The sequence below is a fragment of the bacterium genome (genome assembly GCA_036382775.1).
Classification (GTDB): domain Bacteria; phylum Hydrothermota; class Tepidihabitantia; order SM23-42; family JAOAFX01; genus DASVHD01.
This window is the reverse complement of sequence record DASVHD010000035.1, coordinates 155,001-212,671: the sequence shown is the minus strand read 5'-3', so window position 1 is coordinate 212,671 and position 57,671 is coordinate 155,001. Positions and strand designations below refer to the sequence as shown.

Sequence of the window (57,671 nt, the reverse complement as noted above, 5' to 3'; positions counted from 1 at the left end):
GCAAAGTTCTGGATCTTGGTTTCGTCTTTGGCGAGGACGACCGGCGCGCTTTCCATTACGTAATCCTGGGCTTCGACTTTGACCGAGTAAGTGCCCGGCGGTACTGTTGCCTTGTAGATGCCGGTCGTAGGATCGGTAGTAGTCACCGGGATCCTTGTATCGACGAACGTGATCTGGGCAAGGACTGGTGTTCCTTTTTCGACATCGGATACTTTGCCCATAAGCGTTGACTGGGCAAGGCTGATCTTGTTCAGGGGGATGTCCACGATCCTGGTCTCGCCTTCCTGGAGCGTGACGACTTTTTCATCGAACTGATATCCGGTGGCTTCGGCATGGATCCGGAACGTGCCGGGTGCCAGGGTCGCGGCATACATACCCGAGGTATCGGAAGTGACGAGCATGTACTGGGTTTGTGGGAACGTGACCTCGGCCATGAGCGGCATCCTGGTTTCGGCGTCATAGACCTTGCCCATCACTTTGGATATCTCTTTTTTGTTGAGCGTGAAGTCCAGTATCAGCTGGTCACCGTCCTTGAGCACGGCGCCCTGTTCTTTCCAGCGGTAGTTGGACGCTTCGACATGGACGCGGTAGTTCCCGGGAGCGAGCGATAATTCATAAGTGCCCGTGGCCGCGGTCTGAATCGGCTCTTTCTCGGAACCCGGGAGGGTCACGGTCGCCGCGATCGGATCGCCGGTCTTGGCATCATAGATGCGGCCCGTGATCTTGGCGAGCGGAATATGGATCTCGACTTTCTTGATGAGATCGGCACCGCCGGAGAATGTGAAGAATGCTTTCCAGTATTCGCGTCCCAGGAGGCCGATCTCGCAGCCCAAGTCAAAACTGACGTTTTTAGTGCCAAACCGCAGTCCCGGCGTGATCCAGAGTGATTCGCTTTGTGCGTCAGAGTCGAAATAACCCATGGTCTCAATAAGAATGCGCACTTCCTCGTGAGGTATGAGTTCAATGCCGCCGCCATGGACTATGTAATTAGGGCGGAGATAGTTTTGCAAAAATTCATTCGTATCTACGTAAGGCGGCTTGATGTCCACGCCCGTGGCCAGGTACCCGGCATTGAGGTGCGCGGCAAAAGGTCCGATCCTGAAGTCAGCCAGACCGTTCGCGGCATAATCAGGGTTATGCGGAATATAGGGTGGGAAATGAGGGGTTACCGGGGTTGCGCCTTGATCCCAGAACGAATCCGCATAGAACCGGCGGTCAAATTCTGCTTTATCGGTCGGCAGCCGCGGTCCCCAGTTAACGTGGAACTCGGCGCCAAATGCGTACGTCAGGGGTGTGACCTTGTCCGGCGTAAAAGCATAACCGGTTTTTCCTCCGATCTCGATCGTTTCAAAACCCCATGGCGGGTCAGGATCGCCGCGCTGGATCGGGAAGTTGTTCATTTCAAACCATTTTAAAAAGGCGGTCGCCCGGAAACGGGCTTCCAGGTAATCAATGATCGAATATGACAACCCGGCTGAAACGTTGAAAAAATGCTTGCGGTCCTCGGTCCATGTTCCTGCCTGCATCGTGCGCATCTTATCAAATCTTTCAGATGACGACAGGTGAAAAGACAGCATGCCCATGTTATGGGGCTGGGCATACTGGAGCTTGAACATGCCGCGGTTGCCATAGACGGATATCTCCTGACCGATCAAAAACAACGGCAATAAGGCAGCACAATAAAGAAGTTTCTTCATGGAACCTCCTATACTAATAGTTGATGGTTTAGGGGTTTTGATGCCTGAATTATCGTTTTTCAAGCTTTTAAACCCCTGCCCAGTTCCCATATATTAAATCTGGCCCCAACGGGAGTCGAACCCGTATCTTCACCTTGAAAGAGTGATGTCCTAACCACTAGACGATGGGGCCTTGTGTGTTAATATGTACAGATTCCTGAAAGATTCGTTGTCAACGATTGCCTGATTGATCAAGAAATAATTTTCAAGATTCGCGTTCGTGGTCATGATCCGATTGGAAAGGTCTTCACCCATTGCCAGCAGGAATTTAGCCGCAACTTTTGGATTTTCGTTGACGATCTCCATAAAATCCGATTTTTTCAGAACCAGAGCACGGCAGTCAGTTTTCGCCTTGACCGTCGCGGAACGCGGTTTTTCAGTGAGGAGCGCCATTTCACCGAAAAACGAAAATTCACCTAATTCTGAAAGAATCAAGACCAGATCCCCCCTAGTAAGCTGGACTTCGACCTGGCCGCTTTCGATGATGAACATCTCATCACCGGTCGTGCCTTCCTTGATTATTACGGTATCCTTTGATATCTCCCGCGGGCGCCATTTTACCAGCATCCAATTGACCTCCTGGGGAGACAAATATTTAAACAACAAAACCTTTGATAGATCTTTCATAAGGTTAATTTTATACAGATTTATATGCTTGTCAAGATGGGGGAGGTCAGGTCATTTTCGTCCCGGCGGGACCCCTTATTCTTAATGAATGCTTCCTTTATCTATTCCTTGATACCGCTCCGGACATATGATTCCATTATATGCCTCTGCAATAAAAAATAGAGAGCGATCAACGGGACCGTTGTGAACGCTGACGCCGCGCAAAGCAGCGGATAGTTCGTTGATTCTGCCTGGGCAAAGTAGGAAAGACCGGTCTGGATGGTCCGCATGGAGTCGGAATGCGTGACGATCAGCGGCCAGAGAAACGAATTCCAGCTGGTGATGACCTCAAATATACCGATCGTGATCAGGATCGGCTTGGAAAGGGGCAGGACGATCTTTATGATGATCTGTAAATGATCGAGGCCATCCATGCGGGCCGCATCGAACAATTCCTGCGGCAAGGACCGGAAATGCTGCCGCAAAAGGAAAATCGCGAAAACGTTGACGCTCCAGGGGATGATCAGCGCCAGGAAGGTATCGATCCACCCCAGCCGGCTGAGAATGGAATACGTCGGTGCCAGGTAGACGGGCAAAGGGATCATCATCATCGCCAGGAACAATGAAAACAGCGTTTCTCGGCCCAAGAACTTTAAGCGGGCGAAAGCATACGCAGCCAGGATGGTCGTGATGTAAACGAGCGCGGTGATGGCTGCGGTCATAATGACCGTGTTTATGAAATATCGCAGAAAATCGACTTCACGAAAGGCGGTAATGAAGTTGCGGAACAAGAACGCTTCCGGTAACAAAGTAGGTGGAAATCGAAGGGCGTCGCTGCTGGATTTTAAAGCCGTGACCAGCATCCAGAAAAACGGCAGGGCCATCCAGAAAGCTCCCAGGATGAGAATGAGGTGAAAGAACGGATGTGGTCTACGGTCATTCATAATAAACCTTTTTTTCAAAAAATCGCTGCTGCATCAGGGTAAAACCCAGGATCAGAACGAATAGCACGAAAGCGATCGCGTTCGCATAGCCGAGGTTCCATAACCGGAAGGATTGCTCGTAAAGATAAAAAACGACAAGGCTGGTCGTACCCAGTGGACCCCCGGCGGGTTGTGTCATCACATAGACGGGCGTGAAAGTGTTGAAGGCGATGATCGTCTGGGTGATGATCACGTAGAAAATGGCGGGTGAAATGGCCGGCACGGTGATGTAGCGGAATAGTTGCCAGGCTTTGGCGCCGTCAAGCCGCGCGGCTTCGTAGTAATGCCCGGGAACGACCTGGAGCGCAGCGAGGAGGATGATAATGCAATAGCCAAGATTGTGCCAGACCGCCATGATCACCAGCGCGATCAGGGCGATCGAAGGTCCGGCCAGAAAATTGGATAATTTTAGACCGAGCGGCGCGGTCGCGATCGCCAGGATCCCTCGCGGGTCGTTCAGCCAGGCGATCCCTTGAATGCCGAATAGATTCAGAACCGCGTTGAACAATCCGCGGTCGGGATTGAAGAGCCATTTCCATACGACCGAGGAGGCCACGATCGAGGTCACCACGGGCAGGAAGTAAAGGGTCCGGTAGATCCCCTGTCCCTTTAGGTTCCGGTTCAACAGGTGGGCAAAGAACAGGGCCGCGATCACCGTGACCGGAACGACGCCAATAATGTACCACAAAGTGTTGCCCAGGGCTTGGAAAAATTTAGGATCGATAAATAATCGCTGGAAATTTTTGCTCCCGACATACTGCAGCGGACCGGCGATCGACCATTTGTACATGCTCATTCTTACGGCCTGCAATATGGGATAAGCGCGAAAAACGACGATAATGACCAGGGCGGGCAGGATAAAAAAATAACCTGCCCATGTTGTTTTTCTTTTCACGATCGGGCGATGCGGATACCGCGTCTGGCTAACCGGGTGATAATGAACTCGAAAATAGGCGCGACCTGACCAAGTTGTTCAGGAGGGATCACGCCGCAGCCCGGGTACTGTTTAAAGCACTGGGTGAATAATGAACCGGAAAATGCCGTCATCCGCGTCATTGATGTCATGTGGCGGCGTCTATCGTAGCGATCAACGCACATATACCTTCGCCTCGCACGATCAGACCGGATCTCGATTATCAGGATCGAGATGTCCCTTTCACTGCCTTGGCTGAGAACGTCACGCAGCACCTGGACCGTGAGATCCTTGGGCCGGAAGCCGCAGGGACCGTTCTTCAGCGGTTTTGTACCCAAAAAGCCGCCGGCGATCAGCGTTTTGAACAGGGCAGCGTGCCCGGGATAACGGATAGTTTTTTCCTCCATATGCCGGATCGACTTGAGGGTTTTCAGCAGGGTCCGTAACCCATCCGTGTAAAAGCATTCAAGTCTGCCAATTCCCCGTACCGTGAATTCCTCGATCCCGGTCAGGGCCAGTATTACCACTTTCCGGTGGTCATGGACAATGCGTGCGGGACGCAGGTATTCTTCGATCAGGTCGGCCGGCGACCATGTGATGCGGTAGTTGAAGGGCGGTCGCGGGTCCTGCGGTATGCCGCCGACAAGGATGCGAAGGCGGTCGATCTTTTTGATTTCGCTGGCCGCCCGGCCAACGATCAGGTTACTGAGTCCGGGCGCAAACCCGGCGTCCGGGATGATCCGCACCCCCTGCTTTCGCGCTTTCGTATTGAGCAAAAAAGGATCTTCGGTAAGATATGACATGTCGACCATGTCGCACCGGGCTTCGATCGCGCATTGCATGGCGCCAAACCCGAGCGCCGCCGGAAGGGCGCCGAGCACCGCGTCATAGCGGTGTTTTTTTATGAATGTGACCAGCGATCTTCTATCGCCGGCATCAAAGCGCACGGTTTTTATAAGCGGCGTGCCGCGCAGCCGCCGCAGGTTCGATCTGTCAATATCAAGGACCGTGACCAAATGGCCCGACCTGGCCAGGTCGAAAGCCGCGACCCGGCCCTGCATGCCGCCCCCAAGAACGCAGATGTTCATTGCCAATTATATCCAGGAGGTCTTAAAAATCAATCAGGCAACGATTCGCTAAAGATCAATGCCCGTAAAGCTGAATACGAGGACATTGACACCGGGCTTGTAAAATATATAATGGGTCAACCGATATCGCATAAATAAAATAATATGATGGAAACTATGACCATAACCAAAAACAAAACAAGGAGGTTGTTATGATAGGTTTCTTGAAATTTGTGGTCGGTCTTGTTGTTTTGATCATCGGTATCACCTGGGCAATAAATATAAAAAGACCCGATATAAAGGATATCGGAAGTATCCGGAAATGGACCGTCAATTTTAGCATTAAAGGGCTTATTACGGGTGTGATTTTGTTCGTAGTCATTATTATATTCCTGTCATCCATGGGCACGATAAATGCCGGTCACCGCGGCGTGGTTCTGACATTCGGAGCGGTCAGCGGCCGGGTTCTAAATGAGGGGCTCTATATGGTGGTACCGCTTATCCAGAGCGTTGAAGTCATGTCGGTGCGGGTTGAAGCATATGAAGCAAGCGCGGCCAGCGCATCCCGCGATTTGCAGGAAGTGTCCACTAAGGTGACCCTGAATTACTGGTTGGATCCATTACAGGTAGGTGTGGTATATCAAACCCTGGGGCGCGCTTATGAGGACCGGATAATCAAACCGGCGATCCAGGAAGCGGTGAAGGCTTCGACCGCGCAATATGATGCGGAAAAACTGATCACGGAGCGGGCGAAAGTGAAAGAGATGATCGAAAAGTACCTCAGAGACCGCTTGATCATTCACGGCATCAGGGTGGACGCCGTGTCCCTAACCGATTTTTCGTTTTCGCCGGATTTTACCAAGGCGATCGAGGCAAAGGTGACCGCGTCGCAGCTGGCACTAAAGGCCCAGCGCGACCTGGAGCGGATCAAGACGGAGGCCCAGCAGAAGATCGAATCGGCAAAGGCTGAAGCCGAGGCATTGCGTTTACAGAAGGAACAGGTAACGCAGGTGCTGATCGAGCTGCGCAAGATCGAGGTCCAGCGCCTGGCGATCGACAAATGGGACGGCCACCTGCCAACGGTCGTTGCCGGCGACAAGCTGGTGCCGATCATGGATGTTTTCAGCGCCGGGCGGTAGTATTCATTAGTTCCGGTCGGTAAATTTCCTGCAGCACCAAAGTATTGACAACCAGTGATAGGTGATTATTATTTTGTGACAGGGAGGTAATATGAGGTCTATTGTTATTGTTCTAACATTGTATCTTACCGCCGGGCTGTTGCCGGCGATGGTCGAACTGGGGCCGCAGCTTGAAGAGAAGATGCTGCAGGTCCATGACAACGAATCGATCGAAATAATGATCGTCATGAACGAACAATCCGACGAAGAATACCTTGCACAGATTACTCAAAACCTGCCGCGCTGGGAAAAACGCTATGTCGTTATCGAAGAACTCAAGAAGCTTTCAACCCGTACCCAGAGCGAAGTGCTGGTGCTTCTTAACGCCGAACAAAAAAGAGGCAACGCGTCCGACATAACATCATTCTGGATCATCAATGCGGTGTGCTGCAAGGTAAAGCCGTCAGTGATCGAAACGCTGTCAGACATTACGGGGATCGCGTACCTTGAGACATCGGATATTATCAGCGATAACGTGCTTTTGACCGTAGGCGAACCAGCGCCGGTCGATATATTGTCCAGAACGGTCGAATGGAATGTCATAAAGGTCGCCGCTGATTCATGCTGGCAACTTGGTTACAAAGGTCAGGGCGTCATCGTCGGGCTTATTGACACGGGGTGCAACTACAATCATTACGATCTGCGTAACCACATGTGGATCGACGCTAATTATCCTCATTTCGGATGGAATTTCGAGTCAAACAGCGATGATCCTATGGATGTCTCCGGGCACGGCACGCACTGCAGCGGGACTATCGGTTCTGACGGTTCGGCCGGCGATTCGTGCGGCATGGCGCCCCAGTGTTCGCTCATGGTATGCCGGGTAAGGACGAACATTGCCTATCCGATGCCCGATACTATCTCCGAGAAAAATGTTCTGGACGCGATGCAGTTCGTGATCGCGCCTCCATTGTCGCCCACCCACGGTGCAGATGTAGTGTCGATGTCGTTGGGCTGGTATATGGCGTGGACACCGCGCCGCAGCGTATGGCGCAAAGGCGTCACCAATGTGGCTCTGGCCGGTATCGCTTATTTCATCGCGGCCGGTAATGAGCGCGGTTCCTCATATTGTCCCCTTCCTTACAATCTAAGGTGCCCGGGCGATGCGCCCGGACCCTGGCATCATCCATCCGAGGCCAAGGGAAGACTGGGAGGAGCGATATCGATCGCCGCCACCGATAATACTGACGCGCTGGCTTCTTTTTCATCAACCGGACCTTCATGCTGGGAAGACGCTCCCTGGTACTGGGATTATCCGTGGCGACCTGGACCCGGGCTCTTGAAGCCTGACATCGCAGCGCCCGGTGTGAATATCACGTCTTGTGCGTACAATAACAACACCGGATATTTAAGTGGTTGGAGCGGGACATCAATGGCGACACCGTGTTGCGCCGGTGTTGCCGCGTTGTTATTATCCAAGAACCCGAACCTGACCGTAGCGCAGATCGACAGCATCATGCAATTCACGGCGCTTGATCTGGGGACTGCAGGTAAGGATACGCTATTCGGCGCCGGCAGGGTAAGGGCACGCCGCGCGATCGACAACACGCCGGCGGGCACGGCCATTGATCTGCGCCTTGGTGATTATGGGACCGTGGTCCTGGATCCCGTTCCCACCGGAAACAGTAATGCCTGGTTTGATCCCTCGGAAACGGTCACCCTGGTCGACACGCTGGTCAACCTGGGCAGCGGGGCAGCCTCGGGTGTGACCGGGATCCTGAGGACGACGAACGCCAATATTACGATCGTTGATTCAATGGGCTCTTACGGCGATATCAGCCCTGATACCCGCGGCAATAATAGCGCGGATCCGTTCGTGCTGAGGGCGGACACCTTGATAAACATCGGCACGCTGGTGCCGTTCGATCTCGTTGTAACCTCGGGAGCGTATACGCGCACGCTGAACTACCAGCTGAGAATGGGTTCGGTTTGCGGCCCAGACAGCGCGGGGTATTTCATTATCGATAACGCCGATTCCTTCTATACCGAAGCGCCTGTTTACAACTGGATCGAGATCAACCCCAGTTACGGTGGTTCGGGTACGACGATCGGCACGGGCGGAGTGATGACAACGTTGAGGGTGCGTTCGCCTTTTACCGTAAGACACTACACGAAGCGCATATCATCCACTGACAGCATATCCGTGTGTTCGAATGGCTGGATCGCCATGGGCAGGAGCACCCTGACCATACAGTACAACAGCGGCCTGCCAAAACGCGTGGACTATGGTAATCAGACCTCGGCCCCCAACATGATCGCGGCTTTCTGGGACACGCTGTCGACCGCTACGCCGGCTTCCTGGTGGTACTACAATGACGCTGCGAACGGCCGCTTCGTGATCCAGTGCGACTCGGTCAGCGGTCCATCCGGTAACCACTTCTTCCAGTACGTGATCTATGATACGACAACCGCCGGTCCGGGAGTGCGTAATGATATCATCATCCAGTACAAGAAAGTCGGCAATCCCTACAGCTGCACTGTAGGACACCAGGATTCGACCAAGATGTACGGCTGGACATACCTCTTCAATAAGATGTATGATGAAGGCGCGTCAGTGCTGGCGAACGGCAGGGCGGTCAAGATCACGACCAAACAGCCGCGGATGAAACAGTGGATCGTTTCCGCCGACGAGTTCAGATCCTATCCGGATATGGGGTCAAGATTGGTAGCATTGAAACCAATCCCGGCTCGCGGATCGGTAAGCATCTTTTATAATATCCCGATGGCCGGCAGGTCATCCCTGAAGATCTACAATACGGCGGGCCAGTTGGTAAAGACCGTATTTGCCGGTTATCCTGACCAGGGTGTCAGCACTATGCGGTGGAACGGCATAGATGATCAAGGAAGAGCGGTTTCATCCGGGATCTATTTTTTCACGCTCGAGACTGGTGGCAAGGCATATGCCGTGCGGGGTGTACTGCTAAAATAGAATAAAGGAAAAAAAAAGAGAAAAAACGCACCGGGGTGCTTTTTCAGAAAGGACCGGCGCCCCGGTAATTTTCCAACAGTGCATTGACAGGAGGTTCAGTAGCGGTATAATACCGCACGAGGTTGCATGAAAAAGGTTATCGTCCATCGCCGGCATACTAATCATCCCTGGATCTTTTCCAATGAGGTCATCCGGGTTGAAGATGGCGTTGTGCCCGGCGCCGTGGTGAGGGTCGAGGAGCGGCGCAAGACCGTTGGTTCTGGCTTTTACAACCCGCACTCGCTCATTGCGGTACGGTTATTTTCCGCTGATAAGCAAGATTTTGACGCGGCTTTGATCAAGGAACGCATGCGTAAAGCAAACGACATCAGGAACGGGTTGGGCGATACCTACCGCTTGGTTTTCAGCGAAAGCGATGGTCTGCCCGGGTTGGTCGTAGACAAATACGATAAGTACTTTGTCGTTCAGATCAATGCCCTGGGCATGGAACTGAACAAGGACAAGATCTTCAAAGTCCTCGTTGATGATTTTTCGGCGTCCGGGATATATGAAAAAAATGATGAAGAGGGATTGCGTTCGTTGGAAGGCCTGGAGCCGCGCGCGGCCGTGGTTCACGGTACAATTCCAGAGCAGGTCGAGATCGAACAGGATGGCGTGAAGTTTCTCGTGGACCTGGTTAATGGTCAAAAGACCGGATTTTTCTTAGACCAGCGATTGAACCGGCAGAGAGTTCGGGATTTGGCTCATGGCGAGGTCCTCGACTGCTTCTGTTACACCGGCGCTTTTTCGTTGTATGCCGGCCAGAAAGTGGACGTTAAGGTTACCGGTGTTGATTCATCAGAACCGGCGATCAGGCTCGCGCAGGAAAATGCCCGGTTGAACAAGGTCGAGGTCCAATTTTCCTGCCAGGATGTTTTTGATGTACTGAATGCTTATGCCCGGGAAAACCGGGCTTTTGACACGATCATCCTGGACCCGCCCTCTTTTACTAAATCGAGAAAGAAAAAATTCGCCGCGCTGCGCGGTTACAAACAAATAAACCTTAAAGCGATGCAGGTTTTGCGCGAAGGGGGCTTGCTTTTCACTTCATCATGTTCTTACCATATATCAATGGAAGATTTTATCACCATGCTCCAGGGTGCGGCATCGGATGCGAAGAAAGCATTCAGGATCATTGACCATGGCCGCCAGGCACCAGACCATCCGGTTCCGCTGAATTTTCCGGAAAGCGAATATTTAAAAGCACTTTTCCTGCAGATGGTTTGAGCGCTAAAAGAAATTACGCCATTGCACCGACCGGCGTAATGGCGTAGTGTCATTATAGTGGCAAGTATATTACTTGGCTTTCAGTTTTTCGACCTCGGCCTTTAGCTTTTCCACCTCGATCTTCAATTCGTCGATCTGTTTTTTGAGTTCGGTCGTGCCCTTGCCCAGCAGGTCCTTGAAATTCTCGATATTAAAGTCAATATCAGGCAGGTTCATTTCCAGCTTTAACTCTTTTGTTTCCTTTTCGCCCAGGGTGACGTCTTTGGCAATCTTTTTATTGTCCCTGAACATGACGATATTCACCTTCTGGTTCGGCTTTGCGACCACGAACCCTCGCAGACCTTCAAAATTTGACACTTTCTGCTGGTCGATCTCCACGATGACATCGCCGACCTTGATGCCGGCCTTCGCGGCAGGTGAGCCTTCGGCGATGGTTTCCACAACAGCGCCGGATTCGATATTAAGCGCCTTTTTCACGCCGTCGCTAAGATCACCGCCAGTGATCCCAAGGTAGCCGGACTTTTTGCTAACCTCGGTGCATACTTTTTCGCAGTCTTTTACTTCGCCGCAACAGGACTGGGCACTGAGTAATAACGGCGCGCAAAGCGCCATTACCACTGTGAGTATGGCAAAGGACTTAACAATGGACCGTGATTTCAGCATCATTCCTCCTTTATATTTTAAGCTTATATTTAAGACAGACCTTCTTGCCGATTTGTTTATCCTGTAATAAGCCCCGAAGGTCATTGCCCTATCTTTGTGGACCGGAAAGCTGACTTGATCATGGTTCTGTAATGCAGCGCTTCCTGGTCCCCGGGTGACAGACGCAGGACTTTCTCGATCAGAACCATTGCCTGGTCATAATTATTCATCAAGTAGTAGTTGTAAAAGGCCATTTTTAAATATCTGATTTCTCCAGGCGACCGTTCGATCGCTTTGCTGAGCGCGTTGGACGCCTTGCGGTATTGGCCCAAGGACTGCAACGCGTAGCCCAGCCCGTAATAGACCTCAGCCGTCGTGTCGCCTATTGCCAGAGCCTTGTCAAACGCCTTTGCTGCCCGGTCGTGGTCCTTCAAGTAATTGTAACTCTCTCCGAGGTAATGCCAAGCCCGGGCATAGTTGCTGTCGCTTGCAACCGCTGCCTGGCCGTATTTGACCGCTTGACTGTAATCTGCAAGATGATAACTGGCGATCAGCATATTATAGTATATCCGGGCGTCCGAGATACCGTTCTCAATTGCCGCGTTCCCCAGGACAAGCGCTTCCTTGTATTGCTTGCATAGGTCCGAACTGAGTATATAGGTCCCCCTGACAAAGAGCCAATTGTTGTCCTGGTGGTGATAGCGGAGGGCGACATCAGCGTATTGCCTGAGCGCGATCGACGGGACTGCATTAGAGATCATCCAGGGAGCAGCATGAAAGCACATGATCCCGACAATGATCCCGGCAATGCGCAATAACTTGCGCAGACCCTGGCTCATGAGCGTCTGGACCGCGAGGATACCTAAAGGCAGGGAAACAAATGCCATAAGGTCCCAATCCCCGGCTTCGAAGAAAATGTCGACCAGGAGGATGAACAGGACGCTGGCTGCGGCAGTTGCGATCAGGCCCAGTTCCTGTTTAAAAATATCCCTAGTATATGAACACATAAGCATCATGACCGGCACGGCTGCGACCAGCAGGAAAAGGTTCATCATATCCATGATATGACCACCACCGAGAATGGCATAGGGATGGTCAACCGATGGCATAAGCGGCAAAAGGACCGGCAGGGCAGAAGCGCGGGACACTGACTTGAACAGAAAAAGCCCCGGCGCGATGACCGCGCCGGCAGAAATTCCGATCCAGACAAACCTCAGCCATGTTTTTTTGATGGACTGCGACCAGACAATGATCAATGCCGGAATAAGGCACAGCCCGGCGAGGTGCAGGAACGCGGCGACCAGGCAGGCAGCGCTGACCGGCAGCGCGCGGGCGGGTCCATGCTCGCTGCCGGTACATAATACCGCAAAGATCAGGACCGCGCAGTTAAGGAGCGCGTAACTTTCGGGATGCCCGTAAAAAAGCATGAGCGCGCCAGAGCTGAGAATGAGCAGGAACACGAATAGGCGTGCTGGCCATGGTCTTGTCAGGCGCGCGCTCCATATTAGTGATATGGCAAGAAATATCCAGCCCGCCACAATGCTCACCCAGCGGTAAACATCCTGTCCGCTGACCCCCGGGCCTGCCAGCACCCGGTACAGCAGGCGGTGGATAAAAATATCGCCGAGTTCAGTTACGTCGTCGAACAGTTTGCCGTTGATCGTTCCGATCCGGATCTTGCCATCACCCAGAAGCATGAGTTTTTCACTGAAGAGCACGAAGGATATGCCGGTCAGCACGGCCAAGGCGACCGCGATCAGAATAAAGGTCGTACCGGTCTTTGACTCACCCAGCTTGCTGTCCGCGAACCATCCGCCGAACACCGCCAGCAGTGCGGCCGCGACGAATAGCACCTGCTGCCACCAGGCAAAGAACGATAAATGGAACACGCCCCATAATTCACCGGGCGTCGTAATAAAATTACAAATGAGGTGCAGTATCAGGTAGATAAAGGCAAGGAACAGGAAAGTGACGTAGAATTTGTTGCTCTGCTTGATCTTGATCTAGATTCCCTTCTCGATCATGACGATCTCATGTTCGAAATCATCGATGACCACGCTGTGACCGCAGCTCTTTCCCAACATGGCGCGGGCCAGCGGTGATTCGTTGGAGATCACGCTGTGTTCCAGGTCGGTGTCCCACCGGCCCAGGATCGTGAAGGTTACTACCTGGCCGGACCGCTTGTTTTTCAAGGAGACCATGGTGCCGATGGATACCTTAGAAGTGTCGACCGTCCGAGCGTCGATCAATTTTACCTTAGGCAGGTCCTGTTCGATGTCCCGCACCTTTTGATAGAGTTGGTCCTGCCGCTCCTTTGCCGCCTTGTATTCGAAATTCTCGCTCAGATCGCCATGTTCCCGCGCCCGGCCTATTTCCTTCTTGTTTTCCGGGATATCTACGGTCAGGAGTTTTTCCAGTTCGCTCTTTTTGTTCTGCAGGGCGGCTGGTGTTGAATAGATAAGGTCTTCGCGTTTGAAAAGTTGGGGGAAATGATATTCCAAAACCCGCAGGAAATCCCGCTTTTCGAAATTTTCCAGGCTCTGGCTGTTATTTACGGCCGCGATGATCTTCTGGGCGTCATCCGGTGTCGCGCTGTTGAGGAGTTCATCAAACCGCTCCAGGGCAAGGATCTTCATGACGGTCGATTTAAGACCCTTGACATGATCCAGACTGCTGATGAACCGGGGGACCAGTCCAGGCACCAGATAATTCTTTAATTCGGCTTTTGATACTTTTTTCATGAGCCACTGAAACTGCTCCGGGTGGTTATGGGGCACCAGGAAAACGGCGTCATAGAAATCTTTCAGAATGTCCGGGTTTGATGCCAGCCGTTGTTCTATTTCGGCCATGAGCCGGCTTTCTGTGCCGGCATGGAAGAGGATGGATCTGTAGATGGTTGGCCAGGTTTCCGGATTGGTTTTGCTGATGTGATCAAGGACTATTCGCTGATGGTTGAAATTCTGAAGGTGATGAACGATCTCTGCCGGCGGCAGCGTATCATAGATATCTTCGATGTTTAAAGGATCGCTGATCTTGCATGAAATTTCATTCAGTAAAAGTACGATGTCAAGGGCTAAACCAGGGTTTTGCTGAAGTTGATCATGGGCTACCTGCAGGAGCAAGGGCATGATCTTTTCGAACGCGGCCGGATCCTTCTTGACCATGATTTCAGCCAATGCATATTTTTCTTCAGGTGACGCTTTTTCAAAACCATTGACGGCTTCAACTGTTTTATTGACACCGGCACTGACGTACTGGTATGTTTTCTGGGTTTTGCCTCCGACCCGGATGTTGATGTCATGCTCCAGCTGCTTACGCACTTTATCCCACCAGTGGGCGATCTCGTTCTTATCAATGATGCCTTCCACGTGATTCTTTAACTGGGCAACTGACAGGGGCTGAGGGAAACTGGACAGGATCAGTTTCGCTAAGCCAATCGGGTCAGTACTCGCCAACTCCTTCAACCCGGGCATATTTTTTTGCTTTTGATACAGAAAATGCTCGCTGGTGAGAGGCATAAGCAGTCCGCGAGCGATATCGAATTTCATGAAATGGCGCGGATGTTTCTCAAAATCGATAATGAACTCTTTTTTTAAAGGCATTACATCCTTGATCTCACCGATCCCATATTTTTCAAAGTAGAAAAACTTGCCGACGTCATATTTCAAGAATTCATCCAGGCGCTCCAGGGATTTAAAAAAATGCTCACCCTTTTCAAAACCCGAGACTTCCAGATAATCTTCAATGTTCAAGCAGTCTTTGTATTTTACTCGGTAAAGATGAGCCGTTTTTTCCCTGGCCTTGGAATCGTTCGAAGTGTAATAAGGCATCTGCTTGTAAACGGCCAGCGCCCTGTCCAAATCATTTATTGCTTCATATTGGCCGGCCAGGATCTCCAGCAGCAGATATGCTTGCTCGGTCACAGAGATCTTTTTCAACCGCTCGGCGATCGCGAAATAATCATCAAGGAGGGTTTGGTTCTGCTCGGCCATCTCCATCCATGCATTCTCCAGACCTTCGAAATCTTTCTGCTCGATGTATTTCTTGATATCCTCGCGCATGCGGTATTATAGCAAGATTTGGCCGGTATTCAATAGAAAAATTTTTATTCACACTTTAACTCTGAATATGGTGGCGGATAATATTGATTGACTTTGTATATGAAACTCATATAATAATTCGGCATGGTTTCCTTGATTTTTGACATCGGGATGGCTATTTAAATGAATATCTTACTGCTTTTTATGATCAGTCTTGATTTTGGGAAAAAGGCGGCTGCCATTAATCGTAAACTTTTTCACCCTAAATCTTCCGATATTTCAGTGGTTATTTTATACATGGGAGCGATGTTGATATTTTTGTAAACTTTTGACTTGTCATAATAGAAAGATGAGATTGCTTCCCCTCATTCCTCGGGATTCCAGTTATCCCCCTCACCCTAACCCTCCTCCCACAGGGACACCAAATATAATGAAAGATCCTTTTCCACGTTGCCCTCGAGGGGGGAGGAAAAAGGAGGGGGTGTAAGGTTGCGCACGAGAAGTGCTCGCAATGACTGGGGGAGAGGATAGAAGCGGGAAACCAGTGACATACTTTTTTACTAGGCATTAAAATTGGATTCCCGTTTTCACGGGAATGACAGGCGAATTTGATGTGTATGATAATTTAAAAAAAAAGCCGGCAGGCGATATCAGCCTGCCGGCTCTGGTTTGGTGTTAATTCAGCTGTTACTTACTCGATGGTCATGCCCTGGTATTCCATGGGCAGCATAGGGATTGGTTGTCCGTTGTGGTCTAAGTAGAATTTTACCAATCCGATGTTCTTTTGCGTTTTCTCATCGATAGCGATCAGTTTGGGCTTGAAAAAGTCAGCGTTGAAAAGCCCGGGTTTGGGATATTCGACGATCTCGACCTCGGTTTTTTCCGCGATCCCGGCCAGCTGTTTAGCGATCGAAATAGCAAGCTCCATGCCGCCAAGCGTATCCACGATCCCGACGTCTTTGCCGTCGATGCCCGACCAGACGCGGCCCTGAGCGATAGCTTCTATTTCATCATAGCTTCTCTTCCGGGCAGCCGCGACCTTCTGGACGAATTCCGCGTACATACCCTTGATCTCGGCTTCCATACGGCCGCGTTCTTCCTCGGTGAGGTTACGGTCCGGGATCGAAGCGCCGAGCAATGGCAGGGTGGCGCCGAATTCCATGTCCGCGTGCTTGCCGGCCTGGACCTTGTCGGTCGACAGGCCGAGCTTGCTTTTGAACCCCTGGTCATAGAGCCAACCGCCGATCACGCCGATCGAACCGGTTATGGTAATCGGCGCGGCAACGATCCTGGTGCCGTACATGGATAACCAGTAACCGCCTGAACCGGCGACGAATCCCTGCGATACGATAACGGGCTTTTTCACGGCACACTTTTTAAAAGCCTCGGCAACGATATCGGATGCAAGCGCGTCGCCGCCCGGCGAGTCAACGCGGAACACGACCGCTTTTATGCTTTTGTCCTTGGTCACTGCTTCCACGTCCTTGACCAGCTGACGGGCCGTTATCCCTTCATCCATGGCGCAAACACCCAGTCCATAGATGATTGCAATCTGTGGTTTTCCTCCCCATTTGTTGTCTTCAGGCAGGTTGTAGCAGCTCAGCTGCGAAGGCACGATAAAAGTTTTCTTTTTTCCTTCCAGCGACTTCACGACGTCTTCAACCGCATCCCAGCGACCAAGCGTATCGACCAGGCCATTTTCAATTGCTGTTTTAGCCATAAATATGGCGGTATTGTTCACGAGATCATCAAAACGTTCAGGCGTGAAGCCGCGGCTGCTGGAAACATCGGCTTTGATGACATCATACATATCGTCGATGATCGCCTGGAGCTGCTCGCGGTCCGCATCCGACATATTCTCTCGCGAAACAATCTCGACCGCTGATTTATACTTGAAGAACCGCCATTCATCAAAACCGATGCCGAGTTTCTCCAGTGATCCTTTCAGGTATGTCTTGCCCATCATTAATCCCCGCAGATCGATCATGCCGACTGGGTCCATGACCACTTTATCGGCCACGGACGCGAAATAGTAATCCACCGTATTTGCGTTGTCGATATAAATGACGACATGCTTGCCCGCGGACCTGAAATCGGCCAATTGCGCGCGCAGTTCCCACAAAAGCTCGATATTCGCGTACATGCCCGAAGTGTTGATGGCGATGCCGGCGATGCTTTTGTCAGCCTTTGCCGCCCTGATGGCTTCAAGAACTCCCTTGAGCGTGTTCGCCTTATCGAACATGACAAAACGCTGGTACCGAAGAGGACCGTTGAGGTCCAGTTTGAGGTAGCTCGAGCGTTTCGCCGTCCTGGGATCCAGCAGAGCGCGGTCATTGGCGCCGAGCCTGATGCCGTACACGCTGTTCACAGGCTCTCCGTCCTCGTCAAAATGGATCATGGATCCCAGCCCGCTTCTGCCCAGGCTCAGTTGAACACCGGCATTGAATGTTTTGTCGTCAAAGTACCGCGCCGTGAGCCTGACGCCGGGGAGCGGCTCCAGCGCCAGCCCGGCGCTCCAGAACCCGTCTTTCAGTTCAAAGCCGCGCTGGATATTGTAGTCACCGAACAATGTTACCAGCTCGTTACCGAAAGGTCTCAGACCCAGTTCAGCCGTGGCTTCGCGGTCACCGCCTGATAATGCCAGAAGGCCGGTCAAGCCCAGAGATAGATGGCGGTCAGGCCTGATCATGGTACCGAGGGATAAAACATTGGAACGTTCAAATATATCAACATCGCCTGAAGACCACCCAAAACCCAAGCCCAGGCTCGCTTTTCGCGAACCGAACGAATGGCTGATCCGGTAATCGTAAACGCGACCCAATAAATTTTCGCGCCGCATCATCCCAAAGCTCAGGTTCGGCACGGCCATGAACAATCCCCAGTTTTCAGCGTTGAAGACTTTGCCGGTAGTGTCTATCCAGGTAAAATAAAGATCAGGTTGATGCAGGTAATTCAGGACCGCAGGGTTGTCGAATCCGTACAATCCATAGCCCATCGCCGCCGCCGGCGCCAGGCTGAATTCCCGCTGAAGCAGATACCCGGGCATGGTTGACTGCCCGGGTATCATGGTCAAAGATACTGCCAGAAAGACTATAGCCAGCGCGGTTCTCACTTTGACTCCTTTTTAAATATGGTATATGTCGCCGCGCCCTGACCGATGGTCCAAGCGATCCAAAGGATGGATATGCCGATGATGGTGATCAACGGGAAGTGGATAGCACCCGCAATGATATTGATGGCCATTAACGCGAGCCATCCGATGCTGAAAACGCCGACGCGGCTCTCGATCTTCCACTTGGCGCTTTCGCAGATACGCTTGCCGACCACTGATGAGAGCGAGGCAAAGCCGAATATGCCGGCGACCGCGAGCGCTATTGGCAGCAGGAAGATGAGTGGGATGCCGACGATGGAAATGGCAAAGAGGACTATCGCCGGGATGATGGCGATAATGATCGCCACGCCGATGGCAAGCGAGATCCAGAATTCATCGCGCACTTTGATGTTTATTTTCTCGATGGCGCCTGGGAAGATGAGCAGGGCGAGCAGGCAAAGGAGATAAAAGACGGCGATTATCCCGAGAATAACAACACGGCTGACAACGGCGGACATGACATCGAGCTGAGGGCCCAGTCTGAACAATTTACTGATCCGGGGAACCAGCCTGCTCAGCGGCATCTTGACCGTCTTGATCTCGCCTTCGATCACGGCATTACTGTCTTGTTCAACGGTGCCGCCGATGACGACGATATCCCCGCTCACGGTCGAGCCCGAGTCCAATTCCACGTTTCCACCGATCACGGCCAGATCACCTGAGAGCGTGCCATGGTTTTTGATCGTTCCGCCGAATACCGCGGCGTCTTCTTCAATAATACCGTTGATCCTCAGATTCCCGCCGAATACCGCGACCTCTCCGGTCACGCTGCCGTTAACAACAGCTTCACCGCCCATGACCGCAAGATCACCATCGATCACGCCATCCACGACCGCGGTACCGCCGGTGATTGATACGTCATGGTCTATGGTTTCGTTGGTATCAACGTAAAACTCGCCGCTGATGGGGCTGGTCATATGAGGAGAAACTTCGACATTCACGCCGCCTGTGTCCTCGGCAAAGGCAAGTTTCGGGGTAATATCATAAAGAAAAAGCATGGGGTTGATGGTTCTCAGCGAATGCCGGTACGCCAGGGCCATGACCGACGGCAATTCAGTCAGCGCGTTGTCATGGGTGGCGCTCTGGTTGTTTTCGTGAGAATCTTTTTTCGCGGTCACGACCACTTCGGGCAGCACATAGGAATTACCAAAAACCGATTCCATGTTGTCAGGCGCCCTTTTGGCGGTCGCCACCACTTCGGGCAGGACATAGGAATTACCGAATATCGATTGATCAGCGCCGGCCTGTGAACCAGCCGCCTGCAGCATTACGAATACCAAGGCAATTAAGCTCTGCATGTTTCCTCCTTCTTTTGGATGATTTTGCCTAAAGCATAAACAACTATGATCGAAGCAATGGCTCCAAGCATGGGTATGAGCGGATTGAAACTGGTTTTTATGAAGGGAACGGCGAGTTCTTTAAGCCCAGTGAAGAGGATCGATATCTTTTCAAAGACATTCACCAACATGGGCGTGGATAACAGCGCCTTTCCCAGCAGCATTCTGGGTAATGGAGAGACCAGGAATCCGATCAGTGATATTATCCAGGCAGCGGCAAGAACCCCGGTCAGTCTTGCCCATGCCAGAGGTCTCCCGACTGTTGTCCTGGCTGGAGCAATGCCGAGTTCGGCGAGTACTTTCAAATTGAAATCGCGTGCCGGGAAAAATTCAATGAGCGAACTCAATCCTTGTTCAACCCCACACATTTCTTCGTATAACTTACGGCATTGAGGACACTGGGTCAGATGTTCTTTTAAACCATGCATTTCAGCATCGGTGATCTCCCGGTCCAGTTTCTTTTGGATGAGGCTTTCGATCTCTTTGTGGTTTGCCATACACTTAGTTATACGTGGAAGGAGGAAAAAAGTTTCACATTTTGCAATACTTACCGTATTTTATACAGATAATCACTGAAATTTCGTTACTTTTACGAAAACGCAGGGATTACTGAACGACGATCTCAATCTTTGAATATTTTGGCAACAGCCCCGGGATAAATCGCGGCGCGGTTTTGATCGCCTTGCTGGGCAGGACCGCGCGATTGATAATTTCGTTCATTATTGCTTCGCCCCTCGACTTTGCCAAAGCTTCGGATTCGGAATAGGAATATATGACGACTTCCTTTTTATAGCTGTTCTTTATGATGTTGGCGATTTCGTCCAGATACGAAGCGGCGTCGCGCGTCAGGATCTGTGAACTTTCATTGAACAGCACGCCCGATGAGACGGCTATTGTCTTGGTGCTTTTTTCATCGTAAACAACGCCGTTGAAGGTATAAGAACGGCCTGGTATGCGGGTTTGATTACCAACCGCGTCGAACGCGGTGAAAACATAGTTATAAACTTCTCCCATATTGCACATTTCGCCATTATCGGTCCGGCCGTCCCAGAACAGCGAAGTCGGCGGCAGACCCCGCTGGGCGTACCTGCGGACGACCTGTCCGTTGGCGTCGGTGATGACCAGTTCCCATGAAGAAACGGTTTTTTCGAACCTGGGGACGAACAGCGCGATGTTCCCGTACATCAACCTGGTGACCAGCGGTATCCTGAGATATTCGCTGTGCAGGTACAGGATCGGTGTGTTCATCGCGTCGATCGCCGCGTAGAGCTTGTCGTCGAATATGTATCGCTCCTGCGAGATGATCGATTCCAGGGGCGCGAACGGTTTGATCGGCGGATACAGGTAAAGTTTAGGGTCCTGGATCGTCATCTTGATCGTACCCTTGATGACCTCTTCACCGATCTCATGTTCACTTTTTGGCGGGGTGAGCGTATCCTGTTGCGCAACCAAAGCCAAGAGTATTAAGAAAATCATGGGACTCCTTTTATCGTTGCATCAGCCACAGACGAAGCGGAATGTGATCACGCCCCACTGTGATTCCTGAACGACCGTACCGGGCAGCGGCGCGAAAAGCCAGGCCTTAAGAGCGTTGACCACGGCCTGGTCCAGGTCGGGGTAGCCGGATGAACACTCGATCAGCGCGCCTTCGCGGACTTTACCTGATGGTTCGACCCAGATCTTTATTTTCACGACACCGGATATGCCCTGGCTTAAGCACCAGGACGGATAATTGGGCAGCAGTTTCTTCAATATCCCGCGGCTCGCGATCGGTCCGGCCAGGGAGATCTGCGTTCCTGAACCGGTCTCCACCTTCAATTTTTGCTCGACCTGTTTTTCCACCTGCTTGCCGATATTCGTCGTGGTCGGCGGCGGCGGTCTCTTGTCGATATTTATCGCCGGGGTCTGCTGGGTGATCCCGATCGTGCTGCCCACACGCATAGAGCCGGTCCCGCCAGTCCCCCGGGGCAGATTCTTAGATAGAGAAATAGGTCTTTCAGCAAGAATCTCCTCAGTCGTCTTGACGTTACCACCCTTACTGGCGATGTGCACGACCGCGAGCGCTCCTTCATCGCCTTCATCATAGCTGTTGAGGTTTATCGTCGCCTGTGAGCGGTCGATCGTCGTGCTCAGGTCGACAACGGCCTGAGTTGAAGCATCGCCGTATCCGCCGACGCCCGACGGTCCTGCGCCTTCAACACCACGGGCCATGTCATCAAAATTGCTGGGCGGTATCAGGTATCCGACGCGCGATTGCGGTTTGAGCGCTTCCGGCATCTGGGATGTTTCTTCTTCGTAGGTGATCTCAGTGATAAAAACACCAGAATCGGTGGTTTTATGGGAGCCGACAAACAGGAAAATAGCGAGGTGCGCCAGCACCGAGAACATGAAAAAATTGTACATCCGTTTGGGCATTGTGCGACGGTATAATAGCGCCATGGTATCCTACTGTTTCTGGATCGTGGCGACGGAAATGCGTGTTCCGCCGAGTCTCTTTACCACGTCCATTATTTCCAGGACCCGCCCGTGCAGCACATTGCGGTCCGCGCGGATGATTATCATCTTGTCATAACCTTTTTTCTGAAAGGCGTCGCTGAGGAGCTGGGGTATATCTTCCAAAGCACCTTCTTTTTCATCCACCGCGATTCGGTCTTCAGGATTGATGGCGATCGAAATATTCATATCTTCCCGTGCTTCGATCGTCTTTGCCTGCGGCAGATCGACCGATAGAGGCGATGTCACCATCATGATCGGCACGGTTACCATGAAAATAATAACCAGCACCAGGCATACATCAACCAGCGGCGTGACATTGATGTCGGTGATCGGTTGGTCCGAACCTTTGCCACCCTGCATTGCCATGCTTACCTCCCTGTCGGTTCTGCTGCGCGGCGCTTGAGCAAGCATAGATTGATGGCGCCGTTCTGTCGAGCCAGGTCAAGTACGTTGACCACCCGGTCATGGATGACTTCGGGATCGGCACTGACCGTGACGGTCTTGGTGGGGCTGCGCATGAGAAGTTCTTTCATGAGTTCGGTGAACTTTTCCGGTGTTACTTCCTCCTCGTTGAGGATTATCCGTCCATCACTCGGCAGGTACACATTGACCTTGACCTCGGTCGGCGCATCCGTGGTTGTTTCTGTTTTGGATGCCTTTGCCCTGGTCACCGAGATGCCGGACAGGTAGATGGCCGGTGCAAAAATAAGAAAGACGATGACCAGCACCAGGCATACATCAACCAGCGGCGTGACATTGATGTCGGTGATCGGCGGATTAAACTCCGGATCGTGTTTTTTCTTCATTGTTTTATTTCTCCCGCCAACTGTTTCTTGTGCAGATTTTCCCTGATGATGACCATTAATTCTTTACTTGCCACATCCATTTCCGTGTAGAAATTCTTCACTTTATTCATGAAGTAGTTGAACATGATGGCGCAGGGAATGGCGACAAATAAGCCCATCGCGGTCGTTACCAGCGCTTCAGCGATCCCGACCATGACCGCGGTTGGTCCGGCTGACCCGGCGACTTCAAGAAGCTTGAACGCGCGAATGATCCCGATGACCGTACCCAGCAATCCGATGAACGGAGCGGAGTTGCCAAGGGTCCCGAGGACGCCCAGGAAGCGTTCCAGGGTGATCCGTTCCAGCATGCGGGCGGATTCCATGAGCTCGGAAATATTGTCCGGCAGCTTATCACGGTTGCTCAGTCCCACCTTGATGACATTGGTCAGCGGCGTGTTATGATATGTGCAGAAATTGATCGCGTCCTCGTATTTACCCTGAACCGCTGAAGCCCGGATGCGTTCCATAAACTGCGTGGGATTCAACTTGATCCGGCGAAAGTGCCAGAGCCGCTCGAGCATAACCGCGACCGCGAGCACTGAACAAGCGAGCAGAATGTCGAAAACCCAGCTGATCTTCATAAGCTCAACCAGACTGATGCCTGCAATCATGTTTTTGCCTCCTTTATGATTGTAATTAATGCTTGACTGTTCATGAAAGTGCGTCTATGGTCTGCCATTATTGGCTACTCCCGCTGGTCTTGGTGGTGTCCGTCGTGGTCGGTTCTTGCGAATCCAAAACGCCCGTGCTGACCCCGGGTTCACCGAGTAATTTCCCGCAGACTTCGATGTTGTGCGCGGCGTTTTCCTGGTACTGTGATTGTGGGAAAGAATCGACCACGACCTTGAAACTGGTCAAAGCCAACCCGTAATCCTTAAGATTGAAATATGACGTGCCCAGGTTGAAATAGACGCCGTCTCGTTCCTTGCCCTGGGGAAAGTAGCTCAGATAGCGCTTGTAGAGTTCGGATGATTTTTGCCAGTTCTCAAGGTTCACCGCGCACTCGGCCGCGAGGAGCAATGCGTCGACGGCGTATGACGATGCCGGGAAATTCACGACCACCTTCAGATACTCGTCCAAAGCCTTTTCGTAATTCTTGTCTTCAAAGGATTTACCCGCGATCTGATACTGGCCATCCGCTGCCAGTTCGCTCTGGGGAAATTTATCCACGAAGACCTGCATCGCTTCCGTGGATGCCAGCCCCTTCTGGTAATAACACTGCTCCATGCCCTTGCGGGCGGCGAGCGCCTCTACCGATGTCGGGAAGAGGTCCAGGAATTTCTGGAACTCACGGATCGATTCGTCATAGTTCTGTTCGTTGTAATAACTCTGCGCCAAAGCGAGCTGGGAGGAGCGCGCAAAATCGTTCAAAGGATGGTTTTCTACTACCCAGCGGAACATGGCGCGGGCTTTTTCATACTCAAGGGCTTTGAAATAAGTGTCACCGGTGCGGAAGCCGGCCTCGGCCGCTTTCTCGGATAACGGGTAAGTGCCGATCAGCTTTTCCCATGATTGGATGGCATTGAGATAATATTGAAGGTTGTAGTACGACATGCCGGAGTAGAACAGGGCCGGGATCGCGCACTGTTCATCCTTGGGATACGTGTTGTATACGGCTTCGAATGTTTCCATTGCTTTAAGGAATTCGCCCATGTTAAAGAACGAATAGCCCATGCCCAGGTAGATCGACTGGATCAGGGTAGAATCATCGAACGGCGTTTTGCTCATGCCCGCGAAGATTTCGTTGGCTTCCTTAGCCCGGTCCTGGTTGTACAGGGAGTACGCGAGCCCGATTTTGGCATACGGTGTCAGTTCCAGCCCGAAATAATCCTTGGTAACCTTAAGATATTCCTTCTCGGCCTCGGGGTAACTTTTATTGAAGTAGTACGCATCGCCAAGAAAGTACATGGTCCGTCCCCGCCAGGCACTCGGTTCATCAGGGAAATCATATATGTACTTGCTGCCGAACGTGACCGAACGGTTGAACTCTTTCAAGTTATTGAGCGAGTACAGCAGCATGCTGGCGGCAGGTTCGCGCAGCGTGGAATTGTGATACTTGCCCAGCAGCGCCTCAAAGAACGACGCGGCGTGGGTGTAATCTTCCTTATAGAAATAGATCATGCCGGTGAGATACTCCCCGACGCTGGCAAGGTCGCCCGAGGCGAACATGACGGACAGCTGCGAGGCCGAGACCAGCGCCTGCATGGTGTCCCCGTCCACGAGCAGCGCGCGCGTGAGCTGGAGGTTGGCGTAGGACGATATCTGCGTGTTGGGGTAATTGGCACGGACCTTCTGGAAGGAACTCACCGCGCCCAGGCCGTCACCCAGGTTCATCCTGCAGATACCGAGGAAATAATTGGCGTGCGCCGCCATCAGGTTATTGGGATGGCGCGTCAAGGACAGGAGGTGTTCCGAAGCGGTCGTGTAGTCACCGTAATGAATGAGCGAAGCGGAATAAAAGAAATGAGCGTAATCGACGAGCACGGAGGTGGGGTAGTTGAGGATAAAATCCCAGAACTTGATCTTCGCACCGTCATAATCCCGGTTATAGAACAGGGCTTCGGCACGCGAAAATTCGGCCAGGACCGCAATCGGCGTGTTGGGTGATTCATCGATTATCTGCTTGAAGATGCTGATGGCTTCGAGCGGGTTGCCAAGCCGCGAAAGCGTCTTGCCGTAATAGAACCGGGCTTCCTGCAAATTGATACCGGCCAGTTTGTCCCGGGCTTCCTGGAAACTGTTGCGGAAATAGTACAGCACGCCCAGGGCAAAATTAGCGCGTTCTTCCTGCTGGTAAGCGGGGTTCTTGAGGAGTTTCTGCAGGGTATTCTCCGCTTCCTTGTAATTGTTCTGCAGGATGTCGATCAGTCCGATCGCGTACATGCATTCGGGTTCGAGGTAGGTGGACTTTTTCCGGTTCAGTATTGTTTCAAAATGCTTTTTTGCGTTTTCGTAATCCTTGAGATTGAAGTAGCACTCGGCAAGCCGGAAGCGGATCTCGTCATCGAACTCGGTCCCTTCGTATTTACTGAGGATCACGCCGAAGTAATCAGCTGCCTTGGCGTAATTTTCCTGCAGAAAAAGCTGGTGCGCGATCTCGTATTCACTGACCAGCTGAGGATAGTTTAGCGCCGCTAGAAAATATATCAGCACCATGCTTTATTCCTGCGGGACGAATTCGATCTCACCCTGGGGTCCCAGGGTTTTAATGGTCGTAAGATGGTCGCTGAAGTTGATGGTCTCGCCGCCCTTATCAATAATGACGATCTCGTAGTTGTAGCAGCCGTCGGCAACAAGCCGGCCGACGTCGTCAAGACCGTCCCAGTTCAATCTCAATGGAGGAGCATCCCAGCCGGCATAAGTACGAACGATCTCGCCGTAGCTGTTCTTGATGACGATCTGCCAGCGAACGATCTCGCGTTTTGACGAATAATGGATGTCAAGCCAGGCGACGTTCTCTTTGCGTCCGGGTGTCGGCGAGAATTGCTTGGGCGTGGCGTCGATCCAGGTGCGGAACCCGCCGAAATCGGTCGCCAGGCCGATCTTGTGGCGATATGGCAGCAGGTAGCTTGAGCTATGGTGCAGTTCGATCGAATAGTCAACGCCGAGCGTCATCTTGCCCCAGGTTTTTTTCAGACCGATGCCGGCGTTGACCGTGTTCTTATCAAACCCCGCCCGCAGGGTCAAAAGCGGCATTATGGGAATGAATTCAAGCCCAAAATGCGGCTCTACGCTCGTGTAGTCCAGAATATTTTTTACGACATCGGTCACGATCACGGCCTTGCCCTGGTATAGTTTTATGGCGCCGCCGATCCGGAAGGTCGGCGGGTACTCGTCAGCTTCTGTCACTGACGCATCCGTGTGCTTCAATGTCGGTCCGAATAAGTTCTGGACAGTTACCCCGAAAGTGTAATTGGTACGTGGCAGGATGAACAGCCCGACATCACCGCCAATGCCCATGGCACCCCACTGTGCGAGTTTCGTGGTGACGAACTTAAAATTAGTTCCCATGCTGAACAGTTTTACCGGCTGGAATGCGTAGGAAAAAATAACGCAGTTCAGCGAATACCTGATATCTGAATATTCGTTCATATTTTCATCGCGGGAATCGATATCATCAACGCCAAAATTGAGAACACTGATGCCGATTGTGCCGACCCGACGCGTGGGCAGGGCATAGCCGAGATATTCAAGCCGGCCGCCCCATAACTCCAGATAAGACATTTTGACATTATGGGAATAAAGCTGGGCAAGACCGGCGGGATTATAGTAGGTCGCCTCCTGGTCATCAGCCAGGCCCGTGAACGCCTTGCCCATGGCGAGAGTCCTGGGACTCACGCCGTAGTTAAGGAACGCGCCGGCAATGCCGCCGTCTTGAGCGTTAGCGACAGAAGTTAGTAAAAAGACAGTAAGTAGTAAAAAAAGAACGGCAGTATCGCTGCGCTTGCAGTATCGCCTTCGGCTCGCAGGAGCCGCTTCCTGCGTTTCCTGCGAATGTAATGATCCTGCGTTTCCTGCGAGTTTGCGGATTACCATATCACACCCACCTTTATTCTTTTTTCCAGAAAGATATTGGTATGCATGTAGCCTTTGAAGACGACATAATAGATCCCGCTGGCAACGCGCTTGTGCTTGTCATTGCGGCCATCCCAGGTTATGACATTAAGGCCCTGGCGAGCTCCGTTCTGGCCCGGGGCGATATCCTCGCGATGAACGAGGTTCCCGAACGGATCGTAGATCGCGTATATTACGTTACAGCTGCTTGAGAGGTAATACATGAATCGCGTCTGGCGGCCGGAACTGATCGAACCGAACGGATTCGGGAAGGCAACAAGATTGCCTTCCATCACCGTGGAATCCGGGATTATAACATAACAGGTAGTGGATTCTGCATAGTTATCGGCACTGACCAGGATAGTGTCCATTTCATTGAAATACCCTGATGACACCGCGAACTGAGACTGGCAATAACCTCCAGAATTCGTATAGACCGCCTCGAAAGGAGGTACTATAAATCCGTGGCCAGCAATCATTGAAAAAGACACGAGTTTACCTTCTATCGGTGTGCCGTTCCGGTCATTAACAGTGGCCCCAATAATGGCATACGTTCCCGGTGAGATCGTATCGGGATCCACGGTGATGATAAAATCACTGGCGCGTGCCAGTATGGTCACCGGGTTTTCATAACTGACGATGCTGTTGGTGATATCCGTTGCAGATACTGATTTTTCACCGCTGGTAGTGAATTGCGCCAGGAACTGCGCCTCTCCGTTGCTAAGGTTTTGAGGAGCAGGATTGGAAAAGCTCGACGAACCAGAAAGCTGGATGAGATATCCCGAAGCAGTCGTCCGGTTCCACATGGTATCAGTTGCATAGACCATAATAACAAAGTCTTCGGATACGTACTGGTCGTTTGTCACTCCGGATTTTCCCGGCGTGTTCATGATGGAATGTGTGGTATCGCCGGGCAGGAGTGTATCACCCGGCAGGAGTACGAGCAATCTTGAGTATTGGGCGGCATAAACGGTTACCGTTGATGATGTATCGCTTTTTATCGACGGGTTGGTCACATCGCGGAAGATCATTATCCTTGATCCAGCGGTCCGAAAGGCCAATGAAAAATTAGCGATTCCATTAGTCGTTTGAATTGACGGGGGCGAGATGAATGGATCATTGCTCGCGCAGTTCACCGTGTGGTTCGTCGTATCGATGATATTTGAGTATCGGTCAGTGACATAAACCGTGATCGCGAACTGCTCTCCGGCAGTCTGTCCAATAACTGTCCCTGACTTGCCGGCCAGCGTGCCCGGTTCATGGGTCTGGTTGGGCACAAGGGACAGCAATTTTATAGGTACATTTGGTTGAACAGTGAAACTGTTTGATTGACCGGTATGCCCCGCATAATCGTCGCAGACCAGCGACAGTACTACCGCGAGCGTGACCATCATGCTATCCGTGCATGTTCCGTTCGTGAATGTGACCTGTTTAAAGCAATAGGCAGGACCAAGCGATGTATAGACGTATGGATGTCCGTTATAAGTGGTCACGATCTGATTGGCGGCATCGAAAGCATACATAGTGACAGAAAAAGAATCTCCAACCGTTTGCGGGGAATTTATCGTGGCAAAACCGAAGTGATCAAGAAGTTGACTGCAAATGAACAAGCTTATGATTGAAAGCAAGGTAAGCCTCCTTTTGTCCTCAATTTCGAATTCATCATCGCAGATTTAAGTCTGAACTGAACCATGAATCCTTTAAATTGAGTCGGCATAAAATATTAAAAATTATATATAGATAAAATCCGTTGTCAATGCTATAGAACATATCTAATAGTATTGATTATGCAATAGTTATGCCTGTTACAAAATACTTAAGTCCTGAAATTTCTTATTATAATATATATATAATAAATAGGAGACATGACAAATTTCGCAGACCATGCACAAAAGTGCAATTATGATAAAGTGGGATATCACATTGACAATACTAAAAAAAAATGTATAATGACCTATGCCAAATAGGATAGTAGTGCATTATCTTGATGGTCACATCGAACGCGGTTATACCACTGATTTCCAGTCGCACAAAGAGGTATTCCATGTGATCACGAAAGAAGAAAACAGGGATAAATCTCTGCCCATCAAGCTTATCAACTTAAAAGCGGTGTTTTTTGTCAAAGAACTCTTGGGCAAATCAAGGTCGCGCCCCGTGGCCAAAAAGACTTTTGAAGAATTTAAAGATAAGAACCTTGTCGGTAAGAAAGTAAAGATCGAATTCAACGACGGTGAGACCCTCTACGGCCTGACCCTCGGTTATTCGCCCCAGCGCCGCGGTTTCTTTTTTACCCCGCTAGATCCCGAAAGCAACAATGAAAGGATCTTTGCGGTCTTGAGCGCGGTGAAGGACATAACATTCTATGAATGAAGCGATCAGTACATTGAACATCGAAGGATTTAAAAAATTCAAGTCCGGAAAAGTACGGGAAGTATTCAGCGTCGATGATCGCATCCTGATCGTGGCGACCGACCGCATCTCGGCATTTGACTGGGTCCTGCCTACGCTGATCCCCTTAAAGGGCCGGATCCTGACCGGACTATCCGTGTTCTGGTTTGAAAAAACCAGGCATATCACGGAGAACCATTTGATAACTTCCGATATCGACGCCTACCCTACGGCTTTGAAAAAACACCGGGATATGCTGCAACACCGCTCCATGCTGGTAAAGAAGGTCAAAGTATTCCCGGTCGAGTGCGTTGTGCGCGGCTACATCTCGGGTTCAGCGTGGAAGGATTATCAGGCAACGGGTATGGTGACCGGTGTAAAATACGCAAACTTGAAACAGTGCGATAAATTCGCCGAACCGGTCTTCACGCCGGCGACAAAAGCCGAATCCGGGCATGACGAAAATATAACTTTCGAACAAGCGGCCAAGCTCATTGGCAAAGAACACGCCGCGCAGCTGCGCGAAAAAAGTATCGCACTTTATACTTTTGCCCATGACTACGCGCTGAAAAGGGGTATTATCATCGCCGATACGAAATTTGAATTTGGCCTGGCCGACGGGAAGATCATGCTCGCGGATGAGATCTTTACCCCGGATTCAAGCCGTTTCTGGGAAGCGGGATTATACAAACCCGGACAGGACCAGCCTTCATACGACAAACAGTTCGTCAGAAATTATCTCATAAGCGTCAAATGGGACCGAAATTCGCCGCCGCCTGATCTACCCGCCGAAATCGTTGAAAAAACCGTCTCGCGGTACAAGGAAGCCTTTACGCGGTTGACCGGTAAGAACCTTTAAAGGACAGTGATCATGAGAAATGTCGCGGTGCTGGGAGCCACTGGCTTGGTCGGGCAGGAAGTCATCAAGATCCTCGAACAGAGGAATTTCCTGATGGATGAATTATTCCCGTTCGCATCCGAGCGCAGTGAAGGACAGAAGGTGATATTCAGGGACCGCGAATTTGATATCCTTGCTGAGTACGAGAGTTTCCTCGACAAGGCAGATATCGTCTTTGGATGCCTGGACACGGATCTATCCAGGGAGATCGTTCCCAAATTCGCGGGCCGATCGGTCGTGATCGATAATTCGGCGGCATACCGCGAGGATCCGGACGTACCGCTGGTGATCCCTGAGGTCAATCCTCAAAGGATCAAGGAACATAAGGGAATAATCGCCAATCCCAATTGCTCGACGATCCAGATGCTGGTGCCGTTATGGCCGCTGCACAAAAAGTTCAAGATCCGCCGGATCTTTGTCGCCACCTACCAATCGGTCTCCGGTTACGGAAAGGATGCGATCGAGGAGCTGCAGCTGGAGCACGAGTATCTTGCCATGGGCGTGAATATCGAGAAATTCCCGGAAAGTGTTTTCCCGCATCCAATCGGCGCCAACGTGATACCGCAGATCGGCGACTTTGACGAGGCCGGGTACACCAAGGAAGAGAACAAAATGATCAACGAGACGCGCAAGATATTCGAGGATAACGGGATTCTGGTATCACCGACCTGTGTTCGGGTCCCGGTTCTGATCAGCCACAGCGAAGCCGTGTCGATCGATCTGGAGCAGCCGGTTTCGGTCAATGAAGCGAAGGAACTGCTGAAGACCGCTCCGGGTGTTGTTGTCCTGGAGGAAGACAAGGATTACCCCGTACCGGTCCAGTGTGCCTGCCGGGACGAGGTTTTTGTCGGCCGGATCCGCAAAGATCCGGCGTTCGAGAACGGTCTGGCCATGTGGATCGTTGCCGACAACGTGCGCAAGGGCGCGGCTTTGAACGCGGTCCAGATCGCCGAACTGCTGTAATATCGGCATTCCGCAAGGCTAACCTCAGGTTCCGCAGGAACCACCGGTTCTGGAGGAAAGCCTTGCCCTACATGGTTCAACCATAAACCATCGCTGATCTGCCTTACCCTTGACTTTTCCACAAAACACGGTAAAATAACACATGTGGTTTAAAAAGAAAGTTCAGGCAAAACCCGAGGAAAAGCTGGTTTTGCCCGAAGGCATCTGGGTCAAGTGCGACAGTTGCGGCGAGATCCTGTACCGCAATGAGCTGGAAAAAAACCTGTGGATCTGCCACAAATGTAATTTCCATTTCAGGATAAACTGCACGGATTATATCAGCCTGTTGCTTGATGAGGGCAGTTTTGAAGAATATGATGCCGATTTGGAATCAGCCGATCCCCTTGAATTCCCGGAATACAAAAAGAAAATAAAGCGAGACCAGCAAAAAACCGGTCTTAAGGACGGTGTGATCTACGGTCAGGCCAAGATCAGCGGCCGGCTGGTCGTATTCGCGGCGATGGATTTCAGGTTCATGGGCGGCAGCATGGGTTCGGTCATCGGTGAAAAGGTCGCGCGCAGCGTACGTTTGGCCTGCGAAAAAGAGGTCCCGCTCATTATCCTGTCCACCTCGGGCGGCGCCCGGATGCAAGAGGGGATATTTTCCCTGATGCAGATGTCAAAGACTTCTGCCGAACTGGCCTTGCTGGCGCAGAAGAAGATCCTGTTCATCTCCATCCTGACCAACCCCACGACCGCCGGCGTCATGGCATCGTACGCTTCGCTGGGTGATATCATCATCGCGGAACCAGGCGCGCTGCTTGGTTTTACCGGTGCGCGGGTCATAGAACAGACGATCGGCGAAAAACTGCCGCCGGGTTTCCAACGCTCAGAATTCATGATCGAGCACGGGCTTGTCGACATGCTCGTATCGAGGAAAGATTTGAAGAACACTCTGGTCCGGATATTGAATATCGTCGTGCCGAAATAGATAATCAGTTTATCAAGATCGATAGTGAAATCGACGCATCATGGCTGAGATCAAACTTGAAAATGTGACCAAGGTTTTTGAAAAGAACGTGCCGGCCGTCAGCAGGGTCGATTTTACCGTGGCTGACCGTGAGTTCGCCGTCCTGCTGGGCCCATCTGGATGCGGCAAAACCACGATCCTGCGCATGATCGCCGGCCTTGAGGATATATCCGGCGGCCATATTTATATAAACGGCATGATGGTCGATGATGTCCCGCCCCATAAACGCGATATCGCGATGGTCTTCCAGAACTATGCGCTGTATCCGCACATGACCGTCTATGACAATATGGCGTTCGGGTTGCGGATGCGCAATTACCGGCGGGCCCAGATCGAAGATATGGTGATGAAAGCCGCTGATATCCTTGACATCAGGGGGTTGCTGAAGAGAAAACCCAGGCAGCTTTCCGGCGGTCAGCGCCAGCGGGTCGCCCTGGGCCGGGCGATCGTCCGGCAGCCGAAATTATTCCTTTTCGATGAACCATTGTCGAATCTCGATGCCAAGCTCAGGGTCCAGATGAGGACAGAGATTGCCCGTCTTCATAAAAAATTAGGGTCCACGGTGATCTATGTGACCCATGATCAGGTTGAAGCGATGACGCTGGGCGAAAAGATCGTCGTGCTCAGTGACGGCGAGGTCCAGCAGATCGGCAATCCCCATGATATATACCATAAACCGGAAAACCGTTTCGTTGCCAGTTTCATCGGAATGCCGCCGATGAACTTTTTCCGAGGAAAAGTGACGATGCACGACGGCTCCCTGATCTTGAGCAACCACTCCTGCGCGATGGCGCTGGATACAAAATACAAAAAATATCTGGGCGAGGAACTGATCGTCGGGATCAGACCGGCTGATTTTTCGTTCGATGCCGCCGGCACGCCAGTTCCCATCATGGTGGAAATGATCGAACCCGTTGGCGGCGAGACCTATGTTTATGGAAAATTCGGCGATGCATTGTTCCAGGCCCGGGTGCCTGAAGGCTGCACTCCCCAGGTCGCCCGCGAGCTGCAATTGAGGATCAGCCCTGACCGGCTGTACATTTTCGATGGAAAAAGCGAAAAATCACTTCGAGCATAAGGAAAACCTTATGAAAGCCAGCGGTAAAAAGCGCCACCGCTTGAGAGTGATCCTGATCCTGGCGGCGTCGCTCGCCGTTGGTTTCGGCGCCGGGACATACATGGCCGTGGTCCGGGGCTTGCCGCCGGTTGAATCGATCGCGATGTTCAACCCGCCGGTGGCGACGAAGATCTTTGACCAGGACAATATTCAAATCGGCGAATTTTTTATCGAGCGCCGCGAATTAACGAACTTTGCCGAAGTCCCCGACTACCTGAAAAAAGGTTTCATTTGCATCGAGGACAAGCTTTTTTACCAGCACTGGGGCGTGGACATCAAGGCTCTGCTCCGTTCATTGATCGTGAACATTTTGCACTTGCGGGCGGAACAGGGGTTCAGCACCATCACCATGCAGCTCGCCCGGAACATGTTCCTGACCCAGGAAAAGACACTCCTGCGCAAAATGAAGGAGATCATGCTGGCGATACGCATCGAAAAGGCGTATACCAAGGACGAAATATTGGAAAAATATTTCAACCAGGTGAATTTTGGCCAGGGACGGTATGGCGTGGAGACCGCGGCGCGCTATTATTTCGATAAAAAGGTCAAGGATCTGAACCTTAACGAATGCGCGCTCCTGATCGCGCTGCCAAAGTCGCCGGAAAGCTATTCTCCATACAAGTATCCGGACCGCGCGCGGACGCGGCGCAACCTCGTGCTGAAGGAAATGCTGAAGGAACATATCATTTTGGAAGAGGAATATGAAAAAGCGGTCCAGGAATCGCTCGCGGTCGTGGAGCATAAACCCCAAAAGGCAGTCGGCGAATATTTCATGGAGGAATTGCGGCGTCATCTTGAAATGAAATACGGCGGCGAATTCCTCTACCGGAGCGGCGCCAATATTTACACGACGATGAATACTACAATGCAAAAGGTCGCCGAGGCGGTCCTGGAAAAACACCTTGCGCAAATGGAGAAAGAATACAAATTCAAGAACTCAAAATCCAAGATCGATTCGATCGGTATCGATGATTCTTTGAACGCGACGCCTTATGTCCAGGGCGCCGTTGTGATCCTGGACCAGCATACCGGCGAGGTGAAAGCGCTGGTGGGCGGACGCGATTTTGCCCAGAGCAAGTTCAACCGGGCGACCCAGGCGCGCCGGCAGACCGGCAGCGCTTTCAAGATATTTGTCTTTGCGGCAGCGATCGATAACGGGTTCACGGCCGCCGATGTTCTGCTCGATCTGCCGATCGTGCTCGAGGTTCCGGGTCAGGACAGCATCTACCGGCCGTCCAATTATGATCACGAATTCCTTGGTCCGATCACGCTGCGCAGGGCGCTCGCGCTTTCGCGGAACCTGGTCGCGATCAGGTTGATCAGAACGATCGGCCCGGACCTGGTCGTCAGGTATGCGCATGCGCTTGGTATCAAATCGCCCCTCCTGCCCGTGGTTTCGCTGGCGCTGGGCAGCTGCACCGTGACCCTGCTTGAACTAACCAGCGCGTTCAGCACGATCGGCAACATGGGCGTGGAGAACGAACCGATATTCATAAGGCGGATAACCGACAAGGACGGTACGGTCATCGAGCGTAATGAGCCGGAATCCGAACGCCGGCTATCGCCGCCGATCAGCTATGTTATGGTCAATTTGATGAGATCGGTCGTTGACAACGGGACCGGGATCGAGGTCCGGAAATACTACCGGGGCCCGGCTGCGGGCAAGACCGGCACCACTGATAATTACTCGGACGCCTGGTTCGTCGGGTTCACGCCCAAATACACGGCCGGCATCTGGATCGGATTTGACGACAACCAGCGCATCTACCGGGGTGCCACGGGCGGCGTCGTGTCCGCGCCGATCTGGGGCGATATCATGAAGCAGATCGATACCCTTATGACCGGTGATTTCCCGATCCCGGATAACATTGTTTGGTGCAAAATCTGCCAGACATCCGGTCTGATCGCCACCGATTACTGCCCCAAACCCAAGGATGAAGCTTTTATCGCGGGTACCGAACCCCAGAATAAGTGCGATGTGCACTCGTTCGCCGACCGGATCGAAGAAGAAGTCGAGTTCGAAAAGATCGACAAATCGGCGCTGCAGGGATACTAAACAACAGTAATTAGTAAGTAGTGATTAGTAATTAGAAAAAAATCCCAAAAAATAAACAGATACTAATTATTAGATACTCGTCTCACGATACACAGCGGTGTTTGCTGGCTGGATTGTCCTAAGGGATTATCGCGGAAAACGTTCTTGCCGAACTGCTCCGTAATATTTTTGCTGGATCTGCCCAGCACGACGACCCCCAGGTCGTTGGCGTCGATTATTACCACCTCATGACCGAATTTTTCTTTCAATAACCGGGCGACCTTGTTCGGATTTTTAGGACCAAGTTTCGCGTACTGGTTGTAAGGCGGCAGGGTATAATCGCATGGACCGTCGATCGCGGCGACCCGCTTGCCCGCGATCACGTAGAACATTCCCTTGATGCCGAAAAGTTTGGTCACGGCAGAGACCATGGCGGCGAGCAGGATAATGAATGCGCCTGCTTCCCGGATGGCGAGCTCCATGGTCCAGGGACTGCCCAGACCGATGCCGTGAGGTGACTTGTAGACGAACTTGACCAGGAACCTGGCTAACCACGAGGGTTTGATATCCTTTATTGGATAAGCCCGTCCCTGGGTGATGGCAACGACGCGTTCGCTGATAAAGATCATATCGCCGGCCTGCAGGTGAGGTTTGACGTACTCATCGACGATCTTGAAAAGATCGTCGCCGGCGCTGATGACGTGGGTTTTTACGGGCAGGCGCGAATATAAAACGCCTGCGAGTTCGATGTTGAGCTTTTTTCCTTCGTTCGGTTGCCAGGAACCGTTCATTTTTGAAAGTATATCAGAGCACATGACAATGTCAATACGGGTAAAATCCGTGAAAAAACCACAAACCTCAATACATAGATCAAGTAGATGACGATCATGACGAGGAGCGTCGACAGTTCATGGGCTAAGTTCTGGAAACTGAACCGTACCATTTTAGGTTCTTTATTTATAAGGTACTCGTCCTCGGTTTTGATGATGATGCTGTATTCAACGAGAAAAAGAAAGATCACCAGTATTGAAAACAGCACACCAGGATTAAACAATACAACCGTCCCGTACACCAGCAGTAAGTTGCCGAGATAGATGGGGTGCCGGTAGAACCGGTATGGACCATTGACGATCCTGTATTCGGCCAGGATCGTAGTGCCCCGCGAACCTTTGCCGACGTATGCCGCAGCCCATGACCGGACTGCCAGACCAACCAGCGTTAGGACAACAGGTACGACCAAGGAATAAGGGCGTTTGGATAGTAACACCAGGGCGATAAAGAACGGTACGGCAATAACAGCTCTGTAACGGAAAAAAAAATTACCTGCTCGTAAGATGTTTTTCTGTTCTGTCATTGCGAGCAAGCTTTGTGCGCAACCTTATAAATTCAACCCTCACCTTATTCCTCTCCCTTTGTAAGGGAGAGGGTAGGGGTGAGGGATAAATGGTGTCCCGAGGTACGGAGGGGAAGCAATCCCAGTTCTATTCATTTTTTATTGGTTTATATATATACCAATCCCCGATCTTTTCCTTCAGCATGTAGCTGTTCGCAATCGCCGCGACTATTTCAGGTGTGAATCGTTCTTCATCATAAGATCCCTGAGTATCAGATCCAAGAATAAGCAGACTAAATTTTTGAATATCGATGTCCCGTACGAACCGGCTCTGATCCCAAAGCCCCTGGTTCTTAAGCTGGGTAAATTCGAACGGCTGGTAAAGCACTTTTCTGTTATTCAGGATCAGAATTCCTGCGTCTTCGGAAATGATATCTCCTGGAGCAGCCTGGATCATCGTTGATATGCGCTGTCCTGTTTCGCGGTCGATTTTAGATGGTGTTTTGCCGGTGATGAACGGGAGATGCGCGAACAGGATCAGTTGTGCGATAAGCAAAGCAGGCAGGATCAGCTGTGTTTTGGTATTTTCCATTAGTTCGTTAGCGCACAAGCCAACGACGATGCTTCCTGCCGCGATAAGTTCCAGAAAGTAATTGACATTGGAACCGATCTTGCCGATGGAAAGCGCGACCAGCGCCGCGACGATGAAATAAATCGAAAAGAACGACAGGATGTGTTTTTTGACCGGTGAAAAGATCATATAAGCGATGGAAAGAGTGATCAATATCAGATGCGTCTTTAATAGAGACGCGTACATTTTGATGGCGAACAGGAAACTATAAGGATTGGCATTATACAGCACGTTATTTCGGTATAGTTCGCCAGCGGTTAGGGTATTAAAAACTAAAAATACGACCGAATAGGATAAGAGAGTCATGACAATAAATAAAAAGCCGCGGGTTCGGTTTATGAAAAATAAATAAACAGCAAATGCGATCGGGGCGGCCGCATATGTTTGTTTTGTGAAAAGCGCGGCTGCAAAAAACAGGGCCGAAAGGTACATGATTTTTTTATTGATATTCTTAAGCGCGAACCAGATACCAAAAATACTCAAAAAAAGCGCCAACGCGTCAACCCGGACCTGGGTAGTTATATTGTACACGTATGGTGAAGCCAAAAATAGCAGGGAAGTAATTAGACTAGCACGCTGCCGGTGTCCGTTGGTATTTATTTCCATCCCTCGCTCATCGTGGCAACATTGCACCCCCTCCTTTTTTCTCCCCCCTTGAGGGCAACGTGGAAAAGGATCTTTCATTATATTTGGTGTCCCTGTGGGAGGAGGGTTAGGGTGGGGGGGATAATGATTGGTGTCCCGTAAGGGAGAAAGGGTAAGGGGGGCATTCCTGCAAATATCATAAATGAAATAAGCGCAGGCAATAATGGCGAGAAATGAGATGATCCGGCCCCAGGCGAACGAAACGCCGAAGAGCTTGACGAAAAGACCGCAGAGATAGGGGTAAACAGGAGGATAATTTGCCACTAAAAAGGGATAATCGGTGATGCCATTATAGATCGGTCTGCCTTGGGCGATAGTGAACGCCTGGTTCAGCAAGAAACCTTCCGGGTATGATATTTGATAAGGATAGACAATGATCAGGATCGAATTTACAACATAGAAAAGAAGGTAGATAACAAGTAGAGCAAAAACGATACGCCACAGATATTTTGCCATGCTTTACTAATTTGTTAAACGAATGATAGCGAATTCAACGAATGACAATTCTTTCATAACTATTTTATATGATAGGTCTGCATATATGATATGGTTTTCGTCTACTATGGGTTGTTTCAATTCGTGTTATTCGCCTTTTTAATATTCGAATAATTCGCAATTAGGTTTTATTTGTATCATTCGTCTGCTTAAATTCGTTTTATTCGTAACTATGCCGGAGAGGGGATTTGAACCCCTATGCCCTTGCGAGCGCTAGGTCCTGAACCTAGTGCGTCTGCCAATTCCGCCACCCCGGCTTTGCAAATAATATTCAGATTTTCCGAATAGTCAACCTGCTAAGTTGTCAGGAACCTATCACCACGCGCGTCACTATGTTGTTGATTGTGTCTATAGCCTTTTCACTGGAGAAAATACTGTTTACTGCTTTTTTACCCTTTTGTGAATATTCATTACATGTGTTTTTGTTATTATATAAATTCAAAATGGCATTGGCTAACTGATCGGCGTTTTCTGGTTCAACACAGACACCGGCCCCTGATGATCTCAGCATGTCGACCGCTTCACCGCTGGCAGATAAGATAATTGGACAGCCACAACCCATATAATCGAACAGCTTGGAAGGTATGGTCATTCTTAGGCTGGGTAGGTTTTTTAAGGGGATCACGGAACAACCAGCCGTTGACAAAAGAACATGCGTTAATGTGTTCGGTTGAGGTGGCAGCCATACAATGTTTTTTAACTGGAGCTCGGTACTTAATTTCTTTAACGCTTGCTCTTCGGTTCCCTTGCCGACTATTATAAACAAAATATCCGGCTGGTGCTTAACTAGATTGGCGGCCTGTATGATGACATCAATACCCTGAAAATAACCAAGGATCCCGGCATAAAGGACAGTAAATCTATTATTAAAATTAGACTTCACATTATCTGGAATTGCAGTTGTTATATTTTGATCCGTTTTTGCAAAATTGAAAACAACGTCAACTTTTGAAGACGGCACATTCATTTGGTTTATTGATCTCTTGAATCCTTTTGTAACGGTTACAATATGTCGTGAATGCAGATATAGAAAGGATTCTAACCATCTCGCCATTTTGATCGCTATTGGGTTGCTGAGTTCGCCGCTTTCGATCGCGATCTGAGGCCAGAGATCTCTGACTTCAAAAATATAGGGTATTCGAAGGATCTTGCCCAGTACATAAGCCGTAATACCTACAAAGAGCGGCGGAGATGTTACATAAATGACATCATGTTTTTCTTTCAACAATAAGCCTTTGCCGATAGCCATGAATGCGAATGACAGGTAAAGCGCAATACGCTTGATAAAATTCATCTTCACAGCAGACTTGACCCAAACATAATGAACTTGATGATTGCTGTATTTGCGGACCTGCCATGGCCTTTTGTTGAACCCGGTATAGACCTTGCCATGCGGGTAATTTGGTATCTCGGTTATCACCGTTACTTCATGGCCTCTTCGCGCTAAACCGTCGACAATGGCTTCGGCCCTGAATGACCCCGCACCGATCTCGGGCGGATAGTATTGTGTGATGTAAAGAATTTTCATATGGTCTCGATGGTTTTGAAGGCCTGATCCAGTGCTTGTTCACTCATAATATTGGGTTTACCAAAACTTGGAACAAAAAGCGTGGTCACGGTCTCCGGCAGGAATCGATGCGCTGCCAGTTTGATCGTCTTTGACGGTATCGAAATACCATATGTGTATGAGACTTCATCCTTGACCACGGAAAGCGCGTAATCATAGTTAGAGACATACAGGATCAGGTAATTCCGTCTGTTCCTGCACAAAATCGAATTGCCGGTATGGTCAACAATAATAACCTCAGGTGAAAGATGGAAATTCAACTCGACCTGGTGAAGACCATGTCCGGCGATGTGATCCTGGATACCTATCCACCCGTGTTTTTGCAGAACTGTTTTTCTCCGATGGGTAACGTGCGCTTTATAATCGTAGCTGGCTTCTGCAAAATCAATCTTATCCAAAAATCCATAACGTATTGCATGCCCTTTGATGGTTTTATCCCAGTCAAAGCTCGAAAGTGGTTTTATCCTTGGAGTATTGTCTATCAATATTGTATTATGAGCGCTGGTGGATCGCAAATAGGAACGCCGGGGATCCTGCGCAGAGTAGGTATAAGTTCCAGGGTCTATTATAAATTCATTGTTATTTATGGAAATCACCACGCTTGTAAGATCATCATGACCGTGGCCCGCTACTTTGCCGATCCCCAATTCGCCGACGTCGTATAGAACATAGATGTCATGTTTCCTGTTGTCACGCAGGATAAAATATCCGCTCTGAAGCAAATAAGTTGAAGAATTCTGTGTTGCAACTTTTTTGAGAGTATGGTATTTTTTATATCCTCTTGCTCCAGTGAGCCAGGCGGCGCTTTCTGTGAAGATTTTTGTTTTACTTAAAAGATCTCTGCGGTCAAAGAATAAGCCACCCAGACAAAACAAGTCTTCTTCCTGCCAAAAATTGCAGCTGTTTATAATCGGCAGTCCCCGCGCGTTGTCGCTATCACCGACCATAGGTATTTTGTTACCCGGTTGTGCCAGTAATGACAGACAATCTAGCATCTTTTCGATCCGGGTGACAAAATGATCAGAAAAAGCATCGCCCATGCGTTCGCTTACAAACAGCGTCTGCATCAGCAGGTCCAGATCAAAAAGCATATAGGAGAAAGACTGCTCTTTACATCCGCCATCAGTATAAGTCTGGCGTATAACCTCCTTTTCGAGCATATCTCTGGCTTTTTTGCGCCAGGTTCGATCTGGGTCGAATTGAGGAAAAACTGCACAAAGCATGTATAATGCCGCTGCTTCTCCAATATTATGATTGCTTGGATGGAGGAATTCACTGCGATAATGATATATATGCTGCGCGTGGATATAGAGATTGTTAATAAATGGATCATGGATCTTTGCAAAGGCTGGAGTTTGGCCAAAAAAAGTATATACCCAGAGCCATGATATGGCACGCATGGCGATCTCAAGTGAACTATACCAGTTAACACCGATGCCATACGGGTTCTGACGAATCCATGATTCAAAATGTTCCTTGAATCCGTTAAAAAACCGTTTATCGTTCGTATAAATATACGCCTTTCCAAGGACCACAAAATGTTTGTGCCGGTTGAGTTCCCATATATTTCTGATGCTGCCCAGATGATCCTGTTTTAGGCGTATTGAACGCCAGGGTACTTTGGGCCATGTAATATTTGTCAGGACATCATGATGCCAGTTTATCGTTTGCCCGGCGTGTATTTCCCGCGTATGATATATATTCAAGCGTCCTTTGAGAATATTTTGTGCTTCTTCAATAACTCTACTCCGTTGCCCGTCGTTGATCAAATCCGTGATTGCAAGGAAATCATCAGCAGAAACAATGGCCGTGGAGGGGGTTAGATCGGGTGGCAGGCGATTGCAAAGATCCTTTACTATGGATGGCTTTTTAAAGCGCAACATTAGCCGCCATGTTAGATCCTGAAAGCCGCGCCGATGGATCTTGCGGCAGTTATTAACGATCCTATTTAACATCTATCAGCGATGTGAGATTGATCTTTACCGGCATGTTTTTCGACGCGGATTCAATTATTTTCAAAGTTGTATAGGTGCTAATGACCAGATCTTCAAAAGAGATCGGCGGGGGTGTTCCGTTCTTGACGGCGTCGATAAAAGAAATTATTTCCTGAAGAAAACCCTTGTCCGTTTTACCTGATTTCTGGATAGTTCCCTGGTCTCCCGTTATAATTGAATAACCCCTGAAATCATCTATGATCGCAACCTTACCCTGACTGTAGATCTCGATCCTCTCTTTGGGCAAAGCAGGATTCCCAAGCGTTGTGTAAATGATGTTGAAAACCGAGCCATTCTCGAATTCGATCACGCATGATACATTATCATAAGATAAAGCGGTCGTAGAATATACCCGTGAAGGACGGCTTGCCGTGAGATACATTGCCAGGTCGACAAAGTGACATACTTCACCGATGATCCGGCCCCCGCCTTCATTTTCGTCATGCACCCAGCTGCTGGATGGGATCGCTCCGGCATTGATGCGGTAAACGCCCGTCTGGGGATTGCCTTTGGGCATTTTTTCAAGCACGGATCTGATAATAGGGGAAAATCTGCGGTTATACCCAACCATGACCATTTGTGGATACCGTTTCCAGGTTTGAATAAGCTCTTGAAGTTGGTTTTCGCTGGTTGCCAATGGTTTTTCGACAAAGACATGTTTGTTATGCTTGAGGGCTTCAATGGTATATGAAGCATGGGTATCATGTCTTGTGAATATGAAAACGGTATTTATGTCCTTGTCATGCAGGACCTTGTTACTATCAGTGGTGATATAATTAACGCTGTATTTATCAGCAACATACCTGGCGCTCAGGCCCTTGGCAGTAGCTACCCCGTGGATCGAAATATCGCGCATCTTGCTGATCTGGGGCAGAAGAAAATCACGGGCAAAATTGCCGGCACCAATAACGCCGATCCTGACCGAGGCGCTTGGTTTGTGCAATTCCGGCTTGAGGCTAATGGTCTTTGCCGGTTCTGCGGGATCAAATTTGAGCAGGATGCCATAATAACTGAGCCCTTTCCCGGATATTAACTTATAGGCTTTCTCCACTTCGTCGATATTGTAGATGTGGGAGGTAAGGATATCAACGTCAAGTTTTTTGTCTTTAATAAGTTCGAGTACCGATTCCATGTTGCGTGTTTCGGTCCAGCGCACGTATCCCATGGGATAATCGTGGCCTTTTTCTTCAAACTCGGTATCGTACCGTCCCGGACCATACGATCTGGAGACGATAAGATCCAGTTCTTTGTTGTAGAATGTCCTGCGCGGTATATCCATTTTTACCGAGCCGACGACAACGACTTTTCCTCGATCCCGTAACAGCTCTCCAGCAAGCTCTACGGGTTCATTACTGGTGGTGGATGCCGTAATGATCACGCAATCAAGACCCCTTCCATTAGTTAATTGATCGACAAGGGATATGATCTCACGGTCTGAACTCGCTCCAAAACTAAGTCCATGTTTCAAGGCAAACGCGATCTTTCGTTTATCCGTGTCAAATCCCACTACCCTGCAGCCGGCCGCTTTCAGGATCTGCATCGTAATCTGGCCGATCAGACCTGCGCCGATCACGGTCACGCTTTCATTCACGCTTACGCCAGCGGTCCTTATGCCGTGTAGGGCAACGCTTCCGACCGTCGCGTAGGCCGCCGCTTTATAATCGACGCCAGTAGGTATTTTTACGAACAGATTTTTAGGCACGGTTATGTATTCGGCATGATTGGCATATCCGGCACCGGCGCAGGCGACACCATCGCCCGGTTTTACGCCCGAGATACCTTTACCGATTTCCACAATCTCACCGGCGCAGCTATATCCAACGGCTGACGGCACTTCCAGTCGCCTCATGGCGCGCTGGATCGTAAAACCGATACCGTCCCTTTTCATTTTTTCTCTAATCTGTTTGAAAAGATCTGGCCTTGCTCTGGCTTTTCCGAGAAGCGATTTCCTGGCAAATTCAAGCATGAGTTTTTCTGTGCCGGCGCTTATTAGAGAGTACCGGTTTTTGACCAGAATGCAATTGTCCTTGAGAAGCGGAACGGGCACATCGATCACCTTGATAAGCCCTTTACGCGCATCCTGCACGACTTGTTTCATGATCGCTCCTTTTTCAAAGTGGAATCAATAATTTTTTTAAGGGTTTTTTTCCGGTTCTCATAGGAGAACATCTGAATGACGCGGGTTTGTCCCATGGTACCCAGATCTTGCCGTAAATTTTTATTGCGCAACAGCTGGACGAGACCATCGGCGATATCTTGCGATGTTCCGGAAACATAAAGACCGGCGTCCCCGACCACTTCCGGCGTCGCGCCCGATCTGCAAACGACCACGGGCGTTCCACATGCCATCGCCTCGGCGATCGCCAGGCCGAAGCCTTCGTATACAGACGGCTGAACGAATGCCTGTGCCTTGCGATAGAACTCTATCTTTTCTACCAGAGAAATGGAGCCGGTAAAGACCACCCGTCCCCGCAGGTTTAAATGGTCCACAAGCGCCAGCAGCGTTTCTTTGGTCCGGTCCTGTATCCCGGCGCTTCCGCCCGCGATGACCAATTTATACGCGGGAAACTTTTGTGCGATAAGGGCGAACGCTTCGATCGTTTCAATGATCCTTTTCCGTTTGGCATTTTCATGGTAGAGGTTGCAGATCGTGAACAGGATCTCTTCTCTGGGGCCTGCTTTATTGGGATTGTATATATCGAGGTCAATGCCGTGATAAACCATATGAACATCCCGGGATCGGTATCTGGTCACGATGTCATTCTCATACTGCGAAGTCGTAAGTATAACCGTCGCTAGCCTCAAGGCGGATTTTATGCATACCATCTTTAAAATCGAAGCCTTGGGAAATCCATAAGGCGCGTCTTGATCGAACCGCACATTGCCGACCATGATGATCGGTTTGCCCGCAAGTCGAGCCGCGGCCAACGCCTGGATGCCGGTAGCCCACCACCACGAGTAATACAGATCGCAGCGCAGCGGGATCTCGTGATACCGCGTGGCAATAGAAATATCGAAACCGAGTTCAGTGAGTATTCTGATATCGTTATGGTAGAATTCCACCAATTCCAATACTTTTTTGTCATGCACATGGGCAAAAAAACAGATACGTTTATGATTATTAAATGACCTGGACGACAGAAGATCTGTTTGCATGACAATCAAGGAATTATACTGAAAAACATTGGATTTTCAAGAGAGTAACCAATAGATAACTTGACATTAGCAATATTGGGATATATAATACAAATCAAGTTTATGGATCATTCTGAAACAACCAGTGCGGGCAACAAAGAACCAGCGGGAGTTCCCTTTGACAATGCCATGCGGACCGTGATGAAGAAACTTGCCAAAGATACCCTGTTGTACGTCCCCGCAAAGATCATCCCCGGTATTTTGGGAGTTCTGGCCGTCGCTGTCTTTACGCGGTTATTCGACCCTTCTCTCTACGGGCAATATATCCTGGTATTAACTACGACCACGATAGTGACGGCTTTTGCCTCGCAGTGGATAGTGCAGTCGGTGCTAAGATACCGCGCGCAATACGTTGCCAATGGACAAGTCGGATTCTTTAACGAGAAGTTCACGACTTTGCTCTTGCTTTTAACCATGACTTTCGCAGTGGTGGTCGTGGTAACTTATCCTATACGCGGTGTTTTAGGATCATATGAGAGCTATTTCTTTGTGTCATTCCTGTTGATCGTATCCGGAATATGGTTCAATTGTTTGATCACACTCTATCAGGCGGACCTAAGATCATGGTATTTCAGCATTTTTACCATCCTCAACGGGATGCTAAAATTTTTCATTCCATTATTGATCGTCATATTGTACAGTCGGACCGTGGACAGTTTATTGTGGGGCATTTTTTCGGCTTTTTTTGTCATTATCATTCCCATGTTATTCACTTACCAAAACCTGCCGAGCTTTCGACCGACACAGCGACTTGTCATTGATGAGACGAATAAAAAAAATAATGCAAGTTTGGTTAGTTTCTTTCAACAGTTCTTTTTCTATGGATTTCCTATGATCGGCTGGTTTCTTGGTGCCGAACTCCTGAGTATTGCCGACCGCTACGTCATCCAAATTCTCCGGGACAGCCGGGAAGTTGGTATCTACAGCTCTAATTACAACCTTATGGCTTCAGCAATGGCGCTGATCACAACGCCGCTCTTGAATGCAGCTCACCCGATTCTCATGAAGGCAGGTACTGATATTGCCACCAATAGTGTGCGCGTGCAACAGCTCATAAGATCATTCTCGCGTTATTTCTTGATACTGTCATTCCCGGTCTTAACCTATATTGTAGTTTTTTCCCGTGAGTTCGCGAATGTTTTTCTTGGATCGGAGTACCGGGAAGGAAACCTGGTCATGCCAATAGTTTTGATTGGCATCTTGATCTGGTCCTTTGCAATGTTTGGACATAAGGGGCTGGAGTTCCGAGAAAAAACCAGGATCATGTTCTATTATGTCATAATTTGCACGGTCGTTAAGATTGTTTTGAATCTGATATTCATACCTTGGTTCGGATATATCGCGGCGGCGGTCACAACATTGGTTTGCTTTACTCTTTATCCAGTGCTGGTGTTTTTCGGCACGAAACGGGACATCCCATGGCTGATACCGTGGAGGTCGCTCGGTAAGATCGTTATCGCTTCATTGTGCGTTGCGGCCTTCTTGACAACATTGAAATTCATCGCTATTTCATCTTTTATGAAACTCTTGATCGCCGGTATCGCCATTATCCCGATTTATCTGGTAGCGCTTTTTATTTTCGGTGAATTCAGCGACGATGAGTGCTCATTCGTTAAACGCAGATTGGGGAAGAACGCATGACCGCGAGATCTGATCCATTAAAAAGCATCAATACCGGTCCAAAATCCATGTTGTCCATCGTGGTGATCAACTGGAATACATGGCAGGATACGATCGAATGCATTGAATCACTTAAAAAATCAGAATATAAGGATTTTACGGTATTATTGATCGACAATGGGTCAATGAACGATTCCGTGAAAAAGATGAAAGAATGGTTGTCAAAACACGGGTTTGGTATTAAACACCTGTTGTTCGAGAACCGAAGCAACCTTGGATTTGCGGGCGGAAACAACATTGGCATTGCTTACGCCGCCGGGCGGGGTTACAAATATATAATGCTGTTAAACAATGATACGGTCATAGCTCCAAAGGCGCTTGGATATCTTATCGATACAATGGAGCATGAGCCTTACTTGGGAGTAGTGACCCCGCAGATAAGACATTATGGCGAGCGCGACAGGATAGCCAATTCAGGTGGCAGGCTCACTATTTTCGGACATCGCCATTATTATGACTGCGATCAGCTGGCCAGCGAATGCCCGGACGACTCGGTGCAAGGGATCACCTTCATAACCGGGTGCGCGCTATTGGCAAGATCTGAAATCTTCAAGAAATTTGGCGGTCTGTCTGATCATTTTTTTTTCGGCGAGGAAGATTACGATCTTAGCTTGAAGATGAAAAAGCACGGGATAAAAATGGGATGCGTTCGTAAGGCGGTCGTTTTTCATAAAATAGGAGCGACGCGGAAAGAAGCGTTTGCCAACATGCGTTCCGTATTTTTACATTATTTCAATCGCTTTGTGAACTTCAAACATTATTATCGCCGGACTTACTGGTATGTATGGCGGTTTGCGAGCTTTCTATACATCATACCGCTGGTATATTTCAAATACCATTATCCAGTAATATCTATACTCAAGATGGCACGTTTCTTGATTAAATATTCAAACGCGTGCGATGTAGTTTCTAAGGAAAATATTGACAGGGCTTTTGAGGAATTATCTCAATGCTATTAACAATAACGCTTTTTTGTCTGATGGTTGTATTGATGACGCTTCTTGAGCGCCATCAGTATAAAACCTTTATCACGCCATTTAATGTAATCGTTTGGCCCTATTTATTTGTCGTCTTGTTTTTACTGGGTTTCGGATGGCACCGCCAGTATAAACCGGTTACAAGCGAGAGCATTGTTTTTGTCGCGCTTAATGTCGCATTGTTCTGGTTGACAGGGCAGATAATTTGGTATATTTTGCGCGGGCGACAGATTTCAGAAACGAATGTTCAGCTTGAAACTTTTATAACAGATCACCGTTCTATATTACTTGGTATCGTGTGGGTCGCGATCGCCGCCGGGTTATTGAGTTTTGCAAAAATTGGAATTACTCTTGGATTCGATGCCCTTGGAACTGAATCGTTCCAATTGGCGTTCCGTTCAGGTATTTTAGGGCACATCACGATTCTGGCATACCCGAGTTTCATTTTACTGGGTGCATTTTGGCTGAAGAATCACAGCAAATTTGTGCTATTATCTTTGCTCCTCATGATCTTCGTGGTGCTCGCCAATCAGGTAAAGTACCGTACGATACTCCTCCTTCTCCCGACATTGTATTTTGCGGTGCAAAGCAGAATTGTACGGAAGATCAAAACCGTGAATATAATCGTCGCCGGGTTGGCGATATTCGCTATTTTCGTTCTGGCTTACTTTATTGGATTCACTGCAACCCTGGGATTCAACCGAGCAATACTGCTTTTATCTTTTACTTTTAACGCCTTTGAAGATTATGTTGTCGCCGGGCCAATCACCCTGGGTTATTTTCTCAAAGGTTTTGAGAATTATCTTTCACCCGACATTGTTTTTACGGTACCGGTAAACTTACATCACTTTATTGTCGGTGATTATAATTACGTAAATCCCGCCATACCTTTTTTTGTTCCGATCGCAACACAGTTTGCGGTAAAGAATAATACGGGTACTATTTTTACGACATTGTATATGTGCCTGGGATTTTATGGCTCGCTGATTTTTATGATGGTAATAGGACTGGTCATCTATACTATTTATAATCTGGCTTTGTCTAAGCGTGGCACTGTGCTCAACCTGTTATCCGTACACTTACTGGGCATCCTTACCGTCAGTTTTTTCGGATACCACTTCCATCTATTGCCCTTATGGGAAGCAGGATTTAGTATGATAATTACACCCTATGCAGTATCGGCTTTAAGAAGAATTTTTCGACTAAAACCAGCAATTAACAGCGGAAAATCCTGAAAATAAATTTTTGTTTTGGAAAATATTCCCGGGTTAAGCTTTTTTCTTAAAAACTCGCTGTTTGAGTTTTTTTAGATCACCTTTAAGTACGGTATAAACCTGAACCCATTTAGCGTATTCGGTGGGATTGTTTTTTCTGAAAATATCAATACGCTCGATAATAAAGGCCAGGAACAATGCAACCAAGATGCTCAGAAAAAATGTGGTCACCAACAGAATACCGCGTTTGGGAAAGCTCTTCTTTTCGGGCGGAACTGCCCGGTCCAGGAATTGCACGGTCGGCGTGTCTTTTAATTCCATGATCTTCGCCTGCTCGTATTGCTGCGTCATCAGTTCGTAGATCGCTTCCTGTACTTTCACGTCTCTGAGCAGACGCGCGTATTCCAATGACAATTCAGGAAGTTTCGAGAAGGGCATTGAAAACCCGGCGCCGAATTCATTGGTATTTTCCTTGCCGCCGAATTCGATCTTTGAGAGTTGTCTCCGCAACTGTGCCAATTCCTGGTCAAGGTTGGCGATGTAAGGGTTCAAAGTGCTTGAGCCTGAAGCCATGGCGCCTCTTTGCACTTCCTTCATGATGATCTCGCTTTTCAGCTGCGCGATCGTCTGAATGGCACTTTGGATCTCGGCATCCAGGGCGACGGTCTTATGTTTTTCCTGGAATGATCTGAGACTATCCTCTGCTTTAGTCATCGCATCGATCGTTTCCGTGAGTCTCTGCTCGATGAATAAGCGGTACTTCTTGCCGGCGGTCATCGCGGTCTCGGTATTAAAACGGTCCAGTTCTTCTACGAACGAGTTGGCGATAGCAGCTGCCAGTTTCTTATTCTTGTACGTTACGGCGACCGTTATGATGCCTTCGGGTGTCACGATGATATTGGTAATGCTCAAAAGTGATTTGTAAGTGTCATCCAGAGTTCTGGCTTTGAACTCCTTTTTCAATTTGTATTTTTCGATGACTTTATCCATTATCACGCGGCTTTTCATGATGTTGGCGTAAAGGTCGGACGCGGTCGGACCGCCCAGCAAGCCGCCGGCGCCCGTGATACCAGCAATGCCGCTGGGAACGCTGGCAAAGATAAGCCCCATCATCGCATCCCGCTCCGGGTTGGGCGGCAGGATAGTGGCGATGGCTCTATACTGATTGGGTACTATTAGACTTATCAGCAAAGTGAGGATGACCACCGCGAGAACGAAATAAACAATGAACTTTCTCCTTCTGACAAGAATGTGGATTGTATCGATTATGCGCGACATTTCCAATGATTTCACAGCTCAATATTACACGAATTTTGTAGCATGTCAAGACAGGTCGCTTGGAAGTCATAAAAACGAAGTACGCAGGGAATATAGTAGTTGTGTAATTAAACAGGTAAAAGCATTGACAGCAGCAATTCATATTATATAATGAAGCGATGAAGGATATGAAAGGAGAAAAAATCAAGTATATCATATTTGCCGCTTTTATTGCTGCTTTGCCATTATCCGGTACGATTCTTTTGCGAAACACTTTTGAAGAATGTGAAGCTTCTGGAAATTTTATTACGAATACAAAAGGAAATGGATTTGTGAATACTGAAGCCGAAGGTGCAGATCCTTACCAGGCGCAAAGTCATGGTATTGCGAGTCTGCACATAAAAGACGCCGATAATCATTCCAGCGCCGGCGCCAGCAAGACGTTCATCAATAAATCATTAGAATACATGATAGAATTCTATATGTGGATACCTGGCGACTACAATGCATTTGATTCCTTTCCGTTGTGTTGTTTCAAATATTTCACTTATCAAGGGACAATCAAACAGACCGACATCGCACTATATCTTCATGAATCGGGCGGGAAACTAAAATTCCTACTTAAAGACGCAAAGGGTTTCCATCTCAATGTTGCCGGACTAAGATCAACCGACTGCTGGTATAAAATACAAATATATCGGCACAATAACATTGATGATCTTTATATAAATGGCGATCTTATTGGTTCGTATTATCCAATAAATCCGAGTAAGGTGAGCAATACGATCCTATTAGGCGCGTCTGAGGCAGAGTCTTCGGCGTGCGGCGATATTTTTTACGACGATATCATTATCTCCACTGTGCCGAAAGGCGTTCACCCGCGGTTGTTGTTCAATAAGTCGGGTTTGAAAACGCTTCGAAATAAGCGAGGCAATGAAACAAGGAGCGGATTAAATATTAGTTATGCGGACTTGTGGGATACGCTGCAGAATTCAGCTGCTGATTATAATAAAAGCGACAACATACGTTTCCCATGGCCGATCGACAGTACCCGGCAAAAGGACACGGTCATTAACTACCCCTATGAACAACTACCCCTGCACAATGCGGATGCTTTCCTGGACTACTGGCTGAACCCGATGCGTCAGATCATCAACCGTTTGATCAATGTCGCATTGGTGGGGCTGATAAATAATAACAAGGAGTATAAAGTGCACGTTAAAAAGTTCCTGGTTTCTCTAGCCAACTGGACGGCTTTCACAGACCAGACTAACCGGGTTGGCAAAAATGTAAGATACGCGCAGCTGTGTACTGGCGAAATGCTTCACGGCATGGCCTTGGCATATGACTGGCTCTTCAATGATCTGTCCAATTATGAGAAAATGAGCATCCAGAATACAATGATCACCCTGGGCATCAGCCAAATTCATCTGCAAGCGCTGTACTATCCGTACGCTCAAGAGAATGAGCCGCCTCTGACCTATGCCAATGGCCGGGCTATAATGCTGGGCGGAGGCATGGGCATGGCATGCCTTGCTTTGGATGACATGGCAAGCCTCCGTGCCGAATTAGCAACCGCCCGCGCAAAGATCGATACGCTGCTAAAACACTCTGATGCGCTAGGTGGTGACGGTGGTTTCAACGAGGGGCTATCATATGGGTTATATGCGGCACGCCATTTGATATCGTTCTTGATCGCCGATGGCACGATCAATAATTACATGGGCAGCAATATGTTCTTATCCAACCTGCCAAGATGGCAAATATATTCCATGCTGCCCGGTGCCGAGCAGTATAAGGCTGATAACACCGGCTCCGGACCGAACTGTGATGTAAGTTTCAGTGATTATGATAAATATGCTGGCCTGTGGAACCCCGCGACCTGTTATATCGCCAATCATGATAATAATGAAGTATACCAATGGTGGGTGAGCCGGCGCAAGGATATGAACAAACGGAAGGAATTTCGTTTTTTCCTATGGGCTGATCCAAAACAGCGCAGCGCCAGCCCGGATAATTTCCCCGACACCTATCCACTGAGCGAATGTTTTGCCAGCATCGGCTGGCTGATCGCCCGGACCGGCTGGAATGACGATGACTATTTATTGGCTTTCAAAAGCGGCCCCCCGGAACCCAATAGCCATTGTCACCGGGAGCAGAATTCGTTCATTTTTGGCGGTAAGGGCAGGTGGCTGATCGCGGATGTTGGTTATGCCCGCCGGAGCGAGCAGCGGGAACGGATATACCACAATGTTCTGGACGATTACGAAACAAACCCCTATGCCTTGCGGCAACCAGATTCAATGGTTTGGTCATATGATGCTAAACAGGGAATAACCTGTTTTAAAAGCATTGATTGGAGTTACAACCGACTTAAACCATGGCAAAGGGAAATTATATTTTTCAATAATCTGGGCAGTTTCGCGGTTTATGACTATGCACTACGTCAGTCAAACATAGATTCTCTGCACTGGCGCATGCATTCCTGGGTTGCGCCGAATATCGTAGAAAACAGTCATAAAATCATGATTGCCTATCCGAATGGTCCTAACCTTTTAGGTTATATGGTCTATCCTGAAGAAGTGAGCGGCAGTGTGCAGATATTGACCAAAGATAGTTATATTGAAAACAGAAACGGTCGAACCTTGCAGAGAATTAATGTAAAGTTAAACCCATTGGCAGATACAGTTAGAGTGGTGACCGGGTTTGCGGTCTTTGATATAGAAGAAACCGCAAATATCTTGCCGATATCCGCGGTCAATTTCAAGGGCGCGAAATTAACCAATGAAAAAGGCGATGCAGTGGTCTTGTTCGGAACGCGAGATAATACGCCCAGCGGTAGATACGAAGTTTCGGTGACCGATTCATTGCTGAACGTGGTCTGCAACTTGGTACCAAATGCTAAATATGATGTCGTGCGAAAAAAAGGTGATAATCCTGAAAAAAGCGACACATTTACTACCAACAACCTAGGGCTCTTATCATTCAAACTTAAGGGTAAGGGTAAATGGAAGGTCTCGCTTGATAGGCGATATTAATTTAGGAAAGAAAAAAGTAGTGGATACTATCAAGCGATGCAGTAAATGCGTTCTGCCCCAGACCATGCCGGGGATAAGGTTTGATGAGGCAGGAGTATGCGATTATTGTCGAGACTACAAGAAATTCGAGTATAAGGGCGAAGCACGGTTTAAAAAGATCCTGGACAAGCACCGCGATCCCAACAAGAAATACGAATGCATCGTCAACGTCAGTGGCGGTCGGGACAGCGCTTTCACACTTTTGAAATTAGCCAAAGACTACGGCATGAAAGTCCTAGCTCTTAATTACGAAAATCCCTACACAGACGAGCAGGCCAGGAAAAATATCCGGAACATGGTGAAGGCTTTGAACGTTGGCCTTATTAAGTTCAAGTTCATGAGTAATATCCATAAATCATGTTTTAAGAACAATTTACGCGCCTGGCAAAAGAATCCATCACCGGCCATGGTGCCGATGATGTGCATCGGATGCAAGATCATCTGGAAAAAGATACTGGAGATCGCGAAAAGACACGACATCAACTTGATCGTTAACGGTGGCAACCCGTACGAATACACGTCATTCAAGAAAGAACTGCTTGGTGTCTCAGAATCCACGGACCTTGAGAAATCATATTCAAAGAATCTCACCGGGCTTATCAGGGAAGCGCTCAAGAATTATTTGTACCTTAAGCCGCAATACCTGCCGGTTCTGGTCAAGGGCTACTTGTTCGCGAATCAATATTCGATCGGTTCAAGGTTATACGGTGGACACATTGAACGGATCGACCTGTTCCATTATATTAGATGGGATGAAAAAGAAGTCTTGTCACGCATTGCTAGTGAGCTCGGCTGGGATTATCCTCATGAACTCAGGTCCACCTGGCGTTTCGACTGCAAGATCGGGCACCTGAAAGATTATTTTTACACCAAGACCATGGGGATAACCGAAAAGGACGATTTTTACGCCAAGATGGTGCGGGAAGGGATATTGACGCGTGAACAAGCATTGAAAAGACTGTCTGCGGAAAACGAAATACACATGGATATTGTCAGGGAACTGTCAGACAGATCCGGTTAAATTTTTATCTTTGTAATCCATCCACGATTTTTGAAAAACCAGTCCACAGAATTCTGGATGCCCTGGTCGATCTTAACTTTTGGTTTCCAATCCAGCAGACGCCTGGCTTTTTTGATATCGGCCCAGGTTGCCTGCATATCGGCGGGATGAGATGGTTGATAAACGATTTTTAGTTTCTTTGGTTTTATTGATTTGACTCCTCGATAAAGCTCGGGATGTGTCAGTTTGTTCATTTTTTCTTCAATGATACGCAAAAAATCGATGAGTTTAATCGGTTCGTCGCATCCAAGGTTGATTATTTCGAAATTTAATCGTTTTAGCGCCCGTATCGTGCCCCGGGCAATGTCATCGATATAAGTAAAGTCCCGCGACTGATTGCCATCGCCATAAATGGTGATCGGTTTGCCCTGATGCACCCAGGAAATAAATCTCAACGGACTCATATCCGGCCTGGACGCAGGACCATAAACAGTAAAGTACCGGAGAATGGTAACATCGATGTTGAATAATTTGTGATATGTGAAGCATGTTACCTCGGCGGATTTTTTTGATGCGGCATAGGGAGATATGGGTTCGTTCACCGGCAATGTTTCCTTGAAGGGCATTTTCTGACCTGCATACAAAGATGACGAGGATGAAAAGACATATTTGTTGACGCCAAATTCACGGCAGAGTTCAAGAAGGTTCAGATTGCCCAGGATATTGGTCGTGTAGTAAATAAATGGATTTTCCAGGCTGTAGCGGACGCCGGCGCGGGCAGCAAGATTGATTACAGCATGAAAGGGTGCAGAGAAGCGGGGATGCCGGGATGAAAAAGAAGCACGCTTCGTGTGGGAAACGCTGCTATAGTGCTGGAATAACTTGCGCAGGGATGCGTAATTCTCGATGTCGATCTTGTGGAAGGCGAATTGGGACGAATGAGAGCGAATGGGACGAATATTTTTTAACTGCTGCAACCGCCAGTTCTTCAGCCGGACGTCATAGTAGTCGTTGAGGTTGTCGAGGCCGATTACGTTAATAGCGTTTTGAGCGTTAGTATCGTTTAGAGCGTTGCTGACTAGATGAGGCTGGGTTAGTAAAAATTCGCAGACCTTGGCGCCGATGAAACCGGCGGCACCGGTTACAAGAATACGGCATGGCTGTATTTTCATGCGCGTAATTATATCTGTCTATGGGCGAAAGTCAATTAATAATGACTTTTTTCTTCAGCACTCCGACCACGCAGGTCCTGAGCAGTTTCAAATTGCTCCATTTAGTAAGCAAGTGCCATGAATAAAAAAGCAGGAATAGCCATTTGCGCGCGCAATTCGCGTCCTGGACAAAATCAAAATGGGTCAACTCAAGACCGCCGGTATTGCGTTTCAACATCTGGTATGGATTGAGCCAGTTGCCGGTCGGCTGGATATTGGATATGTCGGCGTCGTACATTGACCTTATCATCTTTTTCTTATACCTGAAAGGAACGAGGCGAGCAAAAAATATGAAAGGGTTCAGGATGTTCGTGGTTATGATCAGAACATGCCCTCCAGGTTTCAAGATCCGTTCTGCTTCCGCGATTCCTTTCGGAACGTTCTGAATGTGTTCTATAACAAAGCGCAGCGTGACAAGGTCCGCGCTGCCCAAGGCGAAAGGCAAGTCGAATAGATCCGCGCAAACGAACGGAGTGCAGACGAGTTGGGTATGCTGTTTAACATCAGTACCGATCGCTAACCCGGTATAGTGACCCAGATCCATGATCATTGAATTGTCGCCGCAGCCGATGTCTATCCAGACTTTTCGCGGCGCTAGATACGAGAGTATTAGATCTTTATAAACATCGGCGCGGATCTTATAGGTGGGATCGGTTTTTCTGATGATGCGGTCAGCCCAGCACCTGTTGTCATCGTTCATGCTGTTTACGGCCTGATGCCGATTATACTATTAAAAGCAATTCCCTTAAAATATCCGCGACCAGGGACCCTGATGCCCAGGGCGAGGCGGACAGGGGATTGTATTCGACGATATCGGCGCCGATGATCTTTTTGCTTTTGAGAAGCAATAGTGAATCAACGAGCTCACGGAAGGAGATCCCGCCGGGCTCGGGCGTCGCCACCGCGGACAGCTCCGATGGATCCACGACGTCGACATCGATCGTCAGGTAGATCGGATCTTTTATCTTCGCCATGATCTTTTTCAATGGTTTGTAAACGTCGAATTTGAAAAGGTTCTTATGCATTTTAAATTCTTCTTCAGTGCCGGAACGGATCCCGAACTGGTAAATGTTTTTGAAACCGACGACATCGCTCACCCGCCGGATCGCGCAGGCATGGCATACCTTCTCGCCAGAAAATTCGTCACGGAGGTCGGCATGGGCGTCAAAATGGATGACCGAGAACCGGCCCTTGACCGAGTGGATCGCCTTGGTTATCGGATAACTGATCGTGTGCTCTCCG

Annotated in this window: 44 protein-coding genes and 2 tRNA genes (2 of these 46 cut by a window edge); 14 read left to right on the top strand and 32 right to left on the bottom strand. The window is 49.3% G+C overall.

The features are described from left to right. The 6 genes from VF399_08520 to VF399_08495 all read right to left on the bottom strand — a co-directional run. Positions 1–1,697 carry the 5' portion of an OmpA family protein gene (locus VF399_08520; GenBank protein ID HEX7320384.1) on the bottom strand. 370 nt of this gene lie to the left of the window's left edge, so the window shows 1,697 of its 2,067 coding nt (coding positions 1–1,697); it begins with the start codon at positions 1,695–1,697; the stop codon falls past the left edge of the window. 100 nt (positions 1,698–1,797) lie between these two features. Then, positions 1,798–1,869: transfer RNA gene (locus tag VF399_08515), tRNA-Glu, on the bottom strand. Beyond that, on the bottom strand, positions 1,848–2,303 hold the full coding sequence (locus tag VF399_08510) for a cyclic nucleotide-binding domain-containing protein (protein ID HEX7320383.1): 456 nt from the start codon (positions 2,301–2,303) through the stop codon (positions 1,848–1,850). Before VF399_08510 ends, VF399_08515 begins: the two co-directional genes overlap by 22 nt. Before the next feature lie 161 nt (positions 2,304–2,464). Further along, complete coding sequence (locus tag VF399_08505; protein HEX7320382.1) at positions 2,465–3,286, bottom strand: carbohydrate ABC transporter permease; 822 nt, start codon at positions 3,284–3,286, stop codon at positions 2,465–2,467. After that, positions 3,279–4,220 (bottom strand): sugar ABC transporter permease, encoded by a 942-nt coding sequence (locus tag VF399_08500; protein HEX7320381.1) that lies wholly within the window; start codon positions 4,218–4,220, stop codon positions 3,279–3,281. The genes VF399_08505 and VF399_08500 overlap by 8 nt, the downstream gene beginning before the upstream one ends. After that, positions 4,217–5,326 (bottom strand): saccharopine dehydrogenase C-terminal domain-containing protein, encoded by a 1,110-nt coding sequence (locus VF399_08495; protein ID HEX7320380.1) that lies wholly within the window; start codon positions 5,324–5,326, stop codon positions 4,217–4,219. The genes VF399_08500 and VF399_08495 overlap by 4 nt, the downstream gene beginning before the upstream one ends. Positions 5,327–5,517: 191 nt before the next feature. Here VF399_08495 and VF399_08490 point away from each other — a divergent pair, with 191 nt between their 5' ends. The 3 genes from VF399_08490 to VF399_08480 all read left to right on the top strand — a co-directional run bounded on the left by VF399_08490 (position 5,518) and on the right by VF399_08480 (position 10,678). Then, the gene (locus tag VF399_08490; protein HEX7320379.1) at positions 5,518–6,444 is read left to right on the top strand and encodes a prohibitin family protein; all 927 of its coding nucleotides are present in this window, start codon (positions 5,518–5,520) and stop codon (positions 6,442–6,444) included. A gap of 91 nt (positions 6,445–6,535) precedes the next feature. Then, positions 6,536–9,412, top strand: a complete 2,877-nt coding sequence (locus VF399_08485) for a S8 family serine peptidase (protein ID HEX7320378.1) — start codon at positions 6,536–6,538, stop codon at positions 9,410–9,412. A 126-nt stretch (positions 9,413–9,538) separates the two neighbouring features. Beyond that, positions 9,539–10,678, top strand: coding sequence for a class I SAM-dependent rRNA methyltransferase (locus VF399_08480; protein ID HEX7320377.1), 1,140 nt, complete (start codon positions 9,539–9,541; stop codon positions 10,676–10,678). Between the two features lie 69 nt (positions 10,679–10,747). On the opposite strand, the gene VF399_08475 is transcribed toward VF399_08480, so the two are convergent. The 14 genes from VF399_08475 to VF399_08410 form a co-directional block, all read right to left on the bottom strand. Continuing rightward, a complete protein-coding gene (locus VF399_08475; protein HEX7320376.1) occupies positions 10,748–11,344 on the bottom strand; it encodes a PDZ domain-containing protein in 597 nt (198 codons plus the stop codon). A gap of 77 nt (positions 11,345–11,421) precedes the next feature. After that, complete coding sequence (locus tag VF399_08470; GenBank protein HEX7320375.1) at positions 11,422–13,209, bottom strand: tetratricopeptide repeat protein; 1,788 nt, start codon at positions 13,207–13,209, stop codon at positions 11,422–11,424. A 114-nt stretch (positions 13,210–13,323) separates the two neighbouring features. Further along, a complete protein-coding gene (locus tag VF399_08465; GenBank protein ID HEX7320374.1) occupies positions 13,324–15,381 on the bottom strand; it encodes a GreA/GreB family elongation factor in 2,058 nt (685 codons plus the stop codon). A 670-nt stretch (positions 15,382–16,051) separates the two neighbouring features. Continuing rightward, complete coding sequence (locus tag VF399_08460) at positions 16,052–18,472, bottom strand: S49 family peptidase (GenBank protein HEX7320373.1); 2,421 nt, start codon at positions 18,470–18,472, stop codon at positions 16,052–16,054. After that, the gene (locus tag VF399_08455; protein ID HEX7320372.1) at positions 18,469–19,809 is read right to left on the bottom strand and encodes a polymer-forming cytoskeletal protein; all 1,341 of its coding nucleotides are present in this window, start codon (positions 19,807–19,809) and stop codon (positions 18,469–18,471) included. The genes VF399_08460 and VF399_08455 overlap by 4 nt, the downstream gene beginning before the upstream one ends. After that, the gene (locus VF399_08450) at positions 19,797–20,345 is read right to left on the bottom strand and encodes a zf-HC2 domain-containing protein (protein ID HEX7320371.1); all 549 of its coding nucleotides are present in this window, start codon (positions 20,343–20,345) and stop codon (positions 19,797–19,799) included. The genes VF399_08455 and VF399_08450 overlap by 13 nt, the downstream gene beginning before the upstream one ends. A 109-nt stretch (positions 20,346–20,454) precedes the next feature. Then, on the bottom strand, positions 20,455–21,324 hold the full coding sequence (locus VF399_08445) for a hypothetical protein (GenBank protein HEX7320370.1): 870 nt from the start codon (positions 21,322–21,324) through the stop codon (positions 20,455–20,457). 21 nt (positions 21,325–21,345) lie between these two features. Next, positions 21,346–22,287 carry a TonB family protein gene (locus VF399_08440; protein HEX7320369.1) on the bottom strand — a complete coding sequence of 314 codons (942 nt, stop codon included), beginning with the start codon at positions 22,285–22,287 and terminating at the stop codon, positions 21,346–21,348. A gap of 6 nt (positions 22,288–22,293) precedes the next feature. After that, the gene (locus VF399_08435; GenBank protein ID HEX7320368.1) at positions 22,294–22,710 is read right to left on the bottom strand and encodes a biopolymer transporter ExbD; all 417 of its coding nucleotides are present in this window, start codon (positions 22,708–22,710) and stop codon (positions 22,294–22,296) included. Positions 22,711–22,712: 2 nt separating this feature from the next. Then, positions 22,713–23,150, bottom strand: coding sequence for a biopolymer transporter ExbD (locus VF399_08430; GenBank protein ID HEX7320367.1), 438 nt, complete (start codon positions 23,148–23,150; stop codon positions 22,713–22,715). Then, positions 23,147–23,800 carry a MotA/TolQ/ExbB proton channel family protein gene (locus tag VF399_08425; protein ID HEX7320366.1) on the bottom strand — a complete coding sequence of 218 codons (654 nt, stop codon included), beginning with the start codon at positions 23,798–23,800 and terminating at the stop codon, positions 23,147–23,149. The genes VF399_08430 and VF399_08425 overlap by 4 nt, the downstream gene beginning before the upstream one ends. Before the next feature lie 67 nt (positions 23,801–23,867). Next, positions 23,868–26,345, bottom strand: coding sequence for a tetratricopeptide repeat protein (locus VF399_08420; protein HEX7320365.1), 2,478 nt, complete (start codon positions 26,343–26,345; stop codon positions 23,868–23,870). Between the two features lie 3 nt (positions 26,346–26,348). After that, positions 26,349–27,725, bottom strand: a complete 1,377-nt coding sequence (locus tag VF399_08415) for a PorV/PorQ family protein (protein HEX7320364.1) — start codon at positions 27,723–27,725, stop codon at positions 26,349–26,351. Then, entirely contained in the window at positions 27,719–29,371 is a 1,653-nt protein-coding gene (locus VF399_08410; GenBank protein HEX7320363.1) for a FlgD immunoglobulin-like domain containing protein, read from the bottom strand. The genes VF399_08415 and VF399_08410 overlap by 7 nt, the downstream gene beginning before the upstream one ends. A 328-nt stretch (positions 29,372–29,699) precedes the next feature. Here VF399_08410 and VF399_08405 point away from each other — a divergent pair, with 328 nt between their 5' ends. The 6 genes from VF399_08405 to VF399_08380 all read left to right on the top strand — a co-directional run bounded on the left by VF399_08405 (position 29,700) and on the right by VF399_08380 (position 36,174). After that, positions 29,700–30,113, top strand: a complete 414-nt coding sequence (locus VF399_08405) for a hypothetical protein (protein ID HEX7320362.1) — start codon at positions 29,700–29,702, stop codon at positions 30,111–30,113. Further along, positions 30,106–30,990, top strand: a complete 885-nt coding sequence (locus VF399_08400; protein ID HEX7320361.1) for a phosphoribosylaminoimidazolesuccinocarboxamide synthase — start codon at positions 30,106–30,108, stop codon at positions 30,988–30,990. The genes VF399_08405 and VF399_08400 overlap by 8 nt, the downstream gene beginning before the upstream one ends. A 9-nt stretch (positions 30,991–30,999) precedes the next feature. Then, positions 31,000–31,992, top strand: a complete 993-nt coding sequence (locus VF399_08395) for an aspartate-semialdehyde dehydrogenase (GenBank protein HEX7320360.1) — start codon at positions 31,000–31,002, stop codon at positions 31,990–31,992. A gap of 142 nt (positions 31,993–32,134) precedes the next feature. Then, entirely contained in the window at positions 32,135–32,962 is an 828-nt protein-coding gene (gene accD, locus VF399_08390; GenBank protein HEX7320359.1) for an acetyl-CoA carboxylase, carboxyltransferase subunit beta, read from the top strand. A gap of 40 nt (positions 32,963–33,002) precedes the next feature. Continuing rightward, the gene (gene ugpC / locus VF399_08385; GenBank protein ID HEX7320358.1) at positions 33,003–34,079 is read left to right on the top strand and encodes a sn-glycerol-3-phosphate ABC transporter ATP-binding protein UgpC; all 1,077 of its coding nucleotides are present in this window, start codon (positions 33,003–33,005) and stop codon (positions 34,077–34,079) included. Further along, on the top strand, positions 34,048–36,174 hold the full coding sequence (locus VF399_08380; GenBank protein HEX7320357.1) for a PBP1A family penicillin-binding protein: 2,127 nt from the start codon (positions 34,048–34,050) through the stop codon (positions 36,172–36,174). The genes ugpC and VF399_08380 overlap by 32 nt, the downstream gene beginning before the upstream one ends. Positions 36,175–36,236: 62 nt before the next feature. On the opposite strand, the gene VF399_08375 is transcribed toward VF399_08380, so the two are convergent. The 8 genes from VF399_08375 to VF399_08340 all read right to left on the bottom strand — a co-directional run bounded on the left by VF399_08375 (position 36,237) and on the right by VF399_08340 (position 45,974). After that, on the bottom strand, positions 36,237–36,944 hold the full coding sequence (locus tag VF399_08375) for a coenzyme F420-0:L-glutamate ligase (GenBank protein HEX7320356.1): 708 nt from the start codon (positions 36,942–36,944) through the stop codon (positions 36,237–36,239). Then, complete coding sequence (locus tag VF399_08370) at positions 36,941–37,507, bottom strand: isoprenylcysteine carboxylmethyltransferase family protein (protein HEX7320355.1); 567 nt, start codon at positions 37,505–37,507, stop codon at positions 36,941–36,943. Before VF399_08370 ends, VF399_08375 begins: the two co-directional genes overlap by 4 nt. 127 nt (positions 37,508–37,634) lie before the next feature. Next, the gene (locus tag VF399_08365) at positions 37,635–39,218 is read right to left on the bottom strand and encodes a hypothetical protein (protein HEX7320354.1); all 1,584 of its coding nucleotides are present in this window, start codon (positions 39,216–39,218) and stop codon (positions 37,635–37,637) included. Positions 39,219–39,430: 212 nt separating this feature from the next. Beyond that, positions 39,431–39,514: transfer RNA gene (locus tag VF399_08360), tRNA-Leu, on the bottom strand. A 47-nt stretch (positions 39,515–39,561) separates the two neighbouring features. Further along, positions 39,562–40,785, bottom strand: coding sequence for a glycosyltransferase family 4 protein (locus tag VF399_08355; GenBank protein HEX7320353.1), 1,224 nt, complete (start codon positions 40,783–40,785; stop codon positions 39,562–39,564). Beyond that, positions 40,782–42,707, bottom strand: a complete 1,926-nt coding sequence (locus VF399_08350) for an alginate lyase family protein (protein HEX7320352.1) — start codon at positions 42,705–42,707, stop codon at positions 40,782–40,784. The genes VF399_08355 and VF399_08350 overlap by 4 nt, the downstream gene beginning before the upstream one ends. A 61-nt stretch (positions 42,708–42,768) precedes the next feature. Then, complete coding sequence (locus VF399_08345) at positions 42,769–44,916, bottom strand: bi-domain-containing oxidoreductase (protein HEX7320351.1); 2,148 nt, start codon at positions 44,914–44,916, stop codon at positions 42,769–42,771. Beyond that, positions 44,913–45,974, bottom strand: a complete 1,062-nt coding sequence (locus VF399_08340; protein HEX7320350.1) for a glycosyltransferase — start codon at positions 45,972–45,974, stop codon at positions 44,913–44,915. Before VF399_08340 ends, VF399_08345 begins: the two co-directional genes overlap by 4 nt. A gap of 102 nt (positions 45,975–46,076) precedes the next feature. On the opposite strand from VF399_08340, the gene VF399_08335 reads away from it, so the two are divergent. The 3 genes from VF399_08335 to VF399_08325 are packed head-to-tail and all read left to right on the top strand — an operon-like array spanning position 46,077 to position 49,905. Further along, positions 46,077–47,654, top strand: a complete 1,578-nt coding sequence (locus VF399_08335) for a polysaccharide biosynthesis C-terminal domain-containing protein (protein HEX7320349.1) — start codon at positions 46,077–46,079, stop codon at positions 47,652–47,654. Further along, positions 47,651–48,652, top strand: coding sequence for a glycosyltransferase family 2 protein (locus VF399_08330; GenBank protein HEX7320348.1), 1,002 nt, complete (start codon positions 47,651–47,653; stop codon positions 48,650–48,652). The genes VF399_08335 and VF399_08330 overlap by 4 nt, the downstream gene beginning before the upstream one ends. A gap of 32 nt (positions 48,653–48,684) precedes the next feature. Beyond that, the gene (locus VF399_08325; GenBank protein HEX7320347.1) at positions 48,685–49,905 is read left to right on the top strand and encodes a DUF6337 family protein; all 1,221 of its coding nucleotides are present in this window, start codon (positions 48,685–48,687) and stop codon (positions 49,903–49,905) included. A 33-nt stretch (positions 49,906–49,938) separates the two neighbouring features. Here the strand turns inward: VF399_08325 and VF399_08320 are convergent, their stop codons facing one another. Continuing rightward, complete coding sequence (locus tag VF399_08320; protein ID HEX7320346.1) at positions 49,939–51,162, bottom strand: Wzz/FepE/Etk N-terminal domain-containing protein; 1,224 nt, start codon at positions 51,160–51,162, stop codon at positions 49,939–49,941. 167 nt (positions 51,163–51,329) lie between these two features. Between VF399_08320 and VF399_08315 the strand changes: the two genes are divergently transcribed. Continuing rightward, positions 51,330–54,179, top strand: a complete 2,850-nt coding sequence (locus VF399_08315) for a hypothetical protein (GenBank protein ID HEX7320345.1) — start codon at positions 51,330–51,332, stop codon at positions 54,177–54,179. Next, the gene (locus VF399_08310; protein HEX7320344.1) at positions 54,163–55,239 is read left to right on the top strand and encodes an ATPase; all 1,077 of its coding nucleotides are present in this window, start codon (positions 54,163–54,165) and stop codon (positions 55,237–55,239) included. The genes VF399_08315 and VF399_08310 overlap by 17 nt, the downstream gene beginning before the upstream one ends. On the opposite strand, the gene VF399_08305 is transcribed toward VF399_08310, so the two are convergent. The 3 genes in view from VF399_08305 to speB are tightly spaced (at most 31 nt apart) and all read right to left on the bottom strand, a layout consistent with a single transcriptional unit that may run on beyond the window. Beyond that, the gene (locus VF399_08305) at positions 55,236–56,390 is read right to left on the bottom strand and encodes an NAD-dependent epimerase/dehydratase family protein (protein HEX7320343.1); all 1,155 of its coding nucleotides are present in this window, start codon (positions 56,388–56,390) and stop codon (positions 55,236–55,238) included. The genes VF399_08310 and VF399_08305 overlap by 4 nt on opposite strands. 31 nt (positions 56,391–56,421) lie before the next feature. Then, a complete protein-coding gene (locus tag VF399_08300; protein HEX7320342.1) occupies positions 56,422–57,129 on the bottom strand; it encodes a class I SAM-dependent methyltransferase in 708 nt (235 codons plus the stop codon). 22 nt (positions 57,130–57,151) lie between these two features. After that, positions 57,152–57,671, bottom strand: the 3' portion of a protein-coding gene (gene speB, locus VF399_08295) for an agmatinase (GenBank protein ID HEX7320341.1). 290 nt of this gene lie beyond the right edge of the window; 520 of the gene's 810 nt are visible here — the last part of the coding sequence; its start codon lies off the right edge, out of view — the gene reads right to left on this strand; it ends in the stop codon at positions 57,152–57,154.

What these genes read in the sequence shown, in the direction of transcription:
- VF399_08435 (HEX7320368.1), bottom strand. Translation starts at nt 22,710, where the DNA reads ATGGCAATGCAGGGTGGCAAAGGTTCGGACCAACCGATCACCGACATC.
- VF399_08340 (HEX7320350.1), bottom strand. Translation starts at nt 45,974, where the DNA reads ATGCAAACAGATCTTCTGTCGTCCAGGTCATTTAATAATCATAAACGT.
- VF399_08335 (HEX7320349.1), top strand. Translation starts at nt 46,077, where the DNA reads ATGGATCATTCTGAAACAACCAGTGCGGGCAACAAAGAACCAGCGGGA.
- VF399_08485 (HEX7320378.1), top strand. Translation starts at nt 6,536, where the DNA reads ATGAGGTCTATTGTTATTGTTCTAACATTGTATCTTACCGCCGGGCTG.
- accD (HEX7320359.1), top strand. Translation starts at nt 32,135, where the DNA reads ATGTGGTTTAAAAAGAAAGTTCAGGCAAAACCCGAGGAAAAGCTGGTT.
- VF399_08480 (HEX7320377.1), top strand. Translation starts at nt 9,539, where the DNA reads ATGAAAAAGGTTATCGTCCATCGCCGGCATACTAATCATCCCTGGATC.
- VF399_08325 (HEX7320347.1), top strand. Translation starts at nt 48,685, where the DNA reads ATGACGCTTCTTGAGCGCCATCAGTATAAAACCTTTATCACGCCATTT.
- VF399_08355 (HEX7320353.1), bottom strand. Translation starts at nt 40,785, where the DNA reads ATGAAAATTCTTTACATCACACAATACTATCCGCCCGAGATCGGTGCG.
- VF399_08450 (HEX7320371.1), bottom strand. Translation starts at nt 20,345, where the DNA reads ATGGCAAACCACAAAGAGATCGAAAGCCTCATCCAAAAGAAACTGGAC.
- VF399_08405 (HEX7320362.1), top strand. Translation starts at nt 29,700, where the DNA reads ATGCCAAATAGGATAGTAGTGCATTATCTTGATGGTCACATCGAACGC.
- VF399_08305 (HEX7320343.1), bottom strand. Translation starts at nt 56,390, where the DNA reads ATGAAAATACAGCCATGCCGTATTCTTGTAACCGGTGCCGCCGGTTTC.
- ugpC (HEX7320358.1), top strand. Translation starts at nt 33,003, where the DNA reads ATGGCTGAGATCAAACTTGAAAATGTGACCAAGGTTTTTGAAAAGAAC.
- VF399_08415 (HEX7320364.1), bottom strand. Translation starts at nt 27,725, where the DNA reads ATGGTAATCCGCAAACTCGCAGGAAACGCAGGATCATTACATTCGCAG.
- VF399_08330 (HEX7320348.1), top strand. Translation starts at nt 47,651, where the DNA reads ATGACCGCGAGATCTGATCCATTAAAAAGCATCAATACCGGTCCAAAA.
- VF399_08420 (HEX7320365.1), bottom strand. Translation starts at nt 26,345, where the DNA reads ATGGTGCTGATATATTTTCTAGCGGCGCTAAACTATCCTCAGCTGGTC.
- VF399_08350 (HEX7320352.1), bottom strand. Translation starts at nt 42,707, where the DNA reads ATGTTGCGCTTTAAAAAGCCATCCATAGTAAAGGATCTTTGCAATCGC.
- VF399_08375 (HEX7320356.1), bottom strand. Translation starts at nt 36,944, where the DNA reads ATGAACGGTTCCTGGCAACCGAACGAAGGAAAAAAGCTCAACATCGAA.
- VF399_08300 (HEX7320342.1), bottom strand. Translation starts at nt 57,129, where the DNA reads ATGAACGATGACAACAGGTGCTGGGCTGACCGCATCATCAGAAAAACC.
- VF399_08430 (HEX7320367.1), bottom strand. Translation starts at nt 23,150, where the DNA reads ATGAAGAAAAAACACGATCCGGAGTTTAATCCGCCGATCACCGACATC.
- VF399_08505 (HEX7320382.1), bottom strand. Translation starts at nt 3,286, where the DNA reads ATGAATGACCGTAGACCACATCCGTTCTTTCACCTCATTCTCATCCTG.
- VF399_08490 (HEX7320379.1), top strand. Translation starts at nt 5,518, where the DNA reads ATGATAGGTTTCTTGAAATTTGTGGTCGGTCTTGTTGTTTTGATCATC.
- VF399_08475 (HEX7320376.1), bottom strand. Translation starts at nt 11,344, where the DNA reads ATGATGCTGAAATCACGGTCCATTGTTAAGTCCTTTGCCATACTCACA.
- VF399_08400 (HEX7320361.1), top strand. Translation starts at nt 30,106, where the DNA reads ATGAATGAAGCGATCAGTACATTGAACATCGAAGGATTTAAAAAATTC.
- VF399_08445 (HEX7320370.1), bottom strand. Translation starts at nt 21,324, where the DNA reads ATGATTTTCTTAATACTCTTGGCTTTGGTTGCGCAACAGGATACGCTC.
- VF399_08315 (HEX7320345.1), top strand. Translation starts at nt 51,330, where the DNA reads ATGAAAGGAGAAAAAATCAAGTATATCATATTTGCCGCTTTTATTGCT.
- VF399_08465 (HEX7320374.1), bottom strand. Translation starts at nt 15,381, where the DNA reads ATGCGCGAGGATATCAAGAAATACATCGAGCAGAAAGATTTCGAAGGT.
- VF399_08380 (HEX7320357.1), top strand. Translation starts at nt 34,048, where the DNA reads ATGGAAAAAGCGAAAAATCACTTCGAGCATAAGGAAAACCTTATGAAA.
- VF399_08365 (HEX7320354.1), bottom strand. Translation starts at nt 39,218, where the DNA reads ATGGCAAAATATCTGTGGCGTATCGTTTTTGCTCTACTTGTTATCTAC.
- VF399_08425 (HEX7320366.1), bottom strand. Translation starts at nt 23,800, where the DNA reads ATGATTGCAGGCATCAGTCTGGTTGAGCTTATGAAGATCAGCTGGGTT.
- VF399_08320 (HEX7320346.1), bottom strand. Translation starts at nt 51,162, where the DNA reads ATGTCGCGCATAATCGATACAATCCACATTCTTGTCAGAAGGAGAAAG.
- VF399_08370 (HEX7320355.1), bottom strand. Translation starts at nt 37,507, where the DNA reads ATGACAGAACAGAAAAACATCTTACGAGCAGGTAATTTTTTTTTCCGT.
- VF399_08345 (HEX7320351.1), bottom strand. Translation starts at nt 44,916, where the DNA reads ATGAAACAAGTCGTGCAGGATGCGCGTAAAGGGCTTATCAAGGTGATC.
- VF399_08455 (HEX7320372.1), bottom strand. Translation starts at nt 19,809, where the DNA reads ATGCAGAGCTTAATTGCCTTGGTATTCGTAATGCTGCAGGCGGCTGGT.
- VF399_08510 (HEX7320383.1), bottom strand. Translation starts at nt 2,303, where the DNA reads ATGCTGGTAAAATGGCGCCCGCGGGAGATATCAAAGGATACCGTAATA.
- VF399_08495 (HEX7320380.1), bottom strand. Translation starts at nt 5,326, where the DNA reads ATGAACATCTGCGTTCTTGGGGGCGGCATGCAGGGCCGGGTCGCGGCT.
- VF399_08440 (HEX7320369.1), bottom strand. Translation starts at nt 22,287, where the DNA reads ATGGCGCTATTATACCGTCGCACAATGCCCAAACGGATGTACAATTTT.